General features: G+C 72.4%; 48 protein-coding genes, 1 pseudogene and 1 riboswitch (1 of these 50 running past the window's edge). Of the genes and pseudogenes, 24 read left to right on the forward strand and 25 right to left on the reverse strand.

All coding sequences use genetic code 11. The features are described 5' to 3' along the window. Window positions 1–15: 15 nt before the first annotated feature. Window positions 16–1590 carry an AMP-binding protein gene (locus Sri02f_RS11440; protein WP_109001235.1) on the reverse strand — a complete coding sequence of 525 codons (1575 nt, stop codon included), beginning with the start codon at window positions 1588–1590 and terminating at the stop codon, window positions 16–18. A gap of 122 nt (window positions 1591–1712) precedes the next feature. Beyond that, entirely contained in the window at window positions 1713–3383 is a 1671-nt protein-coding gene (locus tag Sri02f_RS11445) for an AMP-binding protein (protein ID WP_109001038.1), read from the reverse strand. Between the two features lie 185 nt (window positions 3384–3568). Here Sri02f_RS11445 and Sri02f_RS11450 point away from each other — a divergent pair, with 185 nt between their 5' ends. The 3 genes from Sri02f_RS11450 (at window position 3569) to Sri02f_RS11465 (ending at window position 8623) form a co-directional block, all read left to right on the forward strand. Beyond that, the gene (locus Sri02f_RS11450; RefSeq protein WP_109001236.1) at window positions 3569–4438 is read left to right on the forward strand and encodes a helix-turn-helix transcriptional regulator; all 870 of its coding nucleotides are present in this window, start codon (window positions 3569–3571) and stop codon (window positions 4436–4438) included. Between the two features lie 244 nt (window positions 4439–4682). Then, window positions 4683–7514, forward strand: coding sequence for a helix-turn-helix transcriptional regulator (locus Sri02f_RS11455; RefSeq protein ID WP_109001039.1), 2832 nt, complete (start codon window positions 4683–4685; stop codon window positions 7512–7514). Between the two features lie 317 nt (window positions 7515–7831). Then, window positions 7832–8623 (forward strand): S1 family peptidase, encoded by a 792-nt coding sequence (locus Sri02f_RS11465; protein ID WP_109001041.1) that lies wholly within the window; start codon window positions 7832–7834, stop codon window positions 8621–8623. A gap of 166 nt (window positions 8624–8789) precedes the next feature. On the opposite strand, the gene Sri02f_RS11470 is transcribed toward Sri02f_RS11465, so the two are convergent. Beyond that, window positions 8790–9905 carry a winged helix DNA-binding domain-containing protein gene (locus Sri02f_RS11470; protein ID WP_109001042.1) on the reverse strand — a complete coding sequence of 372 codons (1116 nt, stop codon included), beginning with the start codon at window positions 9903–9905 and terminating at the stop codon, window positions 8790–8792. A gap of 249 nt (window positions 9906–10154) precedes the next feature. Here Sri02f_RS11470 and Sri02f_RS11475 point away from each other — a divergent pair, with 249 nt between their 5' ends. Beyond that, entirely contained in the window at window positions 10155–11285 is a 1131-nt protein-coding gene (locus Sri02f_RS11475; protein ID WP_109001043.1) for a magnesium and cobalt transport protein CorA, read from the forward strand. A gap of 34 nt (window positions 11286–11319) precedes the next feature. On the opposite strand, the gene Sri02f_RS11480 is transcribed toward Sri02f_RS11475, so the two are convergent. From Sri02f_RS11480 to Sri02f_RS11505, 6 genes are all read right to left on the reverse strand, one after another. Then, on the reverse strand, window positions 11320–11988 hold the full coding sequence (locus tag Sri02f_RS11480; RefSeq protein WP_109001044.1) for a response regulator: 669 nt from the start codon (window positions 11986–11988) through the stop codon (window positions 11320–11322). Then, window positions 11985–13283, reverse strand: coding sequence for a sensor histidine kinase (locus Sri02f_RS11485; RefSeq protein ID WP_109001045.1), 1299 nt, complete (start codon window positions 13281–13283; stop codon window positions 11985–11987). The genes Sri02f_RS11480 and Sri02f_RS11485 overlap by 4 nt, the downstream gene beginning before the upstream one ends. Before the next feature lie 10 nt (window positions 13284–13293). Further along, a complete protein-coding gene (locus Sri02f_RS11490) occupies window positions 13294–14133 on the reverse strand; it encodes a hypothetical protein (protein ID WP_109001046.1) in 840 nt (279 codons plus the stop codon). Further along, window positions 14130–15068 (reverse strand): ABC transporter ATP-binding protein, encoded by a 939-nt coding sequence (locus tag Sri02f_RS11495; protein ID WP_109001047.1) that lies wholly within the window; start codon window positions 15066–15068, stop codon window positions 14130–14132. The genes Sri02f_RS11490 and Sri02f_RS11495 overlap by 4 nt, the downstream gene beginning before the upstream one ends. 332 nt (window positions 15069–15400) lie before the next feature. After that, window positions 15401–16330, reverse strand: coding sequence for a M48 family metalloprotease (locus Sri02f_RS11500; RefSeq protein ID WP_109001048.1), 930 nt, complete (start codon window positions 16328–16330; stop codon window positions 15401–15403). Then, window positions 16327–16704 carry a BlaI/MecI/CopY family transcriptional regulator gene (locus Sri02f_RS11505; RefSeq protein ID WP_109001049.1) on the reverse strand — a complete coding sequence of 126 codons (378 nt, stop codon included), beginning with the start codon at window positions 16702–16704 and terminating at the stop codon, window positions 16327–16329. The genes Sri02f_RS11500 and Sri02f_RS11505 overlap by 4 nt, the downstream gene beginning before the upstream one ends. A gap of 135 nt (window positions 16705–16839) precedes the next feature. Here Sri02f_RS11505 and Sri02f_RS41175 point away from each other — a divergent pair. The 3 genes and pseudogenes from Sri02f_RS41175 to Sri02f_RS11515 form a co-directional block, all read left to right on the forward strand. After that, window positions 16840–16956: pseudogene (locus Sri02f_RS41175) on the forward strand (DedA family protein); the annotation flags it as partial. A gap of 7 nt (window positions 16957–16963) precedes the next feature. Then, entirely contained in the window at window positions 16964–17647 is a 684-nt protein-coding gene (locus Sri02f_RS11510) for a phosphatase PAP2 family protein (protein ID WP_109001050.1), read from the forward strand. Window positions 17648–17783: 136 nt separating this feature from the next. Beyond that, window positions 17784–18326, forward strand: coding sequence for a DUF4396 domain-containing protein (locus Sri02f_RS11515; RefSeq protein ID WP_109001051.1), 543 nt, complete (start codon window positions 17784–17786; stop codon window positions 18324–18326). Between the two features lie 105 nt (window positions 18327–18431). Here Sri02f_RS11515 and Sri02f_RS11520 read toward each other — a convergent pair whose 3' ends face one another. Next, window positions 18432–19061: a DUF1360 domain-containing protein gene (locus Sri02f_RS11520; protein WP_245970599.1), complete on the reverse strand. Its 630-nt coding sequence runs from the start codon at window positions 19059–19061 to the stop codon at window positions 18432–18434. A gap of 99 nt (window positions 19062–19160) precedes the next feature. Continuing rightward, window positions 19161–20060, reverse strand: coding sequence for a Rieske (2Fe-2S) protein (locus Sri02f_RS11525; RefSeq protein ID WP_109001053.1), 900 nt, complete (start codon window positions 20058–20060; stop codon window positions 19161–19163). A gap of 207 nt (window positions 20061–20267) precedes the next feature. On the opposite strand from Sri02f_RS11525, the gene Sri02f_RS11530 reads away from it, so the two are divergent. Beyond that, window positions 20268–21431, forward strand: a complete 1164-nt coding sequence (locus tag Sri02f_RS11530) for an aromatic acid exporter family protein (RefSeq protein ID WP_373865087.1) — start codon at window positions 20268–20270, stop codon at window positions 21429–21431. 100 nt (window positions 21432–21531) lie between these two features. Here Sri02f_RS11530 and Sri02f_RS11535 read toward each other — a convergent pair whose 3' ends face one another. Both Sri02f_RS11535 and Sri02f_RS11540 read right to left on the reverse strand, forming a co-directional pair. After that, window positions 21532–22647, reverse strand: coding sequence for a DMT family transporter (locus tag Sri02f_RS11535; RefSeq protein ID WP_281261889.1), 1116 nt, complete (start codon window positions 22645–22647; stop codon window positions 21532–21534). After that, window positions 22644–23261, reverse strand: a complete 618-nt coding sequence (locus Sri02f_RS11540; RefSeq protein ID WP_109001054.1) for a TetR/AcrR family transcriptional regulator — start codon at window positions 23259–23261, stop codon at window positions 22644–22646. Before Sri02f_RS11540 ends, Sri02f_RS11535 begins: the two co-directional genes overlap by 4 nt. A gap of 245 nt (window positions 23262–23506) precedes the next feature. Between Sri02f_RS11540 and Sri02f_RS11545 the strand changes: the two genes are divergently transcribed. Then, the gene (locus Sri02f_RS11545) at window positions 23507–24139 is read left to right on the forward strand and encodes a precorrin-8X methylmutase (RefSeq protein WP_109001055.1); all 633 of its coding nucleotides are present in this window, start codon (window positions 23507–23509) and stop codon (window positions 24137–24139) included. 333 nt (window positions 24140–24472) lie between these two features. Here the strand turns inward: Sri02f_RS11545 and Sri02f_RS11550 are convergent, their stop codons facing one another. Further along, entirely contained in the window at window positions 24473–25255 is a 783-nt protein-coding gene (locus tag Sri02f_RS11550; protein WP_109001056.1) for a cobalt-precorrin-6A reductase, read from the reverse strand. Between the two features lie 339 nt (window positions 25256–25594). On the opposite strand from Sri02f_RS11550, the gene Sri02f_RS43615 reads away from it, so the two are divergent. The 3 genes from Sri02f_RS43615 (at window position 25595) to Sri02f_RS11565 (ending at window position 28771) form a co-directional block, all read left to right on the forward strand. Beyond that, entirely contained in the window at window positions 25595–26137 is a 543-nt protein-coding gene (locus Sri02f_RS43615) for a GntR family transcriptional regulator (protein ID WP_109001057.1), read from the forward strand. A gap of 2 nt (window positions 26138–26139) precedes the next feature. After that, a complete protein-coding gene (locus tag Sri02f_RS11560) occupies window positions 26140–27846 on the forward strand; it encodes a purine-cytosine permease family protein (RefSeq protein ID WP_109001058.1) in 1707 nt (568 codons plus the stop codon). Window positions 27847–28096: 250 nt separating this feature from the next. Beyond that, window positions 28097–28771: a histidine phosphatase family protein gene (locus Sri02f_RS11565; RefSeq protein ID WP_109001059.1), complete on the forward strand. Its 675-nt coding sequence runs from the start codon at window positions 28097–28099 to the stop codon at window positions 28769–28771. A gap of 169 nt (window positions 28772–28940) precedes the next feature. Here Sri02f_RS11565 and Sri02f_RS11570 read toward each other — a convergent pair whose 3' ends face one another. Next, window positions 28941–29705, reverse strand: a complete 765-nt coding sequence (locus Sri02f_RS11570) for a CbtA family protein (RefSeq protein ID WP_109001060.1) — start codon at window positions 29703–29705, stop codon at window positions 28941–28943. Window positions 29706–29724: 19 nt separating this feature from the next. After that, window positions 29725–29946 carry a CbtB domain-containing protein gene (locus Sri02f_RS11575; RefSeq protein WP_069770090.1) on the reverse strand — a complete coding sequence of 74 codons (222 nt, stop codon included), beginning with the start codon at window positions 29944–29946 and terminating at the stop codon, window positions 29725–29727. A 62-nt stretch (window positions 29947–30008) separates the two neighbouring features. After that, a riboswitch (cobalamin riboswitch) is annotated at window positions 30009–30141 on the reverse strand. 208 nt (window positions 30142–30349) lie between these two features. Between Sri02f_RS11575 and Sri02f_RS11580 the strand changes: the two genes are divergently transcribed. The 8 genes from Sri02f_RS11580 to Sri02f_RS11615 all read left to right on the forward strand — a co-directional run bounded on the left by Sri02f_RS11580 (window position 30350) and on the right by Sri02f_RS11615 (window position 40743). Beyond that, window positions 30350–31606: a cysteine desulfurase-like protein gene (locus Sri02f_RS11580; protein ID WP_109001061.1), complete on the forward strand. Its 1257-nt coding sequence runs from the start codon at window positions 30350–30352 to the stop codon at window positions 31604–31606. A 253-nt stretch (window positions 31607–31859) separates the two neighbouring features. Further along, window positions 31860–32294 (forward strand): Fur family transcriptional regulator, encoded by a 435-nt coding sequence (locus Sri02f_RS11585; RefSeq protein ID WP_109001062.1) that lies wholly within the window; start codon window positions 31860–31862, stop codon window positions 32292–32294. Between the two features lie 67 nt (window positions 32295–32361). Further along, window positions 32362–34584, forward strand: coding sequence for a catalase/peroxidase HPI (katG, locus tag Sri02f_RS11590; RefSeq protein WP_109001063.1), 2223 nt, complete (start codon window positions 32362–32364; stop codon window positions 34582–34584). 216 nt (window positions 34585–34800) lie between these two features. Next, complete coding sequence (locus tag Sri02f_RS11595) at window positions 34801–36291, forward strand: family 43 glycosylhydrolase (RefSeq protein ID WP_109001064.1); 1491 nt, start codon at window positions 34801–34803, stop codon at window positions 36289–36291. A 32-nt stretch (window positions 36292–36323) separates the two neighbouring features. Beyond that, on the forward strand, window positions 36324–37772 hold the full coding sequence (locus tag Sri02f_RS11600) for a family 43 glycosylhydrolase (protein WP_174855632.1): 1449 nt from the start codon (window positions 36324–36326) through the stop codon (window positions 37770–37772). A 183-nt stretch (window positions 37773–37955) separates the two neighbouring features. Next, entirely contained in the window at window positions 37956–38723 is a 768-nt protein-coding gene (locus Sri02f_RS11605; protein WP_109001065.1) for a polysaccharide deacetylase family protein, read from the forward strand. A gap of 252 nt (window positions 38724–38975) precedes the next feature. After that, complete coding sequence (locus tag Sri02f_RS11610) at window positions 38976–39416, forward strand: SRPBCC family protein (protein ID WP_109001066.1); 441 nt, start codon at window positions 38976–38978, stop codon at window positions 39414–39416. Between the two features lie 34 nt (window positions 39417–39450). Continuing rightward, window positions 39451–40743 carry a lanthionine synthetase LanC family protein gene (locus Sri02f_RS11615; protein WP_109001067.1) on the forward strand — a complete coding sequence of 431 codons (1293 nt, stop codon included), beginning with the start codon at window positions 39451–39453 and terminating at the stop codon, window positions 40741–40743. Here Sri02f_RS11615 and Sri02f_RS11620 read toward each other — a convergent pair. From Sri02f_RS11620 to Sri02f_RS11640, 5 genes are all read right to left on the reverse strand, one after another. After that, window positions 40695–42107 (reverse strand): XdhC family protein, encoded by a 1413-nt coding sequence (locus Sri02f_RS11620; RefSeq protein ID WP_109001068.1) that lies wholly within the window; start codon window positions 42105–42107, stop codon window positions 40695–40697. The genes Sri02f_RS11615 and Sri02f_RS11620 overlap by 49 nt on opposite strands. 57 nt (window positions 42108–42164) lie before the next feature. Beyond that, window positions 42165–43622, reverse strand: a complete 1458-nt coding sequence (locus Sri02f_RS11625; protein ID WP_109001069.1) for an NCS2 family permease — start codon at window positions 43620–43622, stop codon at window positions 42165–42167. Between the two features lie 153 nt (window positions 43623–43775). Then, window positions 43776–46205 (reverse strand): xanthine dehydrogenase family protein molybdopterin-binding subunit, encoded by a 2430-nt coding sequence (locus Sri02f_RS11630; protein WP_245970600.1) that lies wholly within the window; start codon window positions 46203–46205, stop codon window positions 43776–43778. 2 nt (window positions 46206–46207) lie between these two features. Continuing rightward, entirely contained in the window at window positions 46208–46813 is a 606-nt protein-coding gene (locus Sri02f_RS11635) for a (2Fe-2S)-binding protein (protein WP_109001070.1), read from the reverse strand. After that, complete coding sequence (locus Sri02f_RS11640) at window positions 46813–47703, reverse strand: FAD binding domain-containing protein (RefSeq protein WP_109001071.1); 891 nt, start codon at window positions 47701–47703, stop codon at window positions 46813–46815. The genes Sri02f_RS11635 and Sri02f_RS11640 overlap by 1 nt, the downstream gene beginning before the upstream one ends. 386 nt (window positions 47704–48089) lie before the next feature. On the opposite strand from Sri02f_RS11640, the gene Sri02f_RS11650 reads away from it, so the two are divergent. Beyond that, window positions 48090–49853: a PucR family transcriptional regulator gene (locus Sri02f_RS11650; RefSeq protein ID WP_109001073.1), complete on the forward strand. Its 1764-nt coding sequence runs from the start codon at window positions 48090–48092 to the stop codon at window positions 49851–49853. 172 nt (window positions 49854–50025) lie between these two features. Further along, window positions 50026–50811 carry a hypothetical protein gene (locus tag Sri02f_RS11655; protein WP_109001074.1) on the forward strand — a complete coding sequence of 262 codons (786 nt, stop codon included), beginning with the start codon at window positions 50026–50028 and terminating at the stop codon, window positions 50809–50811. Between the two features lie 129 nt (window positions 50812–50940). On the opposite strand, the gene Sri02f_RS11660 is transcribed toward Sri02f_RS11655, so the two are convergent. Then, on the reverse strand, window positions 50941–51828 hold the full coding sequence (locus Sri02f_RS11660; RefSeq protein ID WP_109001075.1) for a GntR family transcriptional regulator: 888 nt from the start codon (window positions 51826–51828) through the stop codon (window positions 50941–50943). Window positions 51829–52170: 342 nt separating this feature from the next. On the opposite strand from Sri02f_RS11660, the gene Sri02f_RS11665 reads away from it, so the two are divergent. Both Sri02f_RS11665 and Sri02f_RS11670 read left to right on the forward strand, forming a co-directional pair. Continuing rightward, complete coding sequence (locus Sri02f_RS11665; protein WP_109001076.1) at window positions 52171–53028, forward strand: (2Fe-2S)-binding protein; 858 nt, start codon at window positions 52171–52173, stop codon at window positions 53026–53028. Window positions 53029–53480: 452 nt separating this feature from the next. Beyond that, entirely contained in the window at window positions 53481–54533 is a 1053-nt protein-coding gene (locus tag Sri02f_RS11670) for a DUF2637 domain-containing protein (RefSeq protein WP_069770075.1), read from the forward strand. 319 nt (window positions 54534–54852) lie between these two features. Here the strand turns inward: Sri02f_RS11670 and Sri02f_RS11675 are convergent, their stop codons facing one another. The 3 genes from Sri02f_RS11675 to Sri02f_RS11685 all read right to left on the reverse strand — a co-directional run. Beyond that, complete coding sequence (locus tag Sri02f_RS11675) at window positions 54853–55350, reverse strand: ATP-binding protein (protein WP_109001077.1); 498 nt, start codon at window positions 55348–55350, stop codon at window positions 54853–54855. Between the two features lie 1131 nt (window positions 55351–56481). After that, a complete protein-coding gene (locus Sri02f_RS11680) occupies window positions 56482–56991 on the reverse strand; it encodes a hypothetical protein (RefSeq protein ID WP_109001078.1) in 510 nt (169 codons plus the stop codon). A 383-nt stretch (window positions 56992–57374) separates the two neighbouring features. Further along, window positions 57375–57398 carry the 3' portion of a hypothetical protein gene (locus Sri02f_RS11685; protein WP_109001079.1) on the reverse strand. 618 nt of this gene lie beyond the right edge of the window, so the window shows 24 of its 642 coding nt (coding positions 619–642); the start codon falls outside the window, past its right edge; it ends in the stop codon at window positions 57375–57377.

A 57398-nucleotide genomic window follows, 5' to 3' on the forward strand; every position in this document is an offset into this window, starting at 1 on the left:
TGAACGGCGTTGACCCTAGAGGGCGTACTTCTCGCGCAGTTCGATCTTGCGCACCTTCCCCGAGACGGTCATCGGGAAGGCGTCCAGGATCTGCAGCCTGCTCGGGATCTTGTAGTGCGCCAGGCGGCCCTCGCAGTACGCGCGCAGCTCCTCCAGCGTCAGGGGGTCCGCCGCGTCGTCCGGGATCACACAGGCGAGGACCTCCTCGCCGTACTTCTCGTGCGGGACTCCGACGACCTGGACGTCCCTGATCTTCGGATGGCCGTAGAGGAACTCCTCGATCTCGCGCGGGTAGATGTTCTCCCCGCCCCTGATGATCATGTCCTTGATGCGGCCGACGATCTCCACGTAACCGTCTTCCCGCATCACCGCCAGGTCACCGGTGTGCATCCAGCGTCCCGCGTCGATCACCTCGGCGGTCTTCTCGGGCTCGTTCCAGTAACCGAGCATCACGCTGTACCCGCGGGTGCACAGTTCGCCGGGGACGCCGCGCGGCCGGGTGACGCCGTCCACCGGGTCCACGACCTTCACCTCGATGTGCGGCAGCACGCTGCCGACGGTGCCGGTGCGGTGCTCCAGGTCGTCGTCCCGGCGGGTCTGGGTGGAGACGGGCGAGGTCTCGGTCATGCCGTAACAGATCGACACCTGCGCCATGTTCATCTCGGCGACCACCCGTTTCATCACCTCGGCCGGGCAGGGCGAGCCCGCCATGATGCCGGTGCGCAGCGAGGAGAGGTCGTAGGAGGCGAAGTCGGGGAGGTTCAACTCGGCGATGAACATGGTCGGTACGCCGTACAGCGACGTGCACCTCTCCTGCTGGACCGCCTCCAGCGTGGCCTTCGGGTCGAAGGACGGAGCCGGGATGACGACGCAGGCGCCGTGCGAGGTGGCCGCGAGGTTCCCCATCACCATGCCGAAGCAGTGGTAGAAGGGCACCGGGACGCAGATCCGGTCGCGCTCGCTGTAGGCGATCGACTCCCCCACGGAGTAACCGTTGTTGAGAATGTTGTGGTGGGAGAGGGTGGCGCCCTTGGGGAAGCCCGTCGTTCCCGACGTGTACTGGATGTTGATCGGGTCGTCGCAGGACAGCTCGCCGGCGCGGGTCCGCAGGTCCTCGTGGCGATCGGGCGTGGCGCGGCGCAGCAGCGCGTCCCAGCTCGGATCGGCGATGTAGACGGTCTCGCGCAGCTGCGGGCACCTGCGGCGGACCTGCTCGACCATCGCCCGGTAGTCGCTCGTCCGGTGGCTGAGCGAGGCGAACAGCACGGAGATCCCCGCCTGGTTCAGGACGTACTCGACCTCGTGGGTGCGGTAGGCGGGGTTGATGTTCACCATGATCGCGCCGATCCGGGCGGTGGCGTACTGGACCAGCACCCACTCGGGGCAGTTGACCGCCCAGATGCCCACCCGGTCGCCCTTGGCGACCCCGCTCGCGAGCAGCGCGCACGCCAGCCGGTCGACGTCCGAGGCGAACGCGGCGTACGTCCAGCGCCGCCCGGAGGGCACGTCGACCAGGGCGTCGCGGTCGGGCCAGGCGGCCACCGCGCGGTCCAGGTTGGCGCCGATGGTGTCCCCGAGCAGGGTCGTCATGCTCGTCCCGTGCGCGTACGCCGGGCCGGGACCGGACACCGCCGCCGGTCCCGCCGCCTGGACCGCCCCCCGGCCGGCCGGCGCATCCGCGGCGCGGCCGGCCAGCCCGCCGTGCGAGCCGCTCACCGGAAGTCCTCCTCGCGGTACTCGTCCGTCGAGCCGGCCGCCGTGGCCTCGCGCAGCTCGATCCGGCGGATCTTGCCGCTGACCGTCTTGGGCAGCGGGGCGAACTCCAGTCGCCTCAGGCGCTTGTAGGGGGCGAGGACGTCGCGGGAGTGCTCGAACAGCGCCTTCGCGGTGTCGGGGCCCGGCTCCCAGCCCTCGGCGAGGACGATGTACGCCTTGGGCACGGCGAGGCGCAGTTCGTCCGGGGCGGGGACCACGGCCGCCTCGGCGACCGCCTCGTGCTCCAGCAGCGCGCTCTCCAGCTCGAAGGGACTGATCTTGTAGTCGGAGGCCTTGAAGACGTCGTCGGCCCGTCCGACGTAGGTGAGGTAACCGTTTTCGTCCCGGCTGCCGATGTCCCCGGTGCGGTAGTAGCCGCCGGCCATCGCCTCCGCCGTGCGGTCGGGATCGCCGTGGTAACCGGTCATCAGGCCCACCGGACGGGCGGACAGGTCCAGCGCGATCTCGCCCTCCCGGGCGCCCGGCGCGCCCGAGACGGCGTCGAGGAGCTCCACCCGGTAGCCCGGGCTCGGTCTGCCCATGGAGCCGGCCTTCAGTTCCTGGCCAGGGCTGTTGGCGATCTGCACGGCCGTCTCGGTCTGGCCGAAGCCGTCCCGGACGGTGACGCCCCAGGCGCGCCGCACCTGTTCGACGACCTCGGGGTTGAGGGGCTCGCCCGCGGCGACGGCCTCGCGGGGCGGGGTGCGCAGCTGGGTGAGGTCGGCCTGGATGAGCATGCGCCAGACGGTCGGCGGGGCGCAGAACGTCGTCACGCCCGCCCGGTCCATCTCGGCCATGAGACGGGCCGGGTCGAAGCGGGTGTAGTTGTGGATGAAAACGGTTGCTTCGGCGTTCCAGGGGGCGAAGAGGTTGGACCAGGCGTGCTTGGCCCAGCCGGGCGAGGAGATGTTGAGGTGCACGTCGTGGGGCTTGAGCCCGATCCAGTACATCGTGGCCAGATGCCCGATCGGGTACGAGGTGTGGGTGTGCTCCACCAGTTTGGGGCGGGCGGTCGTGCCGGACGTGAAGTAGAGCATGAGCGGGTCGTCGGCGAGGGTGGGGCCGTCGGGCGTGAAGTCGGGCGACGCGCTGTAAGCGTCTTCGTAACGGTGCCAGCCCTCGGGTGCGCCGCCGACCGCGATGCGGGTGTAGTCGCCGGGGACGTCGTCGAACTTGCCGGCGTCCTGCGAGCGGACGAGGACGTGCCGGACCCGGCCGCGTGCGACGCGGTCGGCGAGGTCGGCGGGGCCCAGCAGCGGGGTGGCGGGGATGACGACCGCGCGCAGCTTCATGGCGGCCAGCGCGGTCTCCCACAGTTCCGCCTGGTTGCCGAGCATGACGAGGATCCGGTCCTCGGCGGCGACTCCGCGGGCGCGCAGCCAGTTCGCGGCCCGGTCCGAGCGCTCCGCCAGCTCGGCGAAGCTGAGACGGGTTTCGGAACCGTCTTCTTCGACGATGTGCAGGGCGGTGCGCCCGTTGCCCTCGGCGATGGCGTCGAACCAGTCCAGGGCCCAGTTGAAGCGCTCCGGCCGGGGCCACTCGAAACGCTCGTAAGCGGTTGTGTAGTCCTCGCGGTGCTCCAGCAGGAAGTCGCGGGCTGCGCGGAAGCGCTCCGTCGCCGTCGTCATCGGTCCTCCTCGCTCTCTTGCTCGTCGGCCTCGGGGACGCGCTCGACAGCGGCGCGCCCCTGGGGCACACTCCCGACGCCGGACCATTGCCGGGCGGCTCTCTGCCATCGTGTAATCCGTGATGCAGGTCTCACTACCCCCGAACGGGGGTGTGCGGCACGACGCCGCGCGGAAAGGGCGACAACGTGGCAGCAGACGCAGCCGGAACGGCTCACATCGGCGGGGCGCTGGTGCGGCTGCGGAATGCGACCGGGCTGCCGGTCGCCTTCGGCGGGCTGGTGGAGCCGGGTCGGCAGCGGATGCGGATCAGCGAGTTCAGCGGGGCGGCCGGGCTCGCGCTGCGCGGGCTGGCCGTGACCTCGGGAAACGGGCTGGGCGGCAAGGCCGTGGCGCTGGCCCGGCCGTGCGCGGTGACCGACTACTCCCTGTCGCGGCAGATCAGCCACGAATACGACGCGGCCGTCGCCGAGGAGGGTCTGCGCTCGGTGGTGGCGATCCCGGTGGTGGTGCGGCGCCGGGTGCGCGGGGTGCTGTACGGCGCCCTGCGCACGGCCCAGCCGCTGGGCGAACGCACGCTGACCGCGGCCGTGCAGGCCGCGCGCGACCTGGAGCAGGCGCTGGTGGTCCAGGACGAGGCGCGCGATCTGCTCGCGGCGGCCGAGGCGCGCGCGGCGGCCGCCGGAGCCGGCCGGGGTGGCGGGGGCGGTGAGGCTTCGGCGAGCTGGGAGCAGGTGCGTGAGGCGCACGCGGCGCTGCGCGCCCTGGCCCCGCGGATCGCCGACCCGGTGCTGCGCGGGGAGCTCCTCGACGCCTGCGGGATGCTGGCCCCGGCGGCGCCTTGGGGGCCGGAGCGGCAGCCGGTCGTCCTGGCGCCGCGTGAGCTGGACGTGCTGGCGTGCGTGGCGGCGGGGGCGACCAACGCGGCGGCGGCCGAGCGGCTGGGGCTGCGCGCGGAGACGGTCAAGGGTTATCTCAGGTCGGCGATGCGCAGGCTGGGCGCGCGCACCCGGGGAGAGGCGGTGGTCGCGGCCCGCAGGGCGGGTCTGCTGCCGTAGCGCGACGGCGCCGCATCCCCGCGGGGGACGGCCCGGCACGGCCGCGGCGGGCGCCCGGCGGGGCGCCGGCGAGGAGCGATCACATCAAGCCAGGGAGCCCCCTCACGACAACCGATTATTCACTCACCGTCACCCTGAATTTCCCTATGCGTCACGTTGTTATATCCCTCACCACGCCACGCCTCCGGATTTCAAAGAGTCATTGCCTAGAATTTGGCCCGGACACGACACTCGGAGGGGAGCGGTGACCGTGCGACGGGACTTCAAGGAGCCTGCCAGATGCCGCCCCGACCTGGTCATCGGCAGGGACGAGCTGTACGCGACCGCGCGCGAGCAGCTGACCCGCGGCGGCAGTGTGCTGCTGCACGGCCCGGCCGGAATAGGAAAGTCGACCGTGCTGCGGGCATTGGCCGCGGATTACGGCGACGCGGCGCGCACCGTGCTGCGCTGCTCGGCCACCGAGTCCGAATCGCACCTGCCGTTCCTCGCCCTGGCCGATCTCTTCGGGCTGGTCCTCGACGAGATCTCGGACAAGCTGCCCGCCGCCCAGCGCACCGCACTGGAGTCCGCGCTGACCGGCCGCGGCGAATCGACTCTGCAGCGCGACGGCCTCGCGCTGCGGCTGGCCGTCCTGTCGGCGCTGCGCGCCCTGGCCGCGACGGGCCCGGTCCTGCTCGTCGCCGACGACCTGCAGTGGCTGGACTCGGCCAGCGCCGAACTCCTCGGCTTCGCCGCGCGCCGCCTCGGCGACACCCCCGTCCAGCTGCTCTGCGCGGTCCGCACCGAGGGCCAGGAGTACGACCGCCATCTACGCGCGTCCCCGCCCGACACCCTCGCCGTGCGCCTCAACCCGCTCTCGCGCGCCCAGGTCTCCGCGCTGCTCGACCACCGCGGCTACACCGACCTGCCCCGCTCGACGATGCGGGAGATCCACCGCACCAGCGGCGGCAACCCGCTCTTCGCCCTGGAGCTGGGCCGCGCCCTCGGCGAGAGTCCGACGCCGCCCCGGCCGGGCGAGCCGCTGCCGGTGCCGACCTCGCTGCGCGCCCTGGTCCTCAGCCGTCTCGACATGCTCTCCGCCGAGGCCCGGCGCACCCTGCTGGTGGCCAGCGCGGGCGCCCGTCCCACGCTGGCCCTGCTGCACGCGGCCGGCCGGGAGAACGCCGAGGCCGAGACCGCCCGGGCCGCCGAGCTCGGGCTGCTGGCGACCGAGCCCGAGGGGCCGGCCGTGCGGTTCGCGCATCCGCTGATCTCCGCGGCGCTGTACGCGGAGGCCCCCGCACAGGAGCGCCGGGCCGCGCACGCCGCGCTGTCCACCGCCGCCTCCGACCCCATCGAGCGGGCCCGCAACCTGGCTCTGGCCACCACCGGCACCGACCCCGAGGTGGCCGCCCGGCTCGCCGAGGCCGCTGCCCTCTCCCGCGACCGGGGCGCCCCCTCGGTCGCCGCCTCGCTCGGGCTGCTCGCCGCCCGGCACACCCCGCCGGACGGCACGCCCGCCCCGGACCGGCACCGGCTCCAGGCCGCGGAGGACGCGATCACGGCCGGCGAGGTGGACCTCGCCCGGGACATCGCGCGCGAGGTGCTGACCCGGGCCACCGTGCCCGCCGACCGGATCCGGGCCTGGGAGGTGGTCATCGAGGCCGCCGGACAGGCCCTCGGCGACGTCGACGCCGTCTTCCCGCAGGCCCTGGCCGACGCCGGGGACGACCCCCGGCTGCTCGCCCTGGTCCACTACCACCTCGCCTGGCGCAAGCTGATCGTCGAGGGCGACTTCTCCGAAGCGCGGCAGGAGGCCGCGCACGCGGCGGAACTGGCCGCGCGCGGCGACGACCGGCGCACCGAGCTGATGGCGCTGTCCTTCCAGTCGTCCACCGAGACCCTGATGGGGCATCCGAACGCGCCCGCGACCATCAAGCAGGCGATGAAGGAGCCGCAGGACCCGTATGTGGCCTGCCATCACAACGGCGTCGGCGCGGCCAGGTTCCGCTGGCTGATGATGAGCGACCAGCTGGCCGAGGCCCGTTCGACCATCACCGCGCTGCTGCGCGAGGTGCGCCGGCGCGGCATGGTCGAGAGCGAGGTGCACTTCCAGCGGTTCCTCGCCGAGACGGAACTGCGCTCCGGGCACTGCGGACGCGCCCTCGACCTGGCCCGCGAGAGCCTGCGGCTGGCCCGTGACTCCGGCATCGGCCTCGGGGCCTCCGCGATGCTGGCGTCCCTCGCCGAGGCCTCCGGCGGCGACGTCGACCGGGCGCTGGAGCTGGCCCGGGAGGCGGCGGGGCGGGCCGAGGAGGACGGCGACCAGATGTACCTCTCGCGCGCGCTGGCCGCGCTGGGCCACGCCCAGCTGGTGGCCGGGGACGCGGCGGGCGCGGTCGGCTCGCTGCGCCGGGTGCGGGAGCTGGAGGCCGGTCTGCGCATCACCGACCCGGCGCGCGGCCGCTGGCAGGGCGACCTCGCGGAGGCGCTGGTGCGGGTGGGCGAGCCGGGCGAGGCCCAGGACGTCATCGACGTGACGCGCGAGCACGCGCTGCGGCTGGACCGCGAGAGCGTGCTGGCCGTGCTGGACCGCTCGGAGGCGATGGTGCGGGCGGCGCTCGGCGACCACGAGGCGGCGCTGTCCCGGCTGACGTCCGTTCAGGACCGGCTCGCCAAGCTGGGATACGGCCTGGAGGAGGCGCGGGCGGCGTTCGCGCTGGCCCGGCTGCGCACCCTGCGGCCGGGTACCGGGCCGGGGCCGACGTCGTACGACGAGGCGGCACGGCTGTTCAGACGGTGCCGGGCGCTGCCCTGGCTGCGCCAGGTGGACGAGGCCGCCGCGGAGGGCGCGGCGGCGCAGCAGCTCCCCGTCGTCCGGCAGCAGCCGCCGTCCGACGTGCTGGAGGGGCTGGCCGCGATGGAGCGTCAGGTCGCCGCGCTCGTCATGGAGGGCGCGACCAACCGGGAGATCGCCGCGCGCCTGTTCATCAGCGTCAAGACGGTCGAGGCGACGCTGACCCGGGTCTACCGCAAGCTGGGGATCCGTTCGCGCGTGGACATCGTCCGTCTGGCGGCGGGACGTCACGCGAAGTGAGGAATCGGCGGGACATCGCTCCCGCAGCGGCTACCTACTCCTAGTGGGATTCTCCTGGCTCGTGCGCCGCGCGCGGCGGGCGCACCGAGCGGTTCCGGATCGACGGCCGCGGCCGCGGGCGCGGGTTCTCCGGGGCGACCGAGGGTTTTCCCTGCCCCAACTCCCTTAGGGGGTTCCCTCATTGGGGGGAGCGGTGGCCGAGCCCTAGCGTAAGGGACGTGCCGCTCGCCCGGGCACACGGGGGTCGGTCCCGCGGCCCCCGTGCTCACCCCCACACCCGCGCGACCCCCCACCGGCCATCTCCATCGAGGAGTTCCATGCTCGGGCTCAACCGCGTGAAGAAGACCGCAGCCGTGGTCGCGGCGACCGCCGCCGCGGCGGCGACGGCACTGCTCAGCTCCCCCACCGCTGTCGCGGCACCGCAGCCGATCGTCGGCGGCACGACGACCACGACCACGGCGTACCCGTTCATGATGCAGATCACCGACGCCTCGCAGAACCAGTTCTGCGGCGGCACGCTGGTCTCGGCGACCAAGGTGGTCACGGCCGCCCACTGCATGGCCGGCGAGACCACGAGCAGCGTGCGCGTCGTCGGCGGGCGCACCTACCTGAACGGCACCAACGGCACGGTCAGCCGGGTGAGCAGGATCTGGATCGACCCGGACTACACGGACGCCACCAACGGCGACGACGTGGCCGTGCTGACCCTGTCGACGTCGATGCCGTACACCACGGCGTCGTACGTCTCCTCGTCGCAGACCGGGGTGTACGCGGCCGGCACGACCGCCCGCATCCTGGGCTGGGGCACCACCTCGGAGAACGGCGGCTCCTCCAACCAGCTGCGGACCGCGACCGTCCCGGTCGTGTCCGACTCCAGCTGCAAGAGCTCCTACGGTTCGGACTTCGTCCAGACCGACATGGTTTGCGCCGGATTCACTTCCGGCGGCACAGACACCTGCCAGGGCGACAGCGGCGGTCCCCTGCTCATCGGGGGCGTCCTGGCAGGGATCACTTCTTGGGGCGAGGGCTGCGCGGAGGCCGGTTACCCGGGTGTGTACACCCGGCTGACCACCTTCTCCAGCCTGGTGACCGCGCAGGTCACCTCGTAGCCGGTGCACGGCTGACCCCGAAGAACGCCTGAGGGACCCCTCACCCCCGAGGACCCTCAGGGAACGATCAGGGGGCGCTGCGAGCCTCCACGAGCGGCCCGCAGCGCCCCCTCTCCACGCCCTCGCCGGTCTCCGGTGGGGGCTTCGCGCATGCCGCCCCCGCCGGTCAGTCCCCGGCGGCCCGCACCCGGCCGAAGCGGATGTCGGGGGACTCCCCCGGGTGCAGCACGGACAGCATCCGCTCGCCCTCTTCGAGGACCTCCCGGCGCTGTCGCCGGGTGAGGTCCGTGAAGGGCTCGACGACCAGGGCGTCCGGCTCCCGCCTCCACACACCCGCCAGGAAGCCGTCGACGAGGAGCGTGCGGTGGGCCTGGTTGCCCTGCCAGCTGCGGCCCCACTGCTCGGGCGGGATCACCCGCGTGCGGTCGGCGTGGGAGAGGAGCAGGTTGTCGAACTCGGGGAGGAAGCGCGGCGGGGCCGGGGTGTCGGGGTCGGGGCGGGGGGCGTCGGGGAGGTCGAAGAGCTCGACGCCCTGTTCGTCGCGGAAGACCAGCAGCCGGGGCCGCAGCCGTTCGAAGGCGTCGCGCAGCCGGGTCAGGCCCGCCCAGGTCTGCATGTCCTTGACGGAGGCCGGGCCGAAGGCGGCCAGGTAGCGCAGGACGACGTCGTCCGGGGCGGGCGCGGGTTCGGCGGGGCGGCCGAGCCAGTGCTCCGCGGTGGTGAGCGCGACCTGCCCGCTCCTGCCCCACAGCCCGCGCGGGGTGACCTGGACCAGGGGCAGTCGGCACCGGGCGGCCACGGCCAGGGAGGCCGGATCGGCCTCGGGCCACACGGCGTGGAGGGCCTCGCGCAGGTGCGCCATGGTGCGCGGCTCGGCCTCCACGAGGTCGCGGGCGAGGCCGGCGAGCCGGTCGAGGTCGACGCCGGCGAGACCCTTGCGGAAGTGGGTGAGCTCGCGGTCGCGGGCGGGCTGCACGAACGGGCGCAGGGTCAGGCAGTCGTCCGCCGTGTGGGTGTGGATGGTGGAGCGCATGCTGACGATGCGGACGACCTCGCGGTCGGCCATCAGGGCCGACAGCGCCTCCGGGACGAAGCCGTCGAGGCGGGCGGCGAGCGCGTAGTAGGGGGGTTTCACGTTCTGCGCCTGCAGACCGAGCAGGCGGTGCACAGCGGCCCCCGCCGACAGGGCCGAGCGGCGCAGCAGCAGCTGCCGGTCGAGGGTGGCGCGGTTGAGGGCGCGCACGCCGAGCACGGGGACCGCCGCGGACGTCGTCTTCGTCATGTACGGCAACCTAACGGCGCTGGAGGACGGATTCTGTCCTACAGCCACTGCCCTACAGCGCCCGGCGGACGGGGCTCGATCCTCCCCGTCGACGTCGTATGCCCCCTATATCCTGCTTGGTGATCGGCCCGCCCGGAGATCGGTGTCGGGTGATCGGCCCGCCCGGTGATCCGCCGACGTCGGACGACATCCGCACGACTTCCGCACGACCGCAGTCTCGACCGCAGTCTCGACCGAGAGGCAGCCGCGATGCCCGAGCGCCCCAGGAAGCCCGTCTGGCGCCGCACCCCGCCCGCACCCGCGCCCCCGTCGCGGCCGCCCGGCCCGCCGGCGGCGCCGTCCGCGGTCCCGTCCGAGCCGGCCGGCATCGTCCAGGCCGTCCTGTACCGGGACGGCGTCCGGGTCGCCGCCCCGGCCACGCTCTCGGAGACCTACCGGGCGCTGCACGAGCAGCCGGCGGGCATGGCGTGGATCGGGCTGGCCCGTCCGACCGCGGACGAACTGCACTCCCTGTCCGCGGAGTTCGACCTGCACCCGCTCGCCGTCGAGGACGCGAAGGAGGCTCACCAGCGGCCGAAGCTGGAGCGCTACGGCGACACCCTGTTCGTCGTCCTGCGGGCGGCCCGCTACCTGGACGCGCCCGAGGAGATCGACTTCGCCGAGCTGCACGTCTTCGTCGGGCCCGACTTCGTCATCACCGTCCGGCACGGCGCGGCCCCCGACCTGTCGGCGGTGCGCCGGCGCATGGAGGAGACCCCGGAGCTGCTGAAGCTCGGCCCGGAGGCGGTCCTGTACGCCATCCTGGACGCGGTGGTCGACGGCTACGTGCCGGTCGTGTCGGGTGTGCAGAACGACATCGACGAGATCGAGACCGAGGTGTTCCGCGGCGACCCGGAGGTCTCCCGCCGGATCTACGAGCTCTCCCGCGAGATGGTCGAGTTCCAGCGCGCCACCCGCCCGCTGGTCGGCATGCTGCACGGTCTGATGGCCGGATTCTCCAAGTACGGCACGGACGAGGAGCTCCAGCGCTACCTGCGCGACGTCGCCGACCACGTCACGCACACCAGCGAGCGCGTCGACGGATTCCGCCAGGCCCTCACCGAGATCCTCACGGTGAACGCGACCCTCGTCACCCAGCAGCAGAACGCGGAGATGCGGGCGCTGGCCGAGGCCGGGTTCGAGCAGAACGAGGAGGTCAAGAAGATCTCGTCGTGGGCGGCGATCCTGTTCGCGCCGACGCTGGTGGGGACGATCTACGGGATGAACTTCACGCACATGCCGGAGCTGCGCTGGGTGTTCGGCTACCCCTTCGCCATCGCCCTGATGGCGGTGGTGTGCACCGGCCTCTACTTCGTCTTCAAGCGGCGCGACTGGCTCTGAGCGAGCCGGTCGCGCGGCTCGCCCGGCGCCCGGATCAGTCCGTGGTGGGCCGGGCCAGCCCGTGGTCGTAGGCGAAGATCACGGCCTGGACGCGGTCGCGGGCGCCGATCTTGGCCAGCACCCGGCCGACGTGCGTCTTGACGGTGGACTCCGACAGGACGAACCGGGCGGCGATCTCGCCGTTGGTCCAGCCCTTGCCGACGGCGACGAGGATCTCGCGTTCGCGGTCGGTGAGGGAGCCCAGTCCCGGGTCCTCGGCACGGTCCGCGCGGTGCGCGGGGACGTAGCGGGCGTACTCCTCCAGGAGACGGCGGGTGAGGGCGGGCGCGATGACGGCGTCGCCGGAGGCCACCGCGCGGATCCCGGCGAGGAGCTCCTCGGGGCGCACGTCCTTGAGCAGGAAGCCGCTCGCGCCGGCCCGCAGCGCGGCGTGGACGTACTCGTCGAGGTCGAACGTCGTGAGCACGAGGACCCGGGAGCGGCCGCCGGCGGCGACGATGCGGCGGGTGGCCTCGATGCCGTCCATGCCGGGCATGCGGACGTCCATCAGGACGACGTCCGGGCGCAGTTCGGCCGTCTTGCGGACGGCCTCGGCGCCGTGCGCGGCTTCGCCGACGACGTCGGTCTCGTCGACGGAGTCCAGGAGGATGTGGAAGCCGTAGCGCTGCAGCGGCTGGTCGTCCACGATGAGGACGGTGGTCATCGCCCACCGCCGCGGGGCGTGAGATCGAGGACGGCCTCGACGCTCCATCCTCCGCCGCCGGTCGGCCCCGCGCTGACGGTTCCGCCGTACAGAGCCGCTCTCTCCCGCATGCCCACCAGGCCGTGTCCTTCCTCGTTCGGCGGCCCGTACCGTGCGGCCGGGCCGGTGTCCTGGACCCGGATGCTCAGCCGGGCGCCCGTCACGACGACGGCCAGGTGCACCCGGGCGTCGTCGGCGGCGTGCTTCATGGTGTTGGTGAGGGCCTCCTGGACGATGCGGTACACCGTCAGCTGGACCCCGCCGTCCAGGGCCTCGACGTCGCCGGAGGTCCGGTAGACGACCTCCAGTCCTGCGGCGCGCACCGTGGCGCACAGCGCGCCGATGTCCGCGATGCCGGGCTGCGGGCTGAGCTCGGGCCCGCCCGCGGGGGCGTCCGCGGCCTCGCGGAGCACGCCGAGCACGCGCCGCAGCTCGCCGAGGGCCTGCCGGCCGGTGTCGCCGATGAGCTGCAGGGCCTCCTTGCCCCGTTCGGGGGCGGCGTCCGTGGCGTAGGCGCCGGCGTCGGCGAGCGTGATGATGACGGACAGGTTGTGGCCGACGATGTCGTGCATCTCGCGGGCGACCCGGGTGCGTTCGGTGGCGGTGGCCAGTCTGCTGCGCTGGTCGCGCTCTATCTCCAGCCGGGCCGCCCGCTCCCGCAGACCGGCCAGCTGGGCCCGCCGGATGCGCACCACGAGACCGAGTGCGAGCGCCGCCGTCGCCGTGCTCAGCAGGAAGAACAGCGCGTCCCACACGGACACGGACGAGGACGCGCGGACCGCGACCAGCGCCATCGCGCCCGCCATGGCCGCACAGGCCCACGGCAGCTGCCGCAGCCTCCCGTGCAGGGCCAGGCTGTACAGGGCGATGAAGAGGGCGATGTCCGCGCGCAGCGCCGCGCCCAGGGACCATTGCAGGACGAACACCGCGGCGATGACGCCGAAGGCCGCCACGGGCGCCCGCCGCCGCCACAGCAGCGGCAGGACGAGGCCGGCCTGCAGGGCCAGCATGCCCGCGACGGGCAGCCGGGTGAAGGCGAGCCGGAAACGCCGGGGGCCGTCGCCGTCGTCCGCCCCGACGTGGAGCAGGTCCGGCAGGCAGAACATCAGGAAGACCACGATCACGACCGCGGTGTCGAGCACCCACGGGTGCGCCCGGTCGGCCTGCCGCAGCCGCTGGCCGCCCCGGGACAGCCGGGCGACCAGCGGCCCCATCCCGCCGATGTCGTCGGTGGCGGTCGTCAAGGAGTCGCCCATGGTGCGGGCGTCAGGCGTCGGTGCGCGCGAGCCGGTACGCCGCGCCGCCCAGCGCCAGCGCCGTCCAGCAGACGAAGACCAGCAGTCCGGCGCCCGGCGACAGGGCGGTGGAGTCGTGGGTCAGCGCGAACATCGACTCCCCCGCGTTGGACGGCAGATAGGGGCTGATGTCGTTCTGCCAGGAGCTGGGCAGCAGGGAGATCAGCCCCGGGATCAGCATCAGGGCGGCCACCAGCACCGAGATCCCGCCGGCCACCGACCGCAGCAGCGCGCCCAGCGCGGCCCCGATCACGCCGACCAGACCCAGATAGAGCCCGGCGCCCAGCAGGCTGCGCAGCACTCCCGCGTGCGACAGGCTCATCGCGGCCGGCGTCCCGGAGACGATGCCGCTGCCGAAGCCGAAGGCGACGAACGCGCCGAGGGTGCCGACCACCAGCGCGACCAGCCCGAACACGGCCGCCTTGGACCACAGCACCGGCAGCCGGCGCGGCACGGCCGCCAGCGTCGAGCGGATCATCCCGGTGGAGTACTCGCCCGCCGTGACCAGCACGCCGAGCACCCCCAGGGCCAGCTGGGCGAAGTTCGTGCCGAAGAGGGACAGGCTGACGGCCGTCGAGGCGGCGAAGTCCGGGTCCATGTGGGCGGAGCCGATCTCCGACTTGTAGCGGCTCGCCGCGATCAGTCCGAAGGCCACCAGGAACAGCAGGCCCAGGCCCAGGGTGATCCAGGTCGAGCGCAGCGACCACAGCTTGGCCCACTCGGAGGCGAGCACGCGCCGTCCGGTCACCCGGTAGGCGGGGCGGGCGGGGGTGGTGCGGGGTTCCTCCGCGGTTGCGGTGAGGGTGCTCATGCGGGCCTCCCGAGGGTGTCGATGCCGGTCGTGGCGCCGTGGTACTCCACGGCGTCCCTGGTCAGGTCCATGAACGCCTCCTCCAACGACACGGACCTGGCGCTCAGCTCGAACAGCGCGATGCCGTGTTCGGCGGCCTTCAGTCCGATCTCGCGGGCGGTCAGCCCGGTCACCTGGAGCTCCTCGGAGCCGATCCGGCCGGTGACGTCGACGCCCGGCCCGGCCAGCACGTCCCGCAGCCGCGCCGGGTCCTGCGTCGCCACCTTCACCGTGTCGCCCCCCGCCTCGCGGATCAGGTCCGCCACGGTCGTGTCCGCGAGCAGCCGCCCGCGTCCCACGATGATCAGATGGTCCGCGACCAGCGCCATCTCGCTCATCAGGTGCGAGGACACGAACACCGTCCGCCCCTCGTCGGCGAGCCCCTTGAGCAGGTTGCGGATCCAGAGCACGCCCTCCGGGTCCAGCCCGTTGACCGGCTCGTCCAGCATCACCGTCTGCGGGTCGCCCAGCAGCGCCGCCGCGATGCCCAGCCGCTGGCCCATCCCGAGGGAGAAGGCCCCGGCCCGCTTCTTCGCCACGCTGCCCAGGCCGGCGAGGTCGATGACCTCGTCGACCCGGCCGCCCGGAATGCCGTGGGTCAGCGCCAGGGCCCGCAGGTGCTGGTAGGCCGAGCGGCCCGGGTGGACCGACTTCGCCTCCAGGAGCGCGCCCACCTCCTGCAGCGGGGCCCGGTGGCGGGCGTAGGGGTGGCCGTTCACGGTGACGGAGCCGCTGGTCGGGGCGTCCAGACCGACGATCATGCGCATGGTCGTCGACTTGCCCGCGCCGTTGGGCCCCAGGAAGCCGGTCACCGTGCCGGGCTTCACCACGAAGTCCAGCCCGTCGACGGCCGTCTTCTCGCCGTACCTCTTGGTCAACCGCTGTGCGTCGATCATTCGCGTTCTCCCTGTCGGGGGTCCGGCGCCCACACCTGCGACGCCTCACCCGCAACGCTAAGGTCCGGTTCACCCCGATCCGGTGGTACCGCGAGGCTGAACCGCGCGCGGCGCGTAGTACCCCGGTACCACTGCGGCTACGAACCACTACGAACCACTACGAACTACTGCGCACCACTGCGCACCACTGCGCACCGCAACGAACCAATACGACCTGTACGAATCGTACGACCCGTACGACCCGTATAACCCATACGTCCACTGCGACGCCTGCGACGCCTGCGACGACTCCTACGCACCCTCTCGGCGGGGCAGCCCGTGCGCCCGTCCGGTCACGGGCCCTCCTCGCCCTGGGCGATCTCGACCTCGTGATGGAAGTCGACCACACCGGCCGTTCCGGCGGCGACGGACAGGATCGCGCAGGCCACCAGCAGGGACGCGGTGCGGCGCTTGGCGCGCGAGCTCCCCCGGGACGGTTGCAGGAGGGCGGCGACGCGCCGGGGCACGGGGCCGGTCGTCGCCGCGGGCGCGAAGTCCGGGCGGGTGGAAGGGAAGGCCTGGCCGGCGAGGGCGGCGCGGGCGATGGCCGTGGCGATCAGACGCCGGTCGCCGGTGACCTCGGCGGCGGCCTCGTCGGCGGCCCGCTCGGCGGCGAGCCGGATGGCGTCGCGGGTGGCGCGCAGCGCGGGGTGGCCGTGGGCGGCGAGCTCGGCCGCGGCCAGGAAGTAGTGGTGGCCGGCCCGGTTGTGGGCGCGTTCGTGCGCGAACAGGGCCTCGCGCTCGGCGGGGCCGAGACTGCGCAGCATGCCGGTGGTGACGACGATGCGGTGGGGCCGTCCGGGCAGGGCGTACGCGTCCGGGTGGGGCGATTCGACGACGCACAGATCACCGGCGGCGGGACGGCGGTCGGCCTGCGTGCGGGCGGTGCGGAAGGCGCGGGTCTGCCGGAAGGCCGAGCGCACGAGCGTCCACACGCTGAGCGTGAGCACCCCGGTGGCCGCCATGGCCGCGGGGAGGAGGACGTAGTCCGAGGGGGTGCGCAGGGGATGGACGAGTTCGCCGAGGGCGGCGAACGCGGGAAACGTGAGCAGCCCGGCCAGGATCAGGGCTCCGAGGGCGGCGACGCAGGCTCCCGCCAGCGCCAGGGTCGAGGCGGTGAGGACCCACAGCGCGGTGGCGGGAGCCAGGCGGTCCACGGTGCGGCGGGCGAGCGTCGGCGCGAGGAAGGGCAGCAGCAGCGGGACGAACAGCAGGGCGATCACCGTTCGTCCCCTTCCAGGAGGCGGCGCAGGTGCTGCTCGTCGCCCGGACTGAGCTGGGCGACGAAGCGGGCCAGAACCGTCTCCCGGTCGGTGTCGCGGTCGAGTTCGGTGTGCATGCGCCGGGCGGTCAGGCCGGGCGCGTCCTGCACCGGGAGGTAGGCGTAGCCGCGGCCCTGCCGCTCACGGCTGACGACGCCCTTCTCGTGCAGACGGGTCAGTATCGTCGCCACCGTGGTCCGGGCCAGGCCGGATCCGAGCTCGGTCTGCACCCGCCCGGGCGTGAGCGGGGCCCCGGCCGCCCACAGCGCCGCCATGACGGCGGCTTCGAGCTCGCCGGCCGGCCGCCTCTCGTCCCTCGCATCGGCATCGGTCATGGGAACGTTCCTCATTCCACCATCGTCTACAGTGCAGTAGACCGTCTACATGATTGTAGTCATTCGTCGGATGCCGCCGTGCCGCCGTGGCGCCGCGTCCGACGGTCCGGAAGAAGGAGGAAGGGGCTCCCGACGATGACCACAGCCATGCACCTATCGTCGCAGCTCGCTGTCAACGTGTTGGATGCCCGGTCGCCGCTGGGCGCGTTCGGCGTGCTGGGTGTGGGCGTGGTGCTGTTCGCCGAGACCGGGCGACCTCGTGAAACGCGGTGACCTCGCCGAACTGGCCGGCAGCTGCGGCCTCGGCGCGTGGACGGCGTTCGGCGTGCTCACCGTGGTCGTGGTGGGACACGACGGCATGCCGCTGTTCGGGGACGCCGACCTCCTGTCGTGGTGCGTCGCCCACCGGCCGGACGTGGCGGTGGCGTTCGCCCGGGGAGTGACCGCCACCGGGACGGGCGTCGTCCCGTACACGCTGGCCTCGCTGGCCGGGGTCGTCGCGGGACGCACCCTCCGGCAGCGCGCGCTCGCCGTCGCACTCAGCCTGGCCTGCCTGGGAGCAGGCCAGGCGCTGCGGTACGCGGTGATGACGCTGGTCGCCCGGCCCCGGCCGCCCCTGACGGACTGGGCGACGCACGCGTCGGGGTGGGCGTTCCCTTCCGGTCACACCACCACGTCGGCCCTCACCGCCGGGCTGCTGATCATCGCCGTCCGCATCCGCGCCCCGCGCGGCTGGAGGGCGCTCGCCCTGGCCGTCGGCTGCTGGGGCGTGCTGGTCGGACTGAGCCGCGTCTATCTCGGGGTGCACTGGTTCACCGACGTCGTCGGCGGCTGGCTCTTCGCCCTCGGCTGGCTGGGCCTGTGCCTGGGCGCCGCGAGCCGGTGGCTGCCCCGGGAATGGACCCCCGGAACCCCGGAGCCGACGGACGCGACGACGCCGTGAGCCGAGCCCAGCCCCCTTCGGACAAGCTCCGGGAATACCCCGTGGGGGTATAGCGTTGACGATAGTGCTCTCGGACTGCGCGCCGCACTCCGCGGGGACACTTCGACGGAACGCTCTGAGGTATTGGGGGAAGGCCATGAAGGACAGCGCTGCTCACGACACCGGAACCGCACACGACCACGCCGCCCACGAGGTCCACCACAGCCACACGAACCAGGGGCAGGTGGGGCAGGACCTACACGGCGGGGCGTCCTGGGGAACCGCGGTCAAAGCGACCCTGCACTGCCTCACCGGATGTGCCGTGGGCGAGATCGTCGGCATGGTCATCGGGACCGCCCTCCTGTGGGGCAACGTGCCCACCATGGTCCTGGCGATCGCGCTGTCGTTCGTGTTCGGCTACTCCTTCACGCTGTTCGCGGTACGCCGGGCCGGTCTGGACCTCAGGTCCGCCGTCCGGGTGGCGCTGGCCGCCGACACCGTCTCGATCGCCGTGATGGAACTGGTCGACAACGGGATCATCGCCCTGGTCCCGGGCGCCATGAACGCCCACCTGGACGACGGGCTGTTCTGGTCCACGCTGCTCGGCGGCTTCGCCGTCGCCCTGCTGATCACCACCCCGGTCAACAAGTGGATGATCGGCCGCGGCAAAGGCCACGCGGTGGCCCACGCCCACCACTGAGACACCACCGAGCCGGGCTCGACGCCTGCGTGACCCCGACCCCCGACCCCCGGGTGCTGCACGGGCCAGGGGTCGGGGGTCGGGGTCACGCGGGCACGGGCGGAGTCAGTCGTCCCCGGCGCGCTCCTCGGAGTGGTCCTCGCCCCGGCCGTCGGCCTTGGCGACCAGGGCCGCGTACGACAGCTGGAGGGCATCCGCTCCGGCCAGGGCGGCGAGCGCGCCCATGGCGGTGCCGGTGGCGCGCGGCCAGATCAGCCGGCCGGCGGTCAGCGTCGAGACGACCCACACGCTCAGGCAGAACGGGCAGGTCAGCAGCTCACCGACGGTGTCCTTGCCGTCGCCGGCCCGCGCCTCCTCATGCAGTTCGGCCGGACCCTGCGGACCGACGTAGCGCGTGAAGGGAGCCCGCAGCGGACTGGTCACCGACGCCTTGCTCAGCAGCCGGCTGAGCCGGAAGGCGGCCACCGCTGTCAGCGCCACGTCCCAGGGCGCGGGCCGCTCGGGCACCGGGCGACCCAACAGCCGCACCGCCGTCGCCCAGGCCGAGGTGTACACCCCGAATCCGACCATGGCCGCGAGATAGCCTTCCAGCGGTCGCTCCTGCCCCGCCGAGTAGTCCCGCTTCGTACGGCGCAGAAATCCGTGCAGACCTCGGGCGAAACGGTTGTCGGTCGCCGGGCCCATGAGCAGTCCCCGCTCCCGTCCCGTCGGCCCACCCTGCCTTCTCTGTGTCATCGCTCGCACGTTCCCCCTGGCCCTTCTCGTCTTTCCGGCCTGTCCGGTCTGTCGGGTCTTTCCGGCCTTCCTGGCCCTCCTGGGGTCCTCGTGATCCTCCTAGTCCTCCTGGTCGTGCCGGCGGAGGCGGACCTCCAGGTGACCGTCCACCATCCGGGTGTCGAAGGCGGGCTGCGGCGCGGTGGCCGGCCCGCGGACGTTCCAGCCGTCCGAGAGCCTGAACACGCTGCCGTGCCAGGGGCATTCGACGCACCCGTCGGCGATCGCGCCTTCGGACAGGGGGCCGGCCAGGTGGCTGCACCGGTCGGCGAGCGCGTGGATCTCCCCGTCCGGCTCATGCACCACGACGATCGGGACGTCGTCCACCATGCGCCGTACGGCCCGGCCGACGGGGAAGTCGGCCGCCCCGCCGACGCGGTGCCAGCCCTCGCCCACGAGGTGCGCGACCTCCTCCGCGTGGTTGGCGCCGGAGGCCTGCCGGTAGGCCAGATGGCCGCCCAGCATCCCGCCGACCCCCACCGCCGTCAGCCCCAGGAAGCCGAGGGCGCGCCCCGCCGCCCTGCGTCCCCTGAGCCGGCAGGCGAGGGACGCCGCGTACAGGCCGACGGCGGTCGTGTTGGCCACGGCGTGCACCAGCCCGACGCGCTGCTGCTCGTGGTGCAGTTCCGCCCAGTCGGCCGCGCCGGTCAGGGCGGCGGGCGTGGCCGCCGCCAGTCCGACGCCGACCAGGACGTCCGCGCCGCGGGTGCGGCCGGGCAGCAGATCCAGCACCGCCGCGGACAGCCAGCTGCCGACGGGCACCTGGACCAGCAGCGGGTGCACCGGATGCCCCAGCCACCTGCCGTGCAGCACGTCCCGGCCGCGTCCGAGCGGCAGGGCGCGCACGCGCGCGGCGACCGCGTCTATCACCGCGTCGGCCCGGGAATCCCGTTCGAGGCGGTCCAGCAGCCGCAGGGTCAGGTTCTGTCCTGTCCGGGGGCGAGGAGACGTAGTGCTCATGGGCAGCCGGGTCCCCCTCAGGACCTGCGGCAAACGAACCGGCGGAAGCACCGGCGGACCACCGGCGGACGGAGGGACGGACCACCGGGCGGCCGCCGCGGTCCGGGGCGACCGGGCCCGTCACTCGACACACCCCGGGCGGTCGCCGAGCGGAACGAAGTCGTGACCGGCAGGTGCGTAGCGCCTCTCACGTGGCACTTGCTTCTCATGGAGTTGATGCGAAAGGCGACCCGGCCGGTCCGGCGCATCGCCGGCACGGCCGTGTCGGCGGTACGGCGGGCGTGCGCAGGACCGGGACGTGAGCGGGATCTGTTGGTGCAGGCGAGCAAGGCGGCGCTGGCCGCCTGGCTGGCGTGGGCGGTCGTGGGCTGGTGGCTGGCCGCGCCGATGGCCTTCGTGGCGCCGTGGGTCGCGGTCGTGCTGGTGGAGTCGACGGTGTACCGGTCGGTCGCGCACGGACTGCAGCAACTCGCCGCCATCGCGGTGGGGACGGCGGTGGCGACGGGGACGGCGCTGCTGCTGGACAGCACGATGATCACGATGGCCCTGGTCCTTCCGGCCGTGCTGCTGCTGGGACAGTGGCGGCGCCTGGGAAGCCAGGGCGTCTACGCCGCCACCGGTGCGCTCTTCGTGCTGACCAGTGGTCCGGTGACGGTCGCCGCGTCGGCCGCGCGCATCGCGGAGGCGGTCTTCGGAGCGGTGGTCGGCGTGGCGGTCAACGTGCTCGTCCGGCCTCCCGTGTACCTGCGCGACGCCCGCGCCGCGCTGGAGGACGCGGCGGACGAGGCGCGGGAGATCCTCGACGCGGTGGCCGACGGTCTGGCCGACGGCGAGTGGGACGGTCTGCCGGTCGGGGAATGGCACGAGCGCGCCCTGCGGCTGGGCCGCCTGGTCGACCAGGCCCGGTCGGCGATCGGCTGGAGCCGGGAGAGCATGCGCGCCAACCCGCGGGGGCGTCGCACCCGCCCGCATCTCCCGGGTGACGAGGCGTACTCCGACGCGCTGGGCGTGCTCGACTACGTCGCCCTGCACACGGCGGGCGTGACCCGGACCGTGCGGGAGATCGCGGAGAGCGGAAGGACGGCCCGGCCGGCCCCGGAACTCACCCGGGCGTACGCCGAGTTCCTGGGTGACACCGCGCGGGCCGTCCGGCTGTACGGCCGGACCCTGGCAGCCCCGGGCGTCCCGAACGACCACGACGACGCCGCGGCGGAGGAACTGCACGAGGCGGTCACGAAGCTGCAGCGCACGCTCGACGACTTCCGCCGGGGGCTGCCGGGGGCCGTGCCCGACGACCCGGACGCGCTGGTGACCTACGGAACGCTGCTGGCCCAGGCAAACCGCCTGGCCGATCTGCTCGCCCAGGACTGACACATCCGGAATCTTGGTCGGGGATCCGTGGTCGGGGATCCGTGGTCGGGGATCCGTGGTCGGGGTTCGTGCCCGGGAAGTCGTGGTCGGGAGCCCCGCTTCACAGTCCTGGTTCGGAGCCCTGGCTCGGAGTCGTGTCCGGGGGGAACCCGGGTGCGGCACAGGCGTGCCCCCGCCGACCCGGAGGAGAGCCCGCCGTGTCCCGCTCGGCAGGAGCGGTGCGGGCCAGCTTCGGCACCGTGCGGGTCGGGGTCTTCGGGGTCCTGCGGGTCGGGGTCTTCGGGGTCCTGCGGGTAGGGGTCGTGAGTACGGCGAGGCAGGCCAGGACCAGGGCGATGCCGGCCCAGCCGAGCAGGGGCAGGCGCTCGCCGACCACCAGTACGGCCAGCACGGCCGCGACGGCGGGTTCGAGCAGAGACAGGGTGGTCGCGGTGCTCGCCGGGATGTGCGCGAGGCCCCAGCCGAACAGGACGTAGCCCGCGAACATGGGCACCAGGGCCATGTAGGCGCCGACGGCCGCATTAGACCAGGAGGCGAGCAGCGGGGCGCCGGTAGTCGCCAGCACGGGCAGGAGCAGCAGCCCGCCCAGTCCGAAGACGGCGCCCATGGCCGCACCGGAGGTGACGTCGCGGCTGATCAGGCGGTGCGCCGCCCAGGAATAGAGGGCATAGGCGAATCCGGCCACCAGGCCCAGCAGCACGCCGAGCACGATCGTCCGCGCCGAGTGGACGCCGGCGCCGGGCACCGTCCCGGTCGCTCCGGCAGCCTCGGCCACACACAGCAGCGCTGTTCCGGCCAGGCCCAGCACGGCGCCGGTCGTCCAGCGCCGGGTGAGACGGCGGCCGTCCACCACGCGCTCGATCACGGCCGAGGCGAGCGGTGCCGAGCCGATCGACACCACGGTTCCCACGGCGACCCCGGCCAGGTGCATGGAGGTGTAGAACGCCGACGGGTAGGCCGCCACGGCCAGCGCGCCGAGCACCACCACGCCGCGCTGCGCGCGCAGCGCGGGAGTCTCCCGGGCGATGCGCGGGCCCGCCAAGAGGGCCTGGAGCAGTCCGCCCAGGCCCATGGCCGCGGCCCCGATCGCGAGGGGCCCCACGTCGGGAGCGAAGCTCGCGGCGGTGCCCGTGGTCCCCCAGAGCACCGATGCCACGAGCACGCACAGCGAGCCGGTGCCCGCCGGGCCGGCCGGGCGGCCGACGGGGCGCGTCACAGCCGGTCCAGCAGGTTCGCCGCCATGGTCCGCGCATGCTCCAGACGCGTGCCCGCGCCCTCCAGTCCGGCACGTGCCATCGCACCCTCCAGCAGGAACGAAAGATGCTCGGCCGCCGCGCGGGCCTCCTCCGGCCGGCCGGGCAGCAGCGTCCGCAGGTGGCCGGCGAGCAGAGCCTCGACCTCTTCCTTGTGCCGGCGCACCACGTCCCGGCCCTCGTGCCCGGAGGGCAGTTCGGCAGCCGCGTTCAGCAGGCCGCACCCCCGGAAGCCGTGCTCGTAGGCGAACGCGGCGTGATCGGCGTAGGCGTCGAAGACGGCGAGTACGCCGCTCCGGCCGTCCTCCGCGTCCTGGACCGTCGCCAGCCGCCGCCGGTACAGGTCCAGCCACTCCGCGTGCCGTGCGTCGAGGTAGGCCATCACCAGGTCGGCCTTGGAGGAGAAGTTGTTGTACAGGCTCATCTTGGCCACGCCCGCCTCGGCGGTGATCGTGTCGATGCCGGTCGCGGACACGCCGTCGGCGTAGAAGCGGCGCGCGGCGGCGGCGAGCAGCAAGGTGCGGGCCTTCCCCTGCCGCCTGGCGGGCCGGGAGGCCGCACCGGGAGTGTCGCTCATGGCGCCCCATTCCCTTATCTGGGTAGGTCTGTCTAAGTGGCCTATCTAGGTAGGTCAGTCTACCCAGATAAGCGAAGGAGCGGTTCGCCGATCGCGGGGCCGATCACCGGGGACGAGGCCTCGGACCGCGGCCCGCACGAGGGTCGGTATGCTCGCCGCCATGTCCACGGCAGCCGCGTCCGGCCGCCGCGCCGACGGCCCCGCATGAGCCGTCCGACCACCCCGAGAGCAGCGAGACGAGCACCGTGACCAGCTACGACTACGAGAAGGACGGCGCGGCCATCTACCGCCAGTCCTTCGCGACCATCCGTGCGGAGGCGGACCTCGCGGGCCTCCCCGCCGACGTCGGCCAGGTGGCGGTCCGGATGATCCACGCCTGCGGGATGGTCGATCTCGTCCGCGACCTCGCCTACACGCCCGGCGTGGCGGCCCGCGCCCGCGAGGCCCTGCGGGCCGGCGCGCCCGTCTTCACGGACGTCCGGATGGTGGCCAGCGGGGTGACCCGCAGGCGGCTGCCCGCAGGCAACGAGGTGCTCTGCACGCTGTCCGAACCGGCCGTGCCCGAACTGGCGGCACGGCTCGGCACCACGCGCAGCGCCGCCGCGCTGGAGCTGTGGCGGGACCGGCTGGCGGGTTCGGTCGTCGCCGTCGGCAACGCGCCGACCGCCCTCTTCCGCCTCCTGGAGATGATCGAGGAGGGCGCGCCCCGGCCCGCCGCCGTGATCGGAGTGCCGGTCGGGTTCGTGGGGGCGGCCGAGTCCAAGGAGGCTCTGATCGCCAACTCGTCCGGGCTGGAGTATCTGGCGGTGCGCGGACGCCGGGGCGGCAGCGCGATCGCCGCCGCCGCAGTGAACGCGCTCGCGAGCGAGGAGGAGTGAACGGCGGGACGGCGTGAAACAGGGACGCCGTGAAACAAGGAACGGCGTGAAGCGCGAGACGGGGTGAAGCGCGAGACGGGGTGAAGCGCGAGACGGGGTGAAGCGCGAGACGGGGTGAAGCGCGAGACGGTGAAGCGTCGCCCGGTGAACCGTCAGCGGATGCGGCGGGACGACGGGGCGGCGTAGCCCGCGCAAGGGTGTTTCGCAACGTGTTTCCGCCCGGCCGGGTCCGGCTTCGTCAGCCTTGTTTCGCAACGTGTTTCCGCCCGGCCGGGTCTGGCTTCGTCAGCTTGTTTCGTAACGTGTTTCCGCCCGGCCGGTCCGGCAGCGCCGTTACAGAAACTCCGGCGGAAACCGCTCCGGTCCGGGCGCACGCCGATGCAGGCGGGCTTCGATCCAGCGGGCCGCCTCCTGCGGGTCCGGCGCGACGGGGACGTCCGCGGGCGCCGGCGGTCTGCGCACCACCACCACGGGCAGCCCCGCCTCCCGGGCGGCGGTCAGCTTCGGCGCGGTGGCGGCTCCCCCGCTGTCCTTGGTCACCAGGACGTCGACGCGATGGCGGCGCAACAGCTCGCGCTCCCCGCCGAGGGTGAAGGGGCCCCGGTCGAGCAGCACCTCCATGAGCGGCGGGCACGGCGGCTCGGGCGCTTCGACCGACCGCGCCAGGAACCACAGGCCGTCCAGACCCGCGAAGGCCGCCAGACCCATGCGTCCGGTGGTGAGGAAGACGCGTCGCCCGAGCGTCGGCAGCAGGGCGGCGGCCTCCGCCAGCGAGTTCGCCTCGTGCCAGCGGTCGCCCTCGACGGGGGCCCAGCCGGGGCGGCGCAGCGCGAGCAGCGGGACCCTCGCCGAGGCGGCGGCCTGGGCCGCGTGGAAACCCATCGTCCCTGCGAAGGGGTGGGTGGCGTCGACGACCGCGTCGACCGCGTGCTCGCGCAGCCACGCCGTGAGCCCGTCCATCCCGCCGAACCCGCCCACGCGGACCTCACCCGGCGGCAGCCGCGGGGCGGACACCCGTCCGGCGAGTGAACTGGTCACCTGCAGGTCCGGCGTGCCTCGCAGCAACTCCGCGAGCCGACGGGCCTCCGCGGTCCCGCCGAGTATCAGTACGTGCACGAGAGTCCGGGTCCGATCATGAGCGGCGACGGGTCGAGGGCGGGGGCGAGGGCGGGCAACGACGCATGGCGCGGTACAGAGGGTGCGGCGTGGGGGCGGTTCGAGGGGTGAGGAGGGGGGCTGTTCGAGGGGTGACGCGTGGGCAGTTCGAGCGCGCCCCACTCAAGCACACCGGCCCGCGAAGCGCCGCCCGCGATCCGAGGCCGGAGGCCGGGGTCCGCGGTCCGTCGGCCGGGACTGCGGGTCGCGACGGCCGGGACTCCGGGTCCGGCGACCGTTACCCGGCGTTCACGCCACGTCGCTCTCCGGGGAAACAAGCGATTCCTAACGTGTCCGCTCATGGATTCCCCGCTGTATACGCTTCCCGGAACGGCCCCGGATCCTACTCGGGCAACCGCCCCCGCCGCGGCCCCGGCACATGCGGCGACGTCCGCGCCCTCGCCGCGCGATGCGGTCCACGCCGAGTTGCGGGCGGGTGTCCTCGACGGCCGGTTCGGGCCGCGTGAGCGGCTCACCGGGACCCGGCCGGCCGCACGGGTCGGGGTGCCCCGGACGCCCGTGCGCGAGGCGCCGTCGCGGCTGATGTCCGACGAGCTGATCGAGCGGGGCGAAGGAGGCCACTTCGTCACCGTCCCCGATCCGGCCGGGCTCCGGGACCTGAACGAGGTGCGGGTCACGCTGCTGCTGCGGGGCATCGCCCGCGCCATCGAGTCGCCGCCAGGGTCGCCGTCCGGGTCGCCGTCTCGATCCCATTCCGCGCCCTCCCACGCCGCGCCCTCTTACGCCGCGCCCTCCCGCGCCTCCGGCAACCCCGCTCTCTCCCCCCGGCTGCCGACGACGCCGACCGGGAGCGCCCCACCGCTCACCTCCCCGAAGGGCTGACCATGAGCGCCACTCAGACACCGCAGTCACCGCAGCCGCCACAGTCATCGCAGCCACCGCACTCACCGCAGACGGCCGCCGCGCCGCACCCCCGGGCTCCCGCCAGCCAGGCGACGAAGGAGACCCTGGAGGACTACACCCTCCGCTTCGCGCCCCGCAGTTACCGCCGCTGGACCCCGATGGTCGTGGCGACCACCGCCCTGGGCGGCATCGCGTACATGGCCGACTTCTCCATCGGCGCCGGCATCGGCCTCGCCCACGGCACCGGCAACGCACTCGTCGCGATCGCCGTCGCCGCGGTCGTCATCTTCGTCACCGGATTCCCGCTCGCCTACTACGGCGCCCGCTACAACATCGATCTCGACCTGATCACCCGCGGTTCCGGCTTCGGCTACTACGGCTCGGTGCTGACCAGCGTCATCTTCGCCAGCTTCACCTTCATCTTCTTCGCCCTCGAAGGCTCGATCATGGCCCAGGGCCTGAAACTGGGCCTCGGGCTGCCGCTGTGGCTGGGCTACCTGGCCTCCACGCTGATGGTGATCCCGCTGGTGATCTACGGCATGAAGGCGCTCAGCAAGCTCCAGGTGTGGACGACGCCGGTCTGGCTGCTGCTGATGGTCGCGCCGCTGGTCTACCTCGTCGCCACCGACCCCGGCACGGTCGACCGGTTCCTCGCCTACGCGGGCACGGACGGCGACGGCGGCGTGCACACCGCTCCCGTGCTGCTCGGCGCGGGCGTGTGCCTCTCCCTCATCGCTCAGATCGGCGAACAGATCGACTACCTGCGCTTCATGCCGCCGAGGACCGAGGCGAACAAGCGCACCTGGTGGACGGCCGTGATCATGGCCGGTCCCGGCTGGGTGGTGCTCGGCGCGCTGAAGCAGGCCATCGGCGTCTTCCTCGCCGTGTACATCCTGGCCGAGGTGGGCCCGGCCGCGGCCACCGAGCCGATCCAGCAGTTCCGTGGGGCCTTCGACGCGATGATGCCGTCCTGGCTGGTCGTCCCGCTGGCCGTGGCCCTCGTCGTGATCAGCCAGATCAAGATCAACGTGACGAACGCGTACTCCGGATCGCTGGCGTGGACGAACTCCTTCACCCGCGTCACCCGGCACTATCCCGGGCGCCTGGTCTTCGTCCTGGTCAACCTGGGCTTCGCGCTCGCCCTGATGGAAGCCGACATGTTCAGCTTCCTCAACGACATCCTCGGCTTCTACTCGAACTGCGCGATCGCCTGGGTCGTCACCGTCGCCACGGACATCGGCGTCAACAAGTACCTGCTCAAACTGTCCCCGCACGCCCCCGAGTTCCGCCGGGGCATGCTGTACGCGGTCAACCCGGTGGGCGTCATCGCCTTCCTGGCCGCGTCCGGCCTGTCCATCGCCATGTACTTCCATGCCCTCGGCGACACCCTCCAGCCGTACTCCCCCGTCGCCGCCGCCGTCATCGCGTTCGTCGTCACCCCGCTGATGGCCGTCGTCACCAAGGGCAGGTACTACCTGCGCCGTGCGGACGACGGCATCGCCGAGCCGCTGCTCGACGCGGAGGGCAACCCCAGCGCGACGACGTACGACTGCCACGTCTGCCACCTGCCCTACGAGCGTCCCGACGTCGCCGCCTGCCGGACGCACGACGCGATGGTCTGCTCGCTGTGCCTGAGCACTGACGCGGTGGGCGACCACGTGCTGCCCGCCGGGCCGAAGACCGCCTGAACCGCGTCGGGCGGCGGGACTCGGCCCCGTCGCCCGGCCGGGGGCGCGGCACGCCTGTGGTAGCTTGCCGACGCCGGTCGCCCCCGGGTACGTACCTGCGGGTGCCCGCGGCGGCGCGGCGGGGAGAGCGTCGGACGGACCGGTCGGCCATCGACCACCGGTCATCGACCACCGGTCATCGACCGCCGCCGCCGGCCACGAACTCGCGGCCGGGAACCGCGCGCCCCGGCACGGACCTGGAGGAGCACCCGTGACGAGCCGTGTCACCTTCGTCTCGCCCGCCATGAACGCGTCGCTGCGTCAGGCCCGTTTCGACGACGGAGACTCGATCGACGCGGGTGGGGCGGCGCGAGCCCGAGCAGTGGCCGGCGCGCTGCCCACGGGTGTGCGTGTCGTGACGTCTCCCACCGTGCGCTGCCGGGAGACGGCCGCCGCGCTGGGCCTCGGCGCGGTCGGGGTGACGGGACCGGCTGCGTCCGCAGCGGAAGCGACGGAGCCGGCGGAGCCCGTGAACCCGATGGAGCCTGTGGAGCCCGTGGAACCGGTGGAGTTGGCCGGGCTGGACGTGGGGCGCTGGCGGGGGCTGACCCTCGCCGAGGTGGGCGCCGCCGAGCCGGAGGCGGTGGCACGCTGGCTGGCCGATCCCGGATCCGCGCCGCACGGCGGGGAGTCCGTCGAGGACCTGTGCGCGCGGGTGGCGCGCTGGCTGGAGTCGTCGCGGGCGGAGGGCCGCACCCTCGCCGTGGTCGAGCCGGAGATCGTGCGAGCGGCGGTCGTCCATGTGCTGGGGACGCCCCTGACGGCCTTCTGGCGGCTCGACGTGCCGCCGCTCACGGCCACCTCGATCAGCGGGCGCGGCGGCCGCTGGAACCTGCGGCTCGGACATCCGCCGGACGCGCCCGAGGCTTCCGCCGCAGGATCATGACGCCACGTCATGTCACTGCGCGTCACGGACGAGGGGGGCGGTGGCACCGCCGGTCGTGTCGACGACGGCTCCTGGTCCCGGACGGCGCCCGGAGAACGCGAGAGGGCCCGCGAACGTTCCGCGGGCCCTCTCGCCGTGTCGACTCCGGACAAGTCGTCTGCCGGCCGGGTCAGTTCGGGGCGGCGGCCGTCGCCTTCGTGCCGGCGGGTCTCGTCGCCGGACGGGGATTCAGCAGCCGCTCCGCCAGTTCGCCGAAGACGAGGCCGAAGGCCGCCCACATCGTCACCTGCATGGCGAGCGAGGAGAGGCGGAACCGCCACAGCAGTGTGGCCGGGAAGTCGGCCGGCACCTCGTTGACGGCGGGCAGGAAGCCGTACGCCAGCCCGATCACGAGCACGAAGCCGACGACGGCGGCCACCGTGGCGTTCCATGTGCCGAGCCGCGGCGTGAGCCGCTTGCCGGCGATCACCGCGGCGATCGCGAGGAGCACGCCGAGCACCATCATCAGGAAGTACAGCGTGGTGCGCTTGGCGATGGTGTCGTGGTCGCCGACGGCGGGCGGGTTGGCCGGGTACTTGAGGAACGGCACGACGTACACGGTGAGCAGCGCGGCCCCGGACAGCAGCAGCGCCGTGGCCCGCGGGCCGAAGCGTCCGACGCGGCCCAGGGCGAAACAGTAGGCCAGCGCGGCGATGCCGCCGAAGGCCACCCCGTAGAGCAGGACGCCGGTGGCCAGACCGGCGGTGGACTGCAGGCTGCGGGAGACGAGTTCGACCTCGTGCTCGTGTGCGGGGGCGTGGGACTCCTCGAAGCCGATCGCGCCGTCGACGTTCGGCTCACCGAGGAAGTACGCCACGACCAGGGCGAGCACGCCGGCCCCCAGGCCGGCGAGCATGCCCCGGACGAGCAGGTTTCTTACGGTTGTGGAATTCATGCGGGTGCGGCGCCCCTTGTCAGTGGCAGGGGAAGCCGAGCAGGTGACGGGCGTCGTGCACCCACTCGTGCACGCCCTCGCCGGAGACCACGGACGTGGCGCCCTGCTCGGCGCCGACGAAGTAGAGCAGGACCAGCATCAGGACGCCGAAGAAGACGGCCCAGGGGGCGATGTCCTTCAGCGGCAGCTTGGCGGGTACGACAGGGGTGGTGGCGGTCGGCTGGGCGACATGCTGCGCCATGGCAGGGTCTCCTCTGGGAGTTCGCGTCCCATCTCGGTGGTGCACAGGACGACGGTCCCGGGTCTGACTCGCGACGCGCCCCCCGTTTCCGGGCGACGCATCGATCACAGTGGCGCGACCGTGCCGGATTTCCACCGGCTTCCGTGGCACCGTCGTCGATATCAGAGCGACGGTACCGTGTGTCGCGTCCATGGCCAATACCGCGTCACCTGGCGTGACGCGGCTCTCGGCCGTCGCGTGGCCCGGATCGCCCGTCGCCGACCGGCCTGCGCGGGCGGAGGAAAACCCGGTGCGCGCTCGGCGTTCGCCGTCCGACCGGGGGCGGTCGCGGAAGGGTCCCGTGCTCCCGGCGCGTCGCCGGGATCCACTGGTGGGTCCGGGCGGCCGGTGCCAGAGTCGGGCCATGGCCATAGACGTCGCCGCCCTCCGGGCCCACTTCCCCTCCCTCACGCAAGGGTTCGCCTTCTTCGACGGCCCGGGCGGGACGCAGACCCCCGTGCCGGTCGCCGAGGCGATCGCCCGGACCATGACCGGCCCGCTGTCCAACCGCGGGGCGGTCAGCGCGTCCGAGCGCAACGCCGAGCGGGCCGTCGCCGAGTTCCGGGCCGCCTACGCGGACCTGCTGGGCGTGCCGGCGAGCGGCGTCGTGCACGGGCGCAGCGCCACCCAGCTCACCTACGACTTCTCCCGGCACCTGGCCAAGGACTGGCGGGCGGGCGACGAGATCGTCCTGAGCCGGCTGGACCACGACGCGAACGTGCGGCCGTGGCTCCAGGCGGCGGAACGCGCCGGGGTCGCCGTCCGCTGGATCGGGATCGACGACGCGACCACCGAGCTCGACCTCGACTCCTACGAGCGGGCGCTGTCGCCCCGGACGCGGCTGGTCGCGGTGACGGCCGCCTCGAACGTGCTGGGCACCAGGCCGCCCCTGCGCCGGATCGCCGACCTGGCCCACGAGGTCGGCGCCCTGGTCCACGTGGACGGGGTGCACTACGCCGCGCACCATCTCGTGGACGTGCCGGCGCTGGGGGCCGACCTGTTCGTCTGCTCGCCGTACAAGTTCCTCGGACCGCACTGCGGCGTGCTCGCCGGGTCGCCGGACGTCCTCGAAACCCTCGCGCCGGACAAGCTGCTGCCCTCCACCGATACCGTGCCGGAGCGCTTCGAGTTCGGGACCCTGCCCTACGAGGTCCTGGCGGGCGCCACCGCCGCCGTCGACTTCCTGGCCGCGATGGACCCCGGGGGCGAAGGGGGCGAGGGGGGCGCGGGCGTGCGGGACGCGGCGCGGCCGGGCGTCTCCCGCAGGGAGCGGCTGAGGCGGTCGCTGGGCTCCCTGCACGCCCATGAGAACGCGCTGCGCGCCAGGATGGAGGAGGGACTGCGCGCGCTGGGCGACGCCGTCACCGTCCACTCGAAGGCGGCGGACCGCACCCCCACCGTCCTGATGACCCTGGAGGGCCGGGACGCCCTGGAGGCGCAGGCGCATCTGGCCGCGCGCGGGGTGGTGGCGCCGGCGGGCTCCTTCTACGCCTACGAGGTCTTCGCGGCGCTGAAGCTGCCGGACCCGTCGCTGCGGGTGGGACTCGCGCCCTACAACGACGCCGAGGACGTCGACCGACTGATCGACGCGCTGTCCTCGTTCCTGGCCACGGCCGTCTGAGCCGTTCGGGACGGCACGACGCACGACGTTGTCACGACCCATGACGTTCTCCAGACCCACGACGTTGTCACGACCCACGACGTTCTCCAGACCCACGACGTTGTCACGACCCACGACGTTCTCCAGACCCACGACGTTGTCACGACCCACGATGTTCTCCAGACCCGTGACGTTCTCCAGACCCACGATGTTCTCCAGACTTGCACCGTTCGTTTTCTTGAATGGTTCGTGTTTATGCCGTAGGTTCGACGTCATGACAGCCCCCCGCACTCCGACCACCGCCGAGGAACTGCGCGGTGCGGGCCTGCGGGTGACGGCCGCCCGAGTCGCGCTGCTGGAGACCGTCCGCGGAGGCGATCACCTGGACGTCGAGGCGATCGCCTCCGGCGTCCGCGACCGCGTGGGCCACATCTCCGTGCAGGCCGTGTACGAGGCCCTGCACGCGATGACCTCGGCAGGCCTGGTGCGCCGCCTGGAGCCGCCGGGCAGCCCGGCCCGCTTCGAGGGACGCGTGGGGGACAACCACCATCACCTCGTGTGCCGCTCGTGCGGCGTCGTCGCCGACGTCGACTGCGCGGTCGGTCACGCCCCCTGTCTGACCGCCGTCGACGACCGCGGCTTCGCCATAGACGAGGCCGAGGTCATCTACTGGGGCCTGTGCCCCGACTGTTCGCCCGCCAGCACCTGACCACCCGCAGCGACCCGACCTGCGGTTTCGTGAGCATGTGATCCGACCAGTCCAGAAGGATTCCCCCATGACCGAGAACCATGACGCGATCGTGACCGAACCGAAGGCGGCGGAGGCAGGTGGCTGCCCGGTCGCGCACGACCGCGCCCTGCACCCGACCCAGGGCGGCGGAAACCGCCAGTGGTGGCCGGAGCGGCTCAACCTGAAGATCCTCGCGAAGAACCCGGCCGTGGCGAACCCGCTGGGCGAGGACTTCGACTACGCGGCGGCGTTCCAGGCGCTCGACCTCGCCGCCGTGAAGGCGGACATCGCCGAGGTGCTCACGACCTCGCAGGACTGGTGGCCGGCCGACTTCGGCAACTACGGCCCGCTGATGATCCGCATGGCCTGGCACAGCGCGGGCACCTACCGCATCAGCGACGGCCGCGGCGGCGCCGGCGCCGGTCAGCAGCGCTTCGCCCCGCTCAACAGCTGGCCGGACAACGCCAACCTGGACAAGGCCCGCCGTCTGCTGTGGCCGGTCAAGAAGAAGTACGGCCAGTCCATCTCCTGGGCCGACCTCATGATCCTCACCGGCAACGTCGCGCTGGAGCAGATGGGCTTCACCACCTTCGGCTTCGCCGGCGGCCGCGCGGACGTCTGGGAGGCGGAGGAGGACGTCTACTGGGGTCCCGAGACCACCTGGCTCGACGACCAGCGCTACAGCGGCGACCGCGAGCTGGAGAACCCGCTCGGCGCCGTCCAGATGGGCCTCATCTACGTCAACCCCGAGGGCCCCAACGGCAACCCGGACCCGCTGGCCTCGGCCCGCGACATCCGTGAGACCTTCCGCCGGATGGCGATGAACGACGAGGAGACGGTCGCCCTGATCGCGGGCGGTCACACCTTCGGCAAGACGCACGGCGCGGGCCCCGCGGACCACGTGGGCGACGACCCCGAGGCCGCCTCGCTGGCCGAGCAGGGCCTCGGCTGGAAGAGCAGCTTCGGCACCGGCAAGGGCGGCGACGCCATCACCAGCGGTCTGGAGGTCACCTGGACCTCCACGCCGACGCAGTGGAGCAACGGCTTCTTCGACAACCTCTTCGGCTTCGAGTGGGAGCTGACCGAGAGCCCGGCCGGCGCCAAGCAGTGGGTCGCCAAGGACGGCGCGGGCGCCGGCACGGTCCCCGACGCGCACGACCCGTCCAAGCGTCACGCCCCGACGATGCTCACGACCGACCTGGCACTGCGCTTCGACCCGGTCTACGAGCAGATCTCGCGTCGCTTCCACGAGAACCCCGACCAGTTCGCGGACGCCTTCGCCCGTGCCTGGTACAAGCTGACCCACCGCGACATGGGCCCGAAGTCGCTGTACCTCGGCCCGGAGGTCCCGGCGGAGACCCTGCTGTGGCAGGACCCGCTGCCGCAGGCCGAGGGCGAGGTCATCGGCGCCGAGGACATCGCGGCCCTCAAGGCCAAGCTCCTCGACTCGGGGCTGACCGTCTCGCAGCTGGTGTCCACGGCGTGGGCGTCGGCGTCCTCCTTCCGCGGCAGCGACAAGCGCGGCGGCGCCAACGGCGCCCGCATCCGCCTGGAGCCGCAGCGCGGCTGGGAGGTCAACAACCCGGACGAGCTGGCCCAGGTGCTGCGCGTCCTGGAGGGCGTCCAGGCGGAGTTCAACTCCGGCGCGAAGAAGGTCTCCCTCGCCGACCTGATCGTCCTCGGCGGCGCCGCCGCGGTCGAGAAGGCCGCCAAGGACGCCGGCCACGACGTGGAGGTCCCCTTCACGCCGGGCCGGGTGGACGCCTCGCAGGAGCAGACGGACGTCGAGTCGTTCGCCGCGCTCGAGCCGACCGCCGACGGGTTCCGCAACTACATCGGCAAGGGCAACCGCCTGCCGGCCGAGTTCCTGCTGCTCGACAGGGCGAACCTGCTGACGCTGAGCGCGCCCGAGATGACGGTCCTGGTCGGCGGTCTGCGCGTGCTGGGCGCCAACCACGCCCAGTCCTCGCACGGCGTCTTCACCGACGCGCCGGGCAAGCTGACGAACGACTTCTTCGTCAACCTCCTCGACCTGGGCACCACCTGGTCGTCGACGTCCTCGGACCAGACCACGTTCGAGGGCCGCGACGCCGCCACGGGCGAGGTGAAGTGGACCGGCACCCGCGCCGACCTGGTCTTCGGCTCGAACTCGGAGCTGCGCGCGCTCGCGGAGGTCTACGCCGGCGACGACGCCAAGGAGAAGTTCGTGAACGACTTCGTCGCGGCCTGGGTCAAGGTCTCCGACCTGGACCGGTTCGACCTCGTCTGATCCCGGCACACCTGCCAACCTGCACGACAAGCACCGAACACCCGGGGCGTCCAGCTCGGTCCACAGGGCCGAGCCGGGCGCCCCGGCGCGTTGCCCGACTGTCCAAACCATTGACGAGGACATGCACGCCCCCTATCTTCTGGCCGAAGTTACGAACCATGTTCGATATAACGAACATGGGGAACAGGGTGCTTCACGGACAAGGGACGGTCCCGTATGCCTCGGATGTACCACCGCAGATCCCTGCTGGTCTGCGTGGTGACGCTCCTCGTCGCCCTGGTGGCGGCCACCCAGCCGGTGTCCGCGGCCGACGGCCGCCCGTACACCAACCCGCTGAAGTCGGCCAAGGGCGCCGACCCCTGGCTGGAGTACTACAACGGCGACTACTACCTGATCACCACGACGTTCACCGGCGTCCTCGGCATGCGCAAGTCGCCCACGCTCGCGGGACTGGCCACCGCGCCCACCGTGCAGGTCTGGTCGGACACCACCGCGACCCGCAACAGCAACATCTGGGCGCCGGAGATCCACCGGTTCAACGGTCACTGGTACCTGTACTACTCGGCCGCGCCGAGCGGCGCCGCCTGCTGCGACCTTCAGCGCACCCAGGTCCTGGAGAGCGCGGGCGCAGACCCCCTGGGCCCGTACACCCACAAGGGATCGCTCACCGGCTCCAACCTCGACCCGGGCGGCTGGCTGATCGACGCGAGCGTGCTGCAGGCCGACGGAAAACTGTTCCTCGTCGGAAGCGGTTCCGTGAACGGGAGCAGACAGAGCCTGGTCATCGCCCCGATGAGCAACCCGTACACCCTGTCCAGCAACACGTTCACCGTCATTTCCAGCCCCACGCTGAGCTGGGAGACCTCGGGCGCGCCCGTCAACGAAGGACCTGAGCCGCTCTACCACGACGGACGTACGTTTCTCACGTTCTCCGCGAGTTACTGCCAGACCGCGGACTACAAGCTCGGCCTGCTGGAACTGACCGGCGCCGACCCGCTCAGCCCGACCTCCTGGACCAAGAAACAGACGCCCGTGTTCCAGCGCAACGACGCAGCAGGCGTCTACGGACCGGGCCACAACGGTTTCTTCACCTCACCCGACGGCACCGAGAACTGGATCGTCTACCACGCCAACTCCTCCGCGAGCGGCGGCTGCGGCAACGGCCGGACGACCCGCGCCCAGAAGTTCACCTGGAACGCCGACGGCACGCCGAACTTCGGCGCCCCCGTCGCGCTCGGCACGACGCTCCCGGGCCCGTCCGGCGAGACGGCGACGACCCCGGCGTCGTACACCCTCGTCAACCGCAACAGCGGCAAGTGCCTCGACGTGTCCGGCGGTTCGGCCGCCGACGGCGCGAACATCCTCCAGTGGACCTGCAACGGCGGGGCCAACCAGAAGTGGCGGATAGAGGACCGGGGCGACGACACCAGCCGGCTGGTGAACGTGGCCACCGGCAAGGTGATGGACACCGCAGACTGCTCCACCGCGGACGGCGCCGACCTTCGCCAGTGGTCATGGCTGAACAACACCTGCCAGCGCTTCCGCCTCGTCTTCACCGCGAGCGGCGACTACGTCCGCCTCGTCGGCGAGAACAGCGCGAAGGTCGCCGACGTGGCGAACTGCGGCACCGCCGACGGCGCCGACGTACGGCAGTGGACCTGGCTGGACAACACCTGCCAGCAGTGGCGCCTCGTGCCCACCACCTGACCCCCGCACCCCCTTCCCCCTGGAGAACCCCCTTGAGACGCAACGCCGTTCGGCTGATCCTGGCCGGCCTCGTCGCCCTCGCGGCCGTCCTCGCCTGCGCGGTCGCCCCCGCCCAGGCCGCCGTGCCCGACTCCCCCGCGGTGACGTACACCAACCCGATCGCCGAGAAGCGCGCCGACCCGCACATCTACAAGCACACCGACGGTTACTACTACTTCACCGCCACCGTCCCCGAGTACGACCGCATCGTGCTGCGCCGGGCGACGACCATCCAGGGCCTGTCCACGGCCCAGGAGGTCACCATCTGGACCAAGCACGGCAGCGGGGTCATGGGCGCCCACATCTGGGCGCCGGAGATCCACTTCATCGACGGCAAGTGGTACGTGTACTTCGCCGCCGGCTCCACCAGCGACGTGTGGGCGATCCGGATGTACGTCCTCGAAGGCTCCGGCGCCAACCCGCTCACCGCGACCTGGACCGAGAAGGGCCAGATCAAGACCACCTGGGAGAGCTTCTCCCTCGACTCCACCACGTTCGTCGTGAACGGCGTGCGCTATCTCGCCTGGGCCCAGCGCAACCCGTCGGAGGACAACAACACCAGCCTGTTCATCGCGAAGCTGGCCAACCCCTGGACGATCTCCGGCACTCCGGCGGAGATCTCGCAGCCCACGCTGTCCTGGGAGACCGTGGGCTTCAAGGTCAACGAGGGGCCGGCGGTGATCCAGCACGGCGGCAAGGTGTTCATGACGTACTCGGCGAGCGCGACCGACGCCAACTACTGCCTGGGCATGCTGACCGCCTCCGCGACCGCCGACCTCACCGACCCGGCGTCCTGGACCAAGGGGTCGCAGCCCGTCTTCAGGACGAACGCCTCGACCTCGCAGTACGGGCCGGGCCACAACTCGTTCACCGTCTCCGAGGACGGCAAGTCCGACATCATCGTCTACCACGACCGCAGCTACCGGGACATCACCGGCGACCCGCTGAACGACCCCAACCGCCGCACCCGTGTGCAGAAGGTGTACTGGAAGGCCGACGGCACGCCCGACTTCGGCATCCCGGTGGCCGACGGGGTGACCCCGAAGCGCTTCTCCTCCTTCAACTACCCGGACCGGTTCATCCGGCACTGGGACTACCGCGCGCGCATCGAGGCGAACGTGAGCCCGCTCGCCGACTCACAGTTCCGCGTGGTGGCCGGCCTCACCGGGGCCGCCACGGTCTCCCTGGAGGCGGCCAACTTCCCCGGCTACTACCTGCGTCAGAAGAACTCCGAGGTATGGCTGGAGAAGAACGACGGCACCTCGACGTTCGCCTCCGACGCGACGTTCTACCAGCGTGCCGGGCTCGCCGACGCCGCGGGGATCTCGTACGAGTCCTACGCCGACGCGGGCCGCTACATCCGCCACTACAACTACCTGCTGTACGTGCAGACGCCGAGCACCTCGACGGACCGGGAGGACGCGACGTTCTACGCCCAGTAGGCGCCCGCCGTCCCGCGCCCGAGCGAGGCGTTCGCCGCGGTGAGACTCTCGATTCCCCCCGGTGAGGCTCTCGCCCCGGTGAGGACGGGACGCCGACGGCGCGCTGACGGCACGACGCCGAGACTATACATGAGGTGTATACCCTCTCTGTATAGTCTCGGCATGCCTTTTCTGAACAGGAAGATGAACAACACGGGGACCGGGTTGCGTCCGCTCGGCGTCTCGGCGGCGGCCGCCTGCCTGGCGGTCGCGCTCACGGGCTGCGCGGGCGCCGACACCACGCGTCCGAGCAGCGCCCGCGCCCATCCCCCCGCCACCTCCCAGGCCTCCCGCTACGGTGCGGTCGACTGCCGGGAGGCGAAGTGCATCGCCCTCACCTTCGACGCGGGCCCCAGCGAGAATTCCGCCCGGCTGCTGGACATCCTGAAGGAGAAACAGGTCCCAGCAACGTTTTTCCTGTTGGGCAAGAGACACATCGAGAAGTACCCGGAGCTCGTCAGACGCATGGCGGCCGAGGGGCACGAGGTGGCCAGCCACACCTGGGACCACAAGATCCTCACGCGGATCACGCCGCAGGAGATACGCGAGGAACTCCGGCGTCCCAACGACGAGATAGAGCGCCTCACCGGCCGGCCCCCCACCCTGATGCGGCCGCCGCAGGGCCGCACGAACAAGACCGTGCACGAGATCTCCCGTGAACTGGGCCTCGCCGAGGTGCTGTGGACCGTGACCGCCAAGGACTACGCGACGACCGACTCCGCGCTGATCCAGCGCCGGGTCCTCGCCCAGGCCGACCGGGACGGCATCATCCTGCTGCACGACATCTACGACGGAACCGTGCCGGCCGTGCCCGCAATCATCGACGCGCTGAAAGAGCGCGGATTCGTCTTCGTGACGGTGCCCCAGCTGCTGGCGCCAGGGGAGGCCGTGCCGGGACAGGTCTACCGCTGAGGGCCCGGTCTCCCGCCGACACTCCGGTGGGCTCCCGCCGACAGTCCGGTCTCCCGCCGAGGGCTCGGTTCACCGCCGAGAGTCCGGCCTGCCACCGAGAGCTCGGCCAACCCCCCGCTGAGCATCCGGTCCGCCGCCGAGAGTCCGGTCTGCCGCTGGGGACCCGTCCGCCGCTGGGATCCCGTCCGCCGCTGAGCGTCCGTGAGCCGGAGGGTCCGTCGTCCGCGCGCTCCGCATGCCTACGATCACCCGATGGTCATCTTCCAGCTGGAGCGCACGGCACCGCTCACTCCGGACGACGCCTGGCGTCGCCTGACGGAATGGTCCCGGCACGGCGACGTGGTACCGCTTACCCGCGTTACCGTGCTCACTCCCCCGCCGACCCACGAGGGCACGGTCCTCGTGGCCCGGTCGGGCCTCGGCCCGCTGTCCTTCGACGACCGGATGGAGGTGACCGCGTGGCAGCCCCCGGCCCACGGCGGGCCCGGCCGCTGCCGACTGGAGAAACGCGGCCGGGTCGTCCGGGGCTGGGCGGACATCGAGGTGCGGCCGGGGCCGGGCGGGCAGACCCGCGTCACCTGGCGGGAAGAGCTGGACGTGCGCTTCCTGCCGTCCCTCTTCGACCCGCTCCTCGGGGCGACGGCGCGCGCGGTGTTCGGCCGGGCGGCCGACCGCCTCCTGCGCACCCCGTGAAGGAGCCGGCCACGCCCCGTGTGAGGGTGGGGACATGACGACCGTGGACGAGACGGAGGCCCTCGCGGCGGAGGCCCTGCGATGGATGCGGAACACCGCACGGGACACCGGCGACGGTGGCCTCGGCTGGCCCGTCAAGCCCTCGGACGACGAGGTCGAGCCCACGCTCTACGACGGCACGGCCGGGGTGATACCCGTACTCCTGGAGGCCTGGCGGCACTTCGGCGACGACGCCTACGCCGACACCGCCCTGCGCGCCGCCCGCAGCCTCGCGGACGCCGTCGACGACCACCCCGACGACTCCCTGTACTTCGGGCTCACCGGCATCGCCCTCGTGCTGCGCGCCGTGCACCGCGATCTCGGCTCGTCCTCGGCCGGCGCCGCGGCGGACCGCGCTCTGGAACGGGTGCGCTCCCGGTTCGACGGGACCCGCTGGGGCGACCTCTTCGAGCTGATGGGCGGCAACGCGGGCATCGGACTGGGCGCCCTGCTGTGCGGCGACGCCGAGTCGGCGCTCGCCGCGCTGGAGCCGTACGCGCGCACGGCCGAGCCGACGGCGGCGGGCGTGACCTGGCAGTGGCTCAGCGGCGCCGAGCCCCGGCTGCACCACCTCGCGCACGGCACTCTCGGCATCGCGTACGCGCTCGCCGTGGTCGGAACGGCGACGGCCCGCGAGGATCTCGTGGAACTCGCGCGGGCCGCGGTCGCGGATGTCGTGTCCCGCGACGAGGCCGGACCGGAGGGATTCCTCGTCCCGCACTCCGACCCGCAGCACCGCCCCGGCGTCGTCGAGCGCCACAGCTACGGCTGGTGCCACGGCCCGGCCGGCGACGCCCAGGTCTTCCGGATGCTGCGCGACGTCCTCGGCGAACCCTCCTGGTCGGACCTCGCCGACCGCTGCTGGCACACCGTGACCCGCTCGGGGCTGCCCCGGCGGCTGCGCCCCGGTTTCTGGGACAACAACGGCCGCTGCTGCGGAACGGCGGGCGTGCTGGCACTGGCCTGCGACCGGATCGCCGAGCAGGGCGACTCCCCCGACTTCTCCCGGACCCTCGTCGCGGACCTCGCCTCCCGCGCGACCCGGGACGCCGACGGCGCACGCTGGCACAACGTCGAACACCGGGCCGCCGCGAGCGACCTGGAACCGCGCACCGGATGGGCGATGGGCAACGCGGGCATCGCACGCGAACTGCTGCGCCACGTCCGGTTGAGCAGGTCCGGCGACCCCCGCTACGCGTTCGCCTGGCCCGACCAGCCCGCCGTACGCAGGACGGCGACTCAGGCGACCGAGCCGATCCGCCCCGCCGGCGAGGACGACACGTCGTGATGGATCGGCGTGTGCGCGCCCGTGAGCGGCACTCCGCTGCCGCCACGCCGCTCGGCGACGATCTCCGCCGCGATCGACAGCGCCGTCTCCTCCGGCGTGCGCGCACCCAGATCCAGACCGATGGGTGACCGCAGTCGCGTCAACTCCAGTTCGGTCACGCCTGCTTCACGCAGCCGGCGGTTTCGGTCCAGGTGGGTGCGGCGCGATCCCATCGCGCCGACGTAGGCGACCGGCAGACGCAACGCCCGCCGCAGCAGGGGGACGTCGAACTTCGCGTCGTGGGTGAGGACGCACAGGACGGTCCGCGCGTCCACCCGCGTGCGCTCCAGGTACTGGTGCGGCCACTCGACGACGATCTCGTCGGCCTCGGGGAAACGGTCCGCCGTGGCGAAGACGGGGCGCGCGTCGCACACCGTCACGTGGTAGTTCAGGAACTTGCCGACCCGCACCAGCGCCGCCGCGAAGTCGATCGCCCCGAACACGATCATCCGCGGCGCGGGGACGGACGACTCCACCAGGACGGTGATCGGGGCCCCGCAGCGTGAGCCCTGCTCACCGATGTCCAGCGTGCCGGTACGACCGGCGTCGAGAAACGCCCGGGCCTCGGCCGCGACCGTACGGTCCAGCTCGGGGTGCGCGCCGAAGCCGCCTTGGTAGAAACCGGTCCCGCAAGAACCGCGGCCCGGAGAACGGGGGTCGAGGAAACCGGGGTCCGGGGAGCCGTCGTCCCGGCAACCGCTCTCGAAAGAACCGCCACCTCCAGCATCACGCTCGTGGACGAGACCGTCGTGGTAACCGGTCAGCCCGTCGTGGTAACCGCTTTCGAAACGACCGCCACTTCCAGAACCCTTTGCGAAACGGCCGCTCCCTGCGAAACCGCCTTCGTAAGCGTTGCTGTCGGGGGAACCGCCGTCGTGATCGCCGTCCGAGCGGACGAGCAGTGCGCGGCCCACGAGGCCGGACGGGCCGCTCACCACGCGCGCCAACGCGGCCGCCGCGCCGGACGCGGCGGCCTTGAGGGCGGCCGCGACCACCGGGCGGACCGGGTCGCCGGTCCGCACCGGGGTGACGAGGATGTCGATGATCCCGCCGCAGGTGAGGCCGACGGCGAAGGCGTCGTCGTCGCTGTAGCCGAAACGCTCCAGGACGGGCTCGCCGTCCTCCAGCGCCTGTCGGCACAGCTCGTACACCGCGCCCTCCACACAGCCGCCGGAGACCGAGCCGATCGCCGTGCCGTCGGCGTCCACCGCGAGGGCGGCGCCCGGCCGGCGGGGCGCGCTGCCGCTGACGGCCACGACTGTGGCGACGGCGAAGTCACGGCCCTGCCCGACCCACCGGTCGAGCTCCTCGGCGATGTCCAGCATGTCTCGGTCTCCTTGATCGCGGTCCGGTGGAGGACGGGTGCCCGTCGAGCGGGGCGGCTAGTGCACGCCCAGCCAGCTCTCGACGGGGTGGAGGCAGAAGTAGACGAGGAAGATCACCGTCAGCCCCCACATGAAGGCGCCGATCTCCCGCGCCCTGCCCTGCGCCGCCTTGATGGCGGCGTAGGAGATGACGCCCGCGGCGACACCGGTGGTGATGGTGTACGTGAACGGCATCAGGACGACGGTCAGAAACACCGGGACAGCGGTTGCCCGGTCGGCCCAGTCGACGTGCCGGGCGTTCATCAGCATCATCGCGCCGATGACGACCAGGGCCGCAGAGGCGACCTCCTGCGGGACGATCGCGGTGAGCGGGGTGAAGAACAGACAGGCCGCGAAGAACGTCCCGGTGACGACCGAGGCGAGGCCGGTGCGCGCACCCTCGCCCACCCCCGTCGCCGATTCGATGAACACCGTCTGGCCCGAGCCGCCCGCCACACCGCCGATGGCTCCGCCGGCGCCGTCGATGAACAGCGCCTTGGACAGGCCCGGCATGCGGCCCTTGTCGTCGGCGAGCCCCGCCTCGGTGCCCACGCCGATGATGGTGGCCATCGCGTCGAAGAACCCGGCGAGGACGAGGGTGAAGACGATCACCGCGACGGTCATCGCGCCGACCTCGCCCCAGCCGCCGAACCGCACGTCACCGAAGAGCGAGAAGTCGGGCATCGAGACGGCGCTGCCGTGCAGTTCGGGGGCGCCGCCCGCCCACTGCCCGGGGTCGACGGCTCCGGCCGCGTTGAGGACCGCCGCGACGGCCGTGCCGCCGACGATGCCGATGAGGATGGCGCCGGGAACGTTCCGGGCCTGGAGCATGAAGATCAGCAGCAGGGTGCCGGCGAACAACAGCACGGGCCAGCCCGCGAGTTCGCCCGCCGGACCGAGGGTGAGCGGGGTCGCCTTGCCCTGGTGTACGAAGCCGGACTTGTAGAAACCGATGAGCGCGATGAACAGGCCGATGCCCATGGTGATGCCGTGCTTGAGGGCGAGCGGGATCGCGTTCATGATCATCTCGCGCAGGCCGGTGACGACCAGCAGCATGATGACGACGCCGTACATCACGCACATGCCCATCGCCTGCGGCCAGGTCATCTGGGGGGCGACCTGGGAGGACAGCACGCCGGAGACGGACAGGCCGGCGGCGAGCGCGAGAGGCACCTTGCCGAAGAAGCCCATCAGCAACGTGGTGAAAGCGGCTGCGAAAGCGGTCGCGGTGATCAGGGCCTTCTGGCCTAGGGTGTCTCCGGCCGCGTCCTTGCCGGACAGGATCAGAGGGTTGAGCAGCAGGATGTACGCCATCGCCATGAAGGTGGTGACGCCGCCGCGCACTTCGCGGGCGACCGTGGAGCCCCGCCGGGATATGTGGAAGTACCGGTCGAGCCGGGACCGTCCGGCCGGGACGCGGGAGCCTTCGCCCGCGTCGTCGGCTGTGGTCCTCGGCTCCAGTGACTGCTGGGTCATGGGCCATCTCCCAAGGTTCACAGGGACACCCGCGTGGCGGCTGCGGCCGGGTGCGGGATTTGGGAATGGACGACCCGGGGGACGGCCCGAGACGAACAAGGGGGCCCGGGGGTGAAAGCCCCCGGGGAACTGCTGGTCGTGACCCCGGGCGGGTCACGTTCCGGTGAGGTGCTCCGGACGTACGGGGGTGCGGTCGAGCTCCAGCCCGGTCGCGTTCCGGATCGCCGCGAGGACGGCCGGGGTCGACGACAGGGTGGGGGCCTCGCCGATGCCACGGAGCCCGTAGGGGGCGTGGTCGTCGGCGAGTTCGAGCACGTCGACCGGGATGGTCGGCGTGTCGAGGATCGTGGGGATCAGATAGTCCGTGAAGGAGGGGTTCCTGACCTTGGCCGTCTTCGGATCGACGATGATCTCCTCCATGACCGCCACGCCCAGACCCTGGGTCGTGCCGCCCTGGATCTGACCGATCACGGAAAGCGGATTCAGCGCCTTTCCGACGTCCTGTGCGCAGGCCAGTTCGATGACCTTCACCAGTCCCAGTTCGGTGTCGACCTCGACGACGGCGCGGTGCGCGGCGAAGGAGTACTGGACATGGCCGTTGCCCTGACCGGTGCGCAGATCGAAGGGCTCGGTGGGCCGGTGCCGCCACTGCGCCTCGACCTCGACGGCTTCGTCGGCGAGCACGTCGACGAGGTCGGCGAGCACCTCGCCGCCGTCGGTGACGACCTTGCCGCCCTCCAGGAGCAGTTCGGCGGTCGCCCAGGCGGGGTGGTGGGAGCCGAACCTGCGGCGGCCGATCTCCAGGACCTTCTCCCGCACCAGCTCGCAGGAGTTCTTGACGGCCCCGCCGGTGACGTACGTCTGCCGGGAGGCCGAGGTCGAACCGGCGCTGCCCACCTCGGTGTTGGCCGGGTGGATGGTCACCTGCGCGACGCCCAGCTCGGTGCGGGCGATCTGCGCGTGGACGGTGACTCCGCCCTGGCCCACCTCCGCCATGGCCGTGTGGACGGTCGCGACGGGCTCGCCGGCGACGACCTCCATGCGGACCTTGGCGGTCGAGTAGTCGTCGAACCCCTCGGAGAAGCCGACGTTCTTGATGCCGACCGCGTAACCGATTCCCCGCACGACGCCCTCGCCGTGCGTGGTGTTGGACAGACCGCCGGGCAGCTGCCGTACGTCGGCGCCCTCGCTGCTCTCCCACTGGCGCTCCGGCGGCAGCGGCATCGCCTTGACGCGGCGCAGGAGTTCGGCGACCGGCGCCGGGGAGTCGACCCTCTGCCCGGTCGGCAGGAGGGCGCCCTGTTCCATCGCGTTGCGCTGCCGGAACTCCACCGGATCCAGGCCGAGTTCCTTCGCCACCTTGTCCATCTGCGCCTCGTAGGCGAAGCATGCCTGGACCGCGCCGAAGCCGCGCATCGCGCCGCAGGGCGGGTTGTTGGTGTAGAGGGCGATGGCCTCGATGTCCACGTCGTCGACGACGTAGGGGCCGATGCCGAGCGAGGAGGCGTTGCCGACGACGGCGGGGGACGCGGAGGCGTACGCGCCGCCGTCGAGGACGATGCGGCACTTGACGTGGGTCAGCTTGCCGTCGCGGGTGGCGCCGTGCTCGTAGAACAGCTTGGCCGGGTGGCGGTGCACATGGCCGAAGAATGATTCGAAACGGTTGTAAACGATTTTGACGGGTTTTCCGGTGCGCAGGGCCAGCAGGCAGGCGTGGATCTGCATCGACAGGTCCTCGCGGCCGCCGAACGCGCCGCCGACGCCGGCCAGCGTCATGCGCACCTTGTTCTCGGGCAGGCCGAGGACGGGGGCGATCTGGCGCAGGTCGGAGTGGAGCCACTGGGTGGCGATGTAGAGGTGGACGCCGCCGTCCTCCTCGGGCACGGCGAGGCCGGACTCGGGGCCGAGGAAGGCCTGGTCCTGCATGCCGAAGGTGTACTCGCCCCTGACGACGACGTCGGCCCGCCCGGCGGCCGCGTCGGCGTCGCCGCGCACGATCGGCTGGCGGTGGACGATGTTGGGGTGCGGGACGTGGCCGACGTGGTGGTCGTCGCGGTTCTCGTGGACCAGGATCGCGTCGGGGGCGGTCGCGGAGGCCTCGTCGGTGATGACGGGCAGTTCGCGGTACTCCACCTTGATCTTGGCGGCGGCGCGGCGGGCGGTCTCCGGGTGGTCGGCGGCGACGATCGCGACCGGCTCGCCGTGGTGGCGTACCTTGCCGTGCGCCAGGACGGGGGTGTCCTGGATCTCCAGACCGTAGTGCTTCACGTCGGTCGGCAGGTCGTCGTACGTCATGACGGCGTAGACGCCGGGGGTGGCCAGGGCCTCGGAGGTGTCGAGGGAGACGATCTCGGCGTGCGCGACCGTGGAGCGCAGGATCTGGCCCCAGAGCATGTCCTCGTGCCACAGGTCGGACGAGTACGCGAACTCGCCGGTGACCTTGAGGGTGCCGTCGGGGCGCAGCGTGGACTCGCCGACGCCGCCCTTGGTCCGGGAGCCCTGGGTGACCTTGACGGGGGTGCCGAGAGGGGCGCCGATGGAGGCGCCGCCCGCTCGATCGAAGCCGGAAGTGGGGGAAGGCATCGTCAGACCGCCTCTCCCTGCCGGGCGGCCGCCAGGCGGACCGCGTCCATGATTTTTTCGTAACCGGTACAGCGGCACAGATTGCCCGAGAGCGCCTCGCGGATGTCCGCGTCGGTCGGGTTCGGGTGGTGTTCGAGCATCTCGTCGGCGGCGACCAGGAGGCCGGGGGTGCAGAAACCGCACTGGACGGCGCCGGCGTCGATGAAGGCCTGCTGGATCGGGGCGAGTTCGCCGCCCTCACCGGCCTGGGAGTCGGAGCCCCTCGCCTGCCATGCCCGGGCCTCGTCGAGGGAGGTCCCCGGGGCGGCGGTCCGGTCGCCGCGGGAAGCGGTCTCGCAACGGTCGCGCTCGGCGCGTTGCCGGGCGAACTCGGCGAGTCCTTCGACGGTGACGACGTCGCGGCCCTCGACCTGGCCGGCGGCGACCAGACAGGAGCACACCGGGACGCCGTCCAGCCGGACCGTGCACGAGCCGCACTCGCCCTGCTCGCAGGCGTTCTTCGAGCCCGGGAGCCCGAGCCGTTCGCGCAGCACGTACAGCAGGCTCTCGCCCTCCCACACGTCGTCGGCTTCCTGCGGGCGTCCGTTGACGGTGAAGTTGACGCGCATCACGCGGCTCCCTTCGAGGCGCGGCGGGCGCCGCGGTACGACTCCCAGGTCCAGGTGAGGGTCCGGCGGGCCATGACGCCGACCGCGTGGCGGCGGTAGCGCGCGGTGCCCCGGACGTCGTCGATCGGGTTGCAGGCGGCGGCGCACAGGTCGGCGAACTGCTTGGCGACCGAGGGGGTGATGATTTTTCCGTTGTCCCAGAAACCGTCTTCTTCGAGTGCCGCTTCGAGGAACTCCTCGGCGGTCCTGGCCCGGACGGGGGTGGGGGCGGCGGAGCCGATGCCGGTGCGCACGGTCCGGGTCTCGGGGTGCAGGGCGAGGCCGAAGGCGCAGACGGCGATGACCATGGCGTTGCGGGTGCCGACCTTGGAGTACTGCTGGGGGCCGTCGGCCTTCTTGACGTGGACGGCGCGGATCAGCTCGTCGGGGGCGAGGGCGTTGCGTTTCACGCCGGTGTAGAAGGCGTCGATCGGGATGCGGCGCGAACCGCGGACCGATTCGGCCTCGACCTCGGCGCCGGCGGCGAGCAGGGCGGGGTGGGCGTCGCCCGCCGGGGAGGCGGTGCCGAGGTTGCCGCCGACGCCGCCGCGGTTGCGGATCTGCGGGGAGGCCACGGTGTGCGAGGCGAGCGCGAGGCCCGGCAGCTCGGCGCGCAGGCTCTCCATGATCCGGGAGTACGGGACCGAGGCCCCGAGCCGCACGCTGTCCTGGCCGACCTCCCACTCGTAGAGGTCACCGACGCGGTTGAGGTCGAGCAGGTACTCGGGCCTGCGGTGGTCGAAGTTGATCTCGACCATCACGTCGGTGCCACCCGCAATCGGCACAGCGGTGGGGTGCTCGGCCTTCGCGGCGAGCGCCTCCTCCCAGCTGGCGGGGCGAAGGAAGTCCATGACCGGCTCTCTTCTTCGTCTCATGAGTCTCGTGAGATGTCTCTATCGAGCCAGAATCGGGTGCGGCGGGCCCGGCTCGTTCATGTGCTGTTCACGCGGAGTGAGGCCAGTACACAGCGGCTTGCTCCGACCGGGTCAGTCACGGAAGCCATGAAGGAGTTGGCTGGTCCGTCGAGGCATCTTGTAGATTCGTATGAACGGAGGTCATCGGTAACCTCCTCGTTTTCCTGCAGAAACGCGGGAAACAGCCTGGCAGTCAAAGAATGCGGTTTCTGGCGTTGTGCCGCAGCGGCCCGGGCTTCGGGGCGGGACCGGCGGCGGGCCTTTTCCCGTCACATCCTTCAAGATTCATCATAGATTTCGAGACAGAGAACGGCGGCGACGAGATGCGGCTGCGCGCACTTTTGGACACCGATGCGCTGGGCCTCGGGCTCCTCGGCGGCGAGGACGAGCTGGACCGCACGGTGCGCGGGGTCATGACCACCGACCTGCGGGATCCCAGCCGCTACCTCTCCGGGGGCGAGCTGGTGCTGACGGGCCTGGCCTGGCGCCGGGGCGCGGCGGACTCCGAGCCGTTCGTGCGGATCCTGGTGCAGGCCGGGGTGGCCGCGCTCGCAGCCGGCGAGGCGGAGCTGGGCGACGTCCCGGAGGACCTGGTCGCGGCCTGTGCCCGGCACCGCCTCCCGCTGTTCGCGGTGCACGAGTCGGTGGCCTTCGCGACGATCACCGAGCACGTCGTGCGGCAGGTCTCCGGCGAGCGCGCCGGGGACCTCGCGGCCGTGGTCGACCGGCACCGCCGGATGATGACCTCGGGCCCGGCCGGCGGCGGCCCGGACGTGGTCCTGGACCTGCTCGGCTCCGACCTGGACCTGCGCGCCTGGGTCCTGTCCCCCACCGGCAGGCTCATCGCGGGCCCGAAGACGGCGGGCCCGGGCCTGCCGGCCGACGTCTGCGCCGAGCTCGCGGCGGAGCAGCTGGCCGCCGTCCGCACCGGCCGGCGCGGTCCGCACCGGGTGATCGTGGGCCGGACGACGTTCTCCCTGTTCCCGATCCGCAGCAGCGGCCGCGCACCGCAGACCCCCCGGATCCCTCAGATCCCCCAGATCCCCTCGTCACCCCAGGCGCCGCGGACCGCGCAGAGTCCGGCGGGGACGCCGGGCGGGCCGGGGGGCCGGGACGTGCGCGAGAGCGTCCTGTCGGACTGGCTGCTGGCCGTCGAAGCGGACGCCGGCGACTGGGCGGACGAGCGCCTCGACCTGCTTCAGGGCGTCACCCAGCTCATCGCGGTCGAACGGGACCGCCGGGACGCGGCGCGCACGGTACGCCGCCGGCTCGCGCAGGAGGTGCTGGAGCTGGTCCAGACGGGCGCGGCTCCCGCGGAGATCGCGGCCCGTCTGCGGGTCGCCGCCCCGGTGCTGCTGCCGGGCCTGGGGGCCGCCCCGCACTGGCAGGTGGTGGTGGCCTGCATGGAGTGGGAGAACGGCGGCCCGGAGGCCGGCCCGGCCGCCCAGTCGCTGCTGGAGGAGATCCTGGTCGACCCCCTGGCCACCGGCCCCGAGCCGTCCGACCGCATCGCCGTCGCCCATACGGGCGACGAGGCCGTCGCCCTCGTCCCGCTGCCGGCGATGTCCGGCGAGCACGACGGGGCCGGGACGGGCGTCCTCGCCGACGCGCTGCTGGCCGCCGTACGGGAGCCGCTGTCGGCCGGTCTCGACGGTGACGGGCGGCTCACCCTGGGCGTCAGCGCGGCCGTGCACTCCGCGGAAGGGCTGCGGGGGGCGCTGGAGGAGGCACGGCACGCGCGCCGGGTGGCCGCCGCCCGTCCCGGCCGGGTCTGCGCGGCGGGGCACCAGGAGCTGGCCTCGCACGTCCTGCTGCTCCCGTTCGTCCCCGACGACGTGCGCCGGGCGTTCACCGCCCGCCTCCTGGACCCCCTGCGCGACTACGACCGACGGCACCGCGCCGAGCTGATCCCGACCCTGGAGGCGTTCCTCGACTGCGACGGTTCGTGGACCCGGTGCGCCGCCCGTCTGCACCTGCACGTCAACACGCTGCGCTACCGGGTGGGGCGGATCGAGCAGTTGACGGGTCGTGATCTGTCGCGACTGGAGGACAAGTTGGACTTCTTCCTGGCCCTGCGCATGAGCTGACGACGACCAGACAGCGGTTACCCCCCGTTTCCGACCCCTCGCGTGGACCTGGGGGGACACCGAGTCCCACGACTTTGTGAAATCCTTCACCCGCCCCCTTGGCCCGGTGCCGCGATCCGTGCTGAGATGCGGCCACCACTCAAAGCTCGACGGCGCGCTCGGGGAGGGCAACGTGGCGCATTCCGCCATGTCTGGTACCGGAACGACCTCAGGTGACGATCCCCTCCAGACCGCGGTATGGCGGCTGCGTTCGCGCGCCTGCTGGGCCGACGCGGCAGCCCTGATCCCACCCGACACGGCCGCGGGCGCGATCCAGCGGGCCGCGCTGCTGGTGGAACGGTGCCTGTACACCGAACAGGGCTGGCAGGACGCCGAGGACGCGCTGCGCACCGCCGAGGCGCTGGCCCACGACGACGAGGAGCGCGGGGCGGCCGCTTGTGAACGCGGACAACTCGCCTACGCGGCCACGCTGCACGGGGTGCGCGACCGGGGGGACGAGGCGCGGGCCGCGCTGGGCCGGGCGGCGGCGCTGATCCCGCCGGACGCGACGGGCCGGGCGTTGCTCGACTTCCGCCGGGGCCTGCTCGCGGAGAACATCTCCCGTTCCCCGCAGGCCGCGAGGGCCGCGTACCGGCGCGCCCACACGGCGGCCGCCGCGCACTCGGACTCCCTGCTGCTGTCCTTCACCTGGCGTCACCTCGCCGGACTCGACCTGCGTGACGGAGAAGTGGCCGAGGCGCGACACGGCTTCGCCGAATCCCTCCGTATCCGGGAGGAGTTGGGGTACCTGGTGGGCACCGCTCCGGCGCTCGCCTCGCTGGCCGACGCGGAGGTCGAACCGGAGGCCTCACGGCTGCGGGAGGAGGCGCGACGGCTGTTCCGGCTGCTGGGCGGCGTACCGACCTGGCTGGCACGGCAGTTGGCCCCTCCGCCGGCCCCGAGCCCCTCGGGCGCGTGAGCCGGTGATCGGCTGATCAAGTGATGTGGCGATCCCGTGATCGGGTGATCGGGTGATCCGAGGGCCTTGGGCTTCAGGGCTCTTCGGATCCGCCGACGGGCGCCGTCCAACCGTGTCGGGTGCGGGCGCTCAGCCGCTCGAGCCCGCGAAGTGTTCCCGGGCCAGTGTCTGCACCACGTCCAACTCGCCCGCCGCCAGCGCCTCCAGCAGGGACATGTGCTCGGCCGCGTCGGCGACCAGGTCCGCCCGCCCACGCCGTGCCGGCCCGTCGGCCGACGGCCACTGCGACCGTCTGTGCAGATCGTCGGCGATCGCGACCAGCTGCTCGTTGCCGGAGAGGGCGAGCAGCGCCCGGTGGAAGATCCGGTCGGCCTCCGCGTACGTGGCGCGGCAGCCGGAGGCCGCCGCACGGACGCTCGCCTCGGCGAGGGGCCTCAACTCCACCCACCGCTCGCCGGGCACGGTACGGGCGAGCCGCAGCATCACGGGCACTTCGATCAGCGCGCGCACCTCGGCGAGCTCGGCCAGCTCGCGGGCGCCCCGCACGGCCACCCGGAACCCCCGGTTCGGGACGACCTCGACGGCGCCCTCCTGCGCGAGCTGCTGCATCGCCTCGCGGACGGGCGTCGCGGAGACGCCGAAGCGTTCGCCGAGGACAGGCGCGGAGTACACCTCGCCCGGAAGCAGTTCACCGGTGACGAGCGCGGTGCGCAGTGCGTCGAGTATCTGACCGCGCACCGAAGCCCGCTGGACCACGGGGCGGGAAGGGGCCGAAGCCGCCGCCGCTGCCGCGCGGGCGAAGCCGACAGCCGGGGCAGAGGTCTCACTGTGCGGATGCTCGCCCCGCGCGGCGCCCGCCGGCCCGCATCGTTCGCGGTCGGTGTCTTCGCCGTATGCGCCGTACCCGCCGTATTCGACGGCGTCGGAGCGCGACTGCGCCGGCACCCGGGAAAGGCCGTCGGACCCCGGCGCGGCCGGGGTTTCCGTCCCGGTGGAGCCCTGCGCGCTCGACTCCACTGGGCCTCCTCCGGCCTTGTCGGTACTTGGGGTCATTACGACGGGTTGTTACTCGTCCGTCAAGCACCTTAGGCGTACCCGCCGCTTTGGGGGTAATGAGGGGGCTCTCCACCGGCCGGGCACGGGGCGGCCGGACAGCCCCCGGAAGGCATGGGTAAGGTAAGGCTTACCTGTAAACGCTTTCGAAACGGCGGTACCGGCATGCCCCCAGCTTCGTCGGCCTGCGCCTTGTCGCCCACCACGCCATCGCCCGCCACGCCGGCGCCCACGGCACCGTCGCCCACGGCGCCGTCGGCCACGGCACTGTCGGCCACGGCACTGTCGGCCACGGCACTGTCGGCCATGGGAGAGGCCTACGACCGTCTGACGCAGGTCCTGCCCAGCCTGACCGTGACGGAGCTGGGGCCCGCGGAGCCCTTTCCCCCGGGCGACGGACGGGTCACGGCAGCCGAGCTCGCCGAAGGCGGTGCGGCCCTGGAGAACTTTCTGGCCTGGGACGACGCCCAGGTCGTCCGCGACTACGGCCAGAAGGCCCGACCGGACGTGGTGGCCGGCTTCGGACTGCACCGTTACGCCTGGCCCGCCTGCCTGCTGATCACCGTCCCGTGGTTCCTGCACCGGCGCGTGCCCCGTCTGCCCGTGACGCACGTCTCGTACGACCGCACGGGCGGCGGCATGCAGCTGGCCGTCCGCGCACCCTCCTCCTTCGCCTGCCTGCCGGGCGACCCGGCAGCCCTCGGGCCCGGCGCCCGCGTCGTCCCCGACGAGGAGGCGCTGCGGGCGGAGGTCCGGGCGGCGGTGGCCGAGCACCACGAGCCATTGCTCGCCGCCTTCGGGCCGCACACCCGGCGGCGCGGCCGCGCCCTGTGGGGCATGGTGACCGACGAGGTCGTGGAAGGGCTCTGGTACGTCGCCCATCTGCTCGGCGGCGATGAGCAGGAGCGGGCACGTCGGGAGCTGGAGCTGTTGCTGCCGGGGGCCACGCGGCCCTACGTCGGTTCGGCGGCCTTCCGCGAGCTGACCCGCCCGGACGGCCAGTCCCTGCTCACCCGGGACCGCGCGAGCTGCTGCATGTTCTACACCGTGCGCCCCGACGACACCTGCGTCTCCTGCCCGCGCACCTGCGACGCCGACCGCGTCACCAAGCTGACGGCCGCTGCGCCCGCGGCCTCAACAGCGGCCTCGGCAGCGGCCAGTTGACGTCGCCTCAGCCGCGTTACCAACCTCTCTCAACCGGTTTCTGACCAGACCTCAGCCGGTTTCCGGACCTGCTCTCAGCCGGTCGCCCCGACCCTCCTTCGGCCACCCCCGCTCCCCGGGGCCGCCGTCAGCACCTCGCGCCCCCTCAAGGGCGACCCCGAGGACGGGGCCGTGTCGCGTGTCCCGTAAGATCACCCGAACGAGACTCCCGTACGGTTACAGGCGATTCACAAATTCCTCACTCGTCACGGGAACTTTCCGTGGAACCACCCTTACGGGTAGTCTTATTCGAACTCAACTCCCGCCCCTCAAGCGGCAGTTCGAGCAGAACGTCGCCCTGGGCATCCCCTTGCACCTCCTTGGCGGCCTCTTGCCCCGAAACCCCCTGAGGGATGGCGGGATTGGGCCACTATGGCGGGCGTTACGCCCTATCCCAATGCAAGGGACCCCAGATGAGACTTACCGACATATCGCTGAACTGGCTGCTTCCGGGCGCCGTACTGCTCCTGGGCATGCTGGCGGCGGTGGCGGTGCTCGCGCGCGGCAAGCGCTCCTCCGGGGCGAGCGCGAGCGCGGACGACTCGTGGGAGCGCACCGAGGAGCGCCGCAGGCGCAAGGAAGCCATATACGGAACCGCTTCCTACGTCCTTCTTTTCTGCTGTGCGGCCGTAGCCGCCGCACTCTCGTTCCACGGCCTGGTCGGCTTCGGCCAGCAGAACCTCGGGCTCACCAACGGCTGGGAATACCTCGTGCCGTTCGGCCTGGACGGCGCGGCGATGTTCTGTTCCGTGCTCGCGGTGCGCGAGGCCAGCCACGGTGACGCGGCCCTCGGCTCCCGGATACTCGTGTGGACGTTCGCCGGGGCGGCGGCCTGGTTCAACTGGGTGCACGCGCCCCGCGGCCTGGGCCACGACGGCGCCCCGCAGTTCTTCTCCGGCATGTCCCTCTCCGCGGCCGTACTGTTCGACCGGGCCCTGAAGCAGACCCGCCGGGCGGCGCTGCGCGAACAGGGACTCGTGCCCCGTCCGCTGCCGCAGATCCGCGTCGTGCGCTGGGTGCGCGCCCCCCGCGAGACCTACAAGGCCTGGTCGCTGATGCTGCTCGAGGGCGTGCGCAGTCTGGACGAGGCTGTCGAGGAGGTCCGCGAGGACAAGGCCCGCAAGGAGGAGACCAAGCTGCGCCGTCGCGAGCAGCAGCGGGTCGAGCGGGCACAGTTGAAGGCGATCAGCCGCGGCCACGGCCGCTTCCCCGGTCGCGGCGGCGGCCGTCAGGTCGAGGCCCAGGCCGCCCTGGAGCGGGCCACCGCCGAACGTGTCCCCGCGGAGCCTGCCATAGCGAACTCGGCCGAGCAGCTGCCCGTGCGGTCGCGGCCCTCCCTGCAGCCCGTTCGCCACGGCTCTGAATCGATGACCGTCGACCTCACCGCCGAGGACGACACCATGGCGCTGCCGCGCCTCGACTCCCTGGAGCGCAAGCTCAAGGACCTGGAGCAGCAGTTCGGCTGACGGCCAGGCAGGCAAGACGGGAAGGGGGCGCGGCCATTGCGGTCGCGCCCCCTTCCCGTCCGTCGCGTTACGTCTGTCGTGTTGCGCCCGCCGCGATACGCCCGCCGTGCTGCGCCCGCCGCGTTACGTCCGCCGTATCCATAGCGCGACGGCCATCGTGTCGGTCGTATCCGTGGCGCGACGGCCATCGCACCCGGCGCATCCGCAGCGCGACAGCTATCGCACCCGTGGCATCCGCAGCGCGACGGCCTTCGCACCCGTGGCAGCCGTCGTCGAGCATCCAGAGTTCTGGTGATCCCCGTACGAAGGGCTGTTCACCTCACGCGGCCCCGGCGCCCAGTTCGAACCAGACGACCTTCCCACCTCCCTGGGCCCGTACGCCCCACGTATCCGCGAGGGACTCGACCAGGACCAGGCCCCGCCCATGCGTCCCTTCGTCGGGGATCGGCGCGCTCGGCCGGGGCCGGCGGGCGACGCAGTCCCGCACCTCGACGCGTAGACCGGACGACGAGACGGTGGCCGTCAGAACCGCGTCGTCGTCGGTGTGCACCAGCGCGTTGGTGACGAGTTCGCTGGTCAGCAGTTCCGCCGTCTCCGACCGGCCGGGCTTCCCCCACCCCTCCAACAGCTCCCGCAGTGCTCGGCGCGCCTCGGGCACCGCCCGCAGGTCCGCCCGCCCGAGCCGGCGGTTGAGCTGCGACGCCCGGTCCTGATCTGCCACTTCCCCGGTCGTGTCCTCCCCGGCCTCCCCCGTCCGTCTCGTCGCCGATCCGCCCACGATCGTCGTCGGACCGCTTCCCCTTGCCTGCCTCTCCATGACCCCCGCCCGCGTGTCGATGTCGGTTTCCCTCCTGCTCGAACACGTTCACGTGGATCCTTGCCCGGCCGACACCACGCCAGTCATGTCGAATCATCAACGACCAGGTGTTCGGCCATGTTCGGACGAGCCGTCGAGCGCCCGGGACGGTGTGCGGCGGGTCGGCATCGCGGGCCGGGCGGAGCGAGGGGCGCGTGGACGATCGTCGAACCGCGGTGCGAGCGAGCGGGAAGGGTGCGATGTGCAGCCTGATGCGCCCGGTGCGGCCGGGGTGTCACCGGGGCCGGTGGGGTGCAGGGGCGCCGTGTGGCCGTCGCCGAGCCAACGGTCGCCGGGCGGCCAGAGGCGCGGGCCGGCTCAGTTGCCAGCCGCGTGCCGTCCGGGCACCCTCCACGTGCCCTCCCGCGCGCGGTGCCGGGGGCAGTGGGAAAGCCCAGGTAGAGGTGCTGATTCCGGTTGACGGGACGACGGCACGCGGAGACGGCCGGGCCGGCAGGCCAAAGCGCCGCCGCACCACGGAGTCAAGGACCATAAGCCCGGGCGTCCGGACGCCCGGCACGTCGCACGACGGCGCGGGCGTACCCCTGACGAGCGCGCGCCCGCGCGACCGGCCCCGGACGTTCACCTCCTTCGCGAGCGGAGGTGAGCCGGTGCATCGATCGCTCGGCGCGGCCCCCGACCTGGCCGTTCCGCACCCCCCGGACCTACACACCCGGGTGGCCCGCTGACCACCGGGGATCGCCCGGTCTGCGGACGCCCCCTACCGACCTGGTCGTATGCGCGGAACGGGTGGGGTTATCGCTACGAGACGAAGAGTCGCCGCTCGAACGGCGACTCTCCGGTCAGGGGCGGATCCGGGACGGTTCAGGGGATGGATCAGGGGTCGGATCCAGGGGATGGATCAGAGGTCGGGTCCAGGGGATGGATCAGAGGTCGGATCCAGGGGACGGATCAGGGGGACGGATCAGGGGGCTCGCGGCCGGGCGTCCGGGACGCACCCCGCCCGTCGGACCACGGGTCCCCCCTCTCCTCTGCCCCCGCGGCCTTCTTGGTTCCCGCAGCCTTCTCGGATCCCCGCAGTGCGCGAGGTTGGCCTGATCTCTGCGGTCCCCCGCGCGCCGTTCCCGGCCGCTAGCTTCCCTTGATGCCCTTCGTGCCGATGTGGAAGATCTTGTGGGTACCGCGGGTCACGTCGACGATGAGCTTGGTGGTCTGGTTCCTGCTCCACGTGAGGGTGACGACGGCCTCCGTGTAGTCGGCGGTGCCGTTGTCGGTGACCTTCCAGGCGAGCGGGACGTTCTGGGCCTGCAGAACACCGTCGGCGTGGTTCGATTCCTCCCAGGCGTTCAGCTCCTTCTGGAAAGCCGGCGTGAGGTAGTGCCCGCGCAGCGCGTCCGCGAGGTGGCCGCCGCCCTCGTCGGTCACCGCGTCGATGTAGGCGCCGTAGAAGTCGGCGACGCGGGTGATGTTGTCCGACGACTTGCCGCTGACGCTGCGCGGTCCGCCGGCGGACGCCTGTGCCGTCACACCGAGCCCGAGGGCCAGTGCGAGGCCGGCGGCGACCGCGGTACGCCGGGTGGTGCGCAGGCGAGTGGTGCTCTTGCCGGTCGTGCTGGCCGGGCTGTTGGCGTCGTTCGTCATGTCAGTGTTCCCCGTATTTCTCGTGTCGTCTTGTGTGCTGGTCCGCGATCCGCGATCCGCGATCCGCGGTCTGCTGTCTGCTGTCTGCTGTCTGGTGGTGCGGTCGTGCGGGATGGTGTGGTCGTGCGGGGCCGCCGCCTCTCCCGACCCCCGTGGCGGGAGAGGCGGCGGTCCCTGCTCATCGCAGTGGTCGTGAATCGCAGGGTTCGGGCGTCCCACATGGACCCTGCTGGCCGTACGAGTCGCGCGGGCCCGACGGGTCTCGCGGTCTCGCGGATCTCGTGGTCTCGCGGATCTCGTGGGTCGTACGTGTGGGTCTGGGTGTGGTTGTGGGTGTTGGCGTGGGGCCACGGCTGGTCGGACCGTGTGTGCGTGCCGGATCGTCAGCGAAGCTTGGCGACGGCCGT

The organism is Streptomyces rishiriensis, assembly GCF_003112535.1.
GTDB classification, from domain to species: domain Bacteria; phylum Actinomycetota; class Actinomycetes; order Streptomycetales; family Streptomycetaceae; genus Streptomyces; species Streptomyces rishiriensis.

Bases quoted from the DNA above. Each gene is read 5' to 3' on its own strand.
- Sri02f_RS11675 (WP_109001077.1), bottom strand. From the start codon at position 55,350: ATGGAGAGGCAGGCAAGGGGAAGCGGTCCGACGACGATCGTGGGCGGA.
- Sri02f_RS11680 (WP_109001078.1), bottom strand. From the start codon at position 56,991: ATGACGAACGACGCCAACAGCCCGGCCAGCACGACCGGCAAGAGCACC.
- Sri02f_RS11470 (WP_109001042.1), bottom strand. From the start codon at position 9,905: ATGACGAAGACGACGTCCGCGGCGGTCCCCGTGCTCGGCGTGCGCGCC.
- Sri02f_RS11650 (WP_109001073.1), top strand. From the start codon at position 48,090: ATGCGGCTGCGCGCACTTTTGGACACCGATGCGCTGGGCCTCGGGCTC.
- Sri02f_RS11540 (WP_109001054.1), bottom strand. From the start codon at position 23,261: ATGAGCGACACTCCCGGTGCGGCCTCCCGGCCCGCCAGGCGGCAGGGG.
- Sri02f_RS11490 (WP_109001046.1), bottom strand. From the start codon at position 14,133: ATGAGCACCCTCACCGCAACCGCGGAGGAACCCCGCACCACCCCCGCC.
- Sri02f_RS11445 (WP_109001038.1), bottom strand. From the start codon at position 3,383: ATGACGACGGCGACGGAGCGCTTCCGCGCAGCCCGCGACTTCCTGCTG.
- Sri02f_RS11580 (WP_109001061.1), top strand. From the start codon at position 30,350: ATGGCCATAGACGTCGCCGCCCTCCGGGCCCACTTCCCCTCCCTCACG.
- Sri02f_RS11605 (WP_109001065.1), top strand. From the start codon at position 37,956: ATGAACAACACGGGGACCGGGTTGCGTCCGCTCGGCGTCTCGGCGGCG.
- Sri02f_RS11495 (WP_109001047.1), bottom strand. From the start codon at position 15,068: ATGATCGACGCACAGCGGTTGACCAAGAGGTACGGCGAGAAGACGGCC.
- Sri02f_RS11595 (WP_109001064.1), top strand. From the start codon at position 34,801: ATGCCTCGGATGTACCACCGCAGATCCCTGCTGGTCTGCGTGGTGACG.
- Sri02f_RS11560 (WP_109001058.1), top strand. From the start codon at position 26,140: ATGAGCGCCACTCAGACACCGCAGTCACCGCAGCCGCCACAGTCATCG.
- Sri02f_RS11610 (WP_109001066.1), top strand. From the start codon at position 38,976: ATGGTCATCTTCCAGCTGGAGCGCACGGCACCGCTCACTCCGGACGAC.
- Sri02f_RS11625 (WP_109001069.1), bottom strand. From the start codon at position 43,622: ATGACCCAGCAGTCACTGGAGCCGAGGACCACAGCCGACGACGCGGGC.
- Sri02f_RS11575 (WP_069770090.1), bottom strand. From the start codon at position 29,946: ATGGCGCAGCATGTCGCCCAGCCGACCGCCACCACCCCTGTCGTACCC.
- Sri02f_RS11530 (WP_373865087.1), top strand. From the start codon at position 20,268: ATGGAGTTGATGCGAAAGGCGACCCGGCCGGTCCGGCGCATCGCCGGC.
- Sri02f_RS11570 (WP_109001060.1), bottom strand. From the start codon at position 29,705: ATGAATTCCACAACCGTAAGAAACCTGCTCGTCCGGGGCATGCTCGCC.
- Sri02f_RS11665 (WP_109001076.1), top strand. From the start codon at position 52,171: ATGGGAGAGGCCTACGACCGTCTGACGCAGGTCCTGCCCAGCCTGACC.
- Sri02f_RS11465 (WP_109001041.1), top strand. From the start codon at position 7,832: ATGCTCGGGCTCAACCGCGTGAAGAAGACCGCAGCCGTGGTCGCGGCG.
- Sri02f_RS11585 (WP_109001062.1), top strand. From the start codon at position 31,860: ATGACAGCCCCCCGCACTCCGACCACCGCCGAGGAACTGCGCGGTGCG.
- Sri02f_RS11630 (WP_245970600.1), bottom strand. From the start codon at position 46,205: ATGCCTTCCCCCACTTCCGGCTTCGATCGAGCGGGCGGCGCCTCCATC.
- katG (WP_109001063.1), top strand. From the start codon at position 32,362: ATGACCGAGAACCATGACGCGATCGTGACCGAACCGAAGGCGGCGGAG.
- Sri02f_RS11525 (WP_109001053.1), bottom strand. From the start codon at position 20,060: ATGAGCACTACGTCTCCTCGCCCCCGGACAGGACAGAACCTGACCCTG.
- Sri02f_RS11485 (WP_109001045.1), bottom strand. From the start codon at position 13,283: ATGGGCGACTCCTTGACGACCGCCACCGACGACATCGGCGGGATGGGG.
- Sri02f_RS11615 (WP_109001067.1), top strand. From the start codon at position 39,451: ATGACGACCGTGGACGAGACGGAGGCCCTCGCGGCGGAGGCCCTGCGA.
- Sri02f_RS11635 (WP_109001070.1), bottom strand. From the start codon at position 46,813: ATGCGCGTCAACTTCACCGTCAACGGACGCCCGCAGGAAGCCGACGAC.
- Sri02f_RS11670 (WP_069770075.1), top strand. From the start codon at position 53,481: ATGAGACTTACCGACATATCGCTGAACTGGCTGCTTCCGGGCGCCGTA.
- Sri02f_RS43615 (WP_109001057.1), top strand. From the start codon at position 25,595: ATGGATTCCCCGCTGTATACGCTTCCCGGAACGGCCCCGGATCCTACT.
- Sri02f_RS11480 (WP_109001044.1), bottom strand. From the start codon at position 11,988: ATGACCACCGTCCTCATCGTGGACGACCAGCCGCTGCAGCGCTACGGC.
- Sri02f_RS11440 (WP_109001235.1), bottom strand. From the start codon at position 1,590: ATGACGACCCTGCTCGGGGACACCATCGGCGCCAACCTGGACCGCGCG.
- Sri02f_RS11475 (WP_109001043.1), top strand. From the start codon at position 10,155: ATGCCCGAGCGCCCCAGGAAGCCCGTCTGGCGCCGCACCCCGCCCGCA.
- Sri02f_RS11515 (WP_109001051.1), top strand. From the start codon at position 17,784: ATGAAGGACAGCGCTGCTCACGACACCGGAACCGCACACGACCACGCC.
- Sri02f_RS11505 (WP_109001049.1), bottom strand. From the start codon at position 16,704: ATGACCGATGCCGATGCGAGGGACGAGAGGCGGCCGGCCGGCGAGCTC.
- Sri02f_RS11520 (WP_245970599.1), bottom strand. From the start codon at position 19,061: ATGACACAGAGAAGGCAGGGTGGGCCGACGGGACGGGAGCGGGGACTG.
- Sri02f_RS11640 (WP_109001071.1), bottom strand. From the start codon at position 47,703: ATGGACTTCCTTCGCCCCGCCAGCTGGGAGGAGGCGCTCGCCGCGAAG.
- Sri02f_RS11620 (WP_109001068.1), bottom strand. From the start codon at position 42,107: ATGCTGGACATCGCCGAGGAGCTCGACCGGTGGGTCGGGCAGGGCCGT.